This window comes from Ruegeria jejuensis, assembly GCF_041537905.1.
In the GTDB taxonomy this organism is placed as follows: domain Bacteria; phylum Pseudomonadota; class Alphaproteobacteria; order Rhodobacterales; family Rhodobacteraceae; genus Ruegeria_C.
This window is the reverse complement of the sequence record NZ_JBGRUO010000014.1, coordinates 56,601-111,118: the sequence shown is the minus strand read 5'-3', so window position 1 is coordinate 111,118 and position 54,518 is coordinate 56,601. Positions and strand designations below refer to the sequence as shown.

Below are 54,518 nucleotides of genomic sequence, written 5' to 3'. Positions count from 1 at the left end.
CTCGTCTGCTGCGGGTGCCTTGACCATGTGTGATTACATGCTGGGCCGTCTGGGCAATGATGTGACCATGGCGATGAACCGGGGCATTCCGGGCATCACCGACAACCAGCGATCCGGTGATTTCAAGGCCTGCGTGGAAGAGAAAGGCAATTGGACAACCGCCTATGAGCATTACGGCGAATACCAGCGCGAGGGTGGTTTTGAAGGCACCAGCCTGATCCTGCAGGCCTACCCGGAGGCGACGATCATCCACAACGCCAATACCGCCATGGCCATGGGCTCGGTCGAGGCGCAGGTGTCGCAGGGCAAAGAGAAAGAGATCTTCTCGACCGGCTGGGGCGGCACCGGGCTGGAGCTTGAGGCCATTCGTCGTGGCGAGTTGGACGCCACGCCGATGCGCATGGGCGATGATGTGGGCGCGGCCACCGCCGAAGCGATCAGGGCCGATCTGGAGGGCCGCGCGGAGGAGCTGCCGCTTGTGTTCCTGGGCCGGATCACCGTTGCCCATGACCAGATGAGCGCCGAAGAGATCGACGCGCTGGAACAGGAAGCCTTCCGCTTCTCCGGTGTCGGCGCGTTGGAACGCTAAAACCATCTGGGGTGCCGCGTGCTTTGCGGCGCCCCTTGATCCGCGGCAGGTGCTGCCGCATTCTGTGACCGATAACAAATCGAGCGGTTTGCCGGTGTCACAGTCAGAGAAAACGCCCTCTCCGGTTACCATGCGCGATGTGGCGCGTGCTGCTGGTGTGTCGCGCATGACGGTGTCACGCGCGCTCAAGGAAAACAGCCCAATCTCGAAAGAAACCCGCGAACGTATCCTGCAGGTGGTGCGCGACATGAACTATGTGCCCGACCAGATGGCGGGCAGCCTGACCACCAAACGCTCGGGTTTTGTGGCGGTACTGGTGCCCTCGCTGAACAACCTTCATTTCGCCGAAACCGTTCAGGCCCTGACCGAAGAGCTTGAGGGTATCGGGCAGCAGGTTCTTTTAGGCTACACCAACTACTCCGCCGAGCGCGAAGAGACGCTGGTCGAGACCATGTTGCGACGCCGGCCCGAGGCCGTCGTGTTGTCCTATGACGGCCATTCGGATCGCACGATCCAATTGCTGAGCGACGCCAATGTCCCGGTGATCGAGCTTTGGGAACGCCCCGAGGACCCGATCGGCCACACGATCGGCTTTTCAAACCGCGCCGCTGCTGCCGAGATGACCCAGGCATTGATCCAGCGCGGCTATCGCAACATCGCCTTTCTGGGCGAGGCTGATGACGCCTGGACCCGGGGTGCCGCGCGCCGCAAAGGGTTTGTTGACGCGATGACAAAGGCAGGCCTGTCTGCGCACCGCATCCTCAAATTCGGCAAACCGCCGCTCTCCATCGAAGATGGGGCGGCGGCCATGCCTGAATTGCTGGGGCGGTTCCCGGATGTTGATTGCATCTTCTGTGTCTCGGACGCTCCGGCTTTCGGGGCGCTTTCAGCCTTACCTGCAATGGGCAGGTCTGTGCCGGGCGATATCGGGATTGCGGGGTTCGGGAATTTCGAAGTCTCGCGGTTCGCCTCGCCCGCAATCACCACGGTGATGGTCGATCCCAAGGGTATCGGGCGGGCCAGTGGCCGGTTGATCGCAGAACTGTTTGACGCGCAGGGCGAAGGTGCGGTGATTCCCCAGCATATCAAGATCGAGGCGCGCCCGATCCTTCGCGGCTCCACACGGGAATTGTGATCCCTCAGTTTTCAAAGGTTTACAGGGAATTGCAATTTTCCTTTGTGTTACCGGTCACAATTGCTAATGTGACCGGTAACAAATCGGAGAAACAGCCCTGCCATGCCAACAATCCACCTTGAGAACCTGATCAAGCGCTATGGCGATGTTGAGGTCCTGCACGGGATCGAGCTGGAGATGGCCGATAATGAATTCACGGTTCTGGTCGGTCCGTCGGGCTGCGGGAAATCCACCACATTGCGGATGATCGCCGGGCTTGAAGATGTGTCCGAAGGCGAGATTTATATCGGGGGCAAACCGGTCAGCCGGCTGGAACCCAAGGATCGCGATCTTGCCATGGTGTTTCAGGATTACGCGCTTTATCCGCACATGAACGTGGCGCGAAACATGTCCTTTGCCCTGCGTTTGCAAAAACGCCCAAAGGCCGAGATCGACCAGAAGGTCAAAGCGGTTGCCGCGACGCTGGGTCTGACCGACTATCTGGCGCGCAAGCCGGGCGAATTATCGGGTGGGCAGCGCCAACGGGTTGCCATGGGGCGGGCGCTGACCCGTGACGCCGGTACGTTCCTGTTTGATGAACCGTTGTCCAATCTCGATGCCAAGCTGCGTGGACAGATGCGGGCCGAACTGGCGCTGATGAGCCAGCGGGTCCAGAAGAACATGATCTACGTCACCCATGACCAGATCGAGGCTATGACACTGGCAGATCGGATCGTCGTGATGCATGGCGGCTATATCCAGCAGCAGGGCACTCCGGAAGAGTTGTTCAAGCGTCCGGTAAACAAGTTCGTCGCCGGTTTCCTCGGCATGCCACCGATGAATTTTCTGGAAGGTGAGATTGTCGAGCGTGACACGGGCGTCTTTGTCAGTGGCGATGGCTTTGACCTGCAGTTGGGAGCTGAAAAGGCCGCCGCAGCAAAAGCCCACCAGAACAAAGAGGTCATTCTGGGCGTGCGCCCGTCTGATCTGACTTTTGATGCAGATGCGTCGGAACAGGAGGCTTTGACGCTGGATGTCATGGTCTCGGAATATGTCGGTGCCCAATCGGTCCTGCTGTGCAGATGCGGACCGGCCAATGTGATGGTCGAGGTGAACTCGGAAACACCCGTCGCGCTGGGGCAAACCCTGACATTTGCGGTCAATCCGAACGGGGTTCATCTGTTCGACCGCCATAGCGAGGTTGCGATCTAGCGACCCGATTTCATGCAAAGGGAGGAACGCATGTCACATTCACTCAAATCCACGGTCGCCAGCCTGACGGTTGCGGCCTGCATGGCGGGGACGGCCTTCGCCAACCCTTACGCCGATTATGAGGGCACGACGCTGATCGTGAACTTCCCTGCGCATCCGCATTATGATGCGGTGATGAAGATCCTGCCGGAATTCACCGCGGAAACCGGGATTGAGCTCGAAGTGGATCAACTGCCCTACCTCAAGATGCGCGAACGCCAGACGCTGGAACTGGGGCAGGACGAGGGCGAATACGACCTGATCGCTTATGTGGTGTTTTCCAAGGCCGACTATGTCTTCGCCGATCAACTGGAAAACCTAGCCAAGTATTTTATGAACCCCAAGCTGTCCGATCCGGGCTATGACGCAGGCGATCTGATCGATGGTTATGTCTACAACATTGGCTTTGCGGGGGGCGACAAAGGCTATCTGGAAGGCGCAACAGGATCGCTGTTTGGCATTCCTTACGGGTCGGAAACGTCGGTTCTGGGCTATCGCAAGGACATTTTCGACAAGCATGGCCTAAAGGTGCCCGAGACCTATGACGAGCTTCTGGAAATTGCCTGCAAGATCCCGGAGCTTGAGCCGGGCATGGGCGGGCTGTCGTCGCGCGCGGCCTCTGGCCACCACGCGGCGCATGCCTTCCTGCTGCATCTCAACCCGATGGGTGGGGCGATCTTTGACGACCAGTGGAACCCGGTGGTGAACAATGAGGCGGGCGTGAAAGCCGCCGAAGCCCTCAAGACCATAGTCGATTGCGGTCCCGAAGGTGCCACCAACTTTGGCTTTGGCGAGGCGCTGGGGTCCTTCCTGAACGGCGACACGGCGATGTTCCTCGATACCACTGTTGTGGCCGGGCAGATCGATGATCCGTCGAAAAGCCAGGTGGTCGGCAAGGTTGGCTGGGCGCTGCATCCGATGGGGGTTGAACGGGCCAGCCAGACTGGTGGGTTCGGCATCGGTATTCCGGCCAATGCCGAAAACAAAGAGGCCGCGTTCCTGCTGATGCAGTGGCTGACATCCAAGAAAGGCGACAAGCTGGTGGCGATGGCGGGTGGCAACCCCTCGCGCTTCTCAACCCACGCCGACGAAGAGGTGAACGCCAAATATCCGCATATGGCCACCTTTGGCGAGGCGTTGAAACATGCTGATCCCGACTGGCGTCCGATCATCCCGGTCTGGGGCAAGATCAACGCCGATCTGGGCACCACCCTGTCCAAGGTGCTGACCGAAGACCTGGATATCCAGGAGGCGCTGGACGGTGTTGCCGAGCGCACCAAGGGTGTGATGACCGAGGCCGGATATTACACCTGGAACTAGCCGAGCAGGTCAGGATCGGGGCGTGGGCGCCCCGGTCCGATAGCAAGATTTCCAAAGGACATCCCTGATGCAACGCGCCACGGCCAATCGTCTGACGCCTTACATGTTCATGGCCCCAGCGGTCGTGATCATGGTCATCGCTCTGCTTTATCCGCTGGGCTACATGGTCTGGGGCAGTTTTCGCGATTGGGACCCCAGCCAGACCATTGGCGAGGCAGAGTTTGTAGGACTCAAGAACTACATCACCCTCTGGCACGATCCCAATTTCCGCGAAAGTCTCGGCGTGACGCTCAGCTTTGCGTTCTTCGTGGTCACATTCGAGATGGTGATCGGCGTCGGGCTGGCCCTGCTGCTGGACCGCAACATTCGCGGCATGTCGGTGCTGCGGACCCTGTTCATTCTGCCTATGATGATCGCGCCGGTCGTGGTGGGCCTGATGTGGCGGTACATGTATCACCCGACGGTTGGCACGTTTAACCGGTTCTTCGAGGCGATCGGTTTGCCTACGGTCGACTGGCTGGGGGCAAACGCGCTGATGTCGGTGATCATTGCAGATATCTGGCAATGGACCCCGTTCATCTTCATCCTGTCGCTGGCGGCACTGCAATCGCTGCCCCGCTCGGCACTGGAAGCGGCGCGCATCGACGGTGCAACCGGGTGGCAGCAGATTATCCATATCAAACTGCCGCTGATGATGCCGGTGCTGATCGTGACCGGCCTGCTGCGTTTGATCGACGCGTTCAAAGTGCTTGAGGTGATTCTGGTCATGACTGAAGGCGGGCCGGGGCTGAGTACCGAAATCCTCGCCCTGCGTATTTCGCGTACCGCAACCGAGTTCCGTGAATTGGGCGTCGCGGCAGCAATGTCGAATTATCTGCTCATTCTGCTGCTGTTCATCACCGTGATGATGTTTGCCTTCACGCGCTGGCAGGAAATGCGTGCCAACCGCCTGCGCGCCGCTGTGGAGGAGGATGAGTAATGGCCACCAGCTATGAAAGACAGCCGCCAGCATTCTATGCGCTGATCGCTGCACTGGTCGTGATGTCGGTAGGCCCGGTCCTGCTGATGTTCGTCAATTCATTCAAACTGGATGTCGATATCATCTCGGGCACATCCGGGCTGATCTTCCTGCCGACGATCCAGAATTACGAAACCGCGCTCTGCGACGTGCTCTGGTACAAGCCCGATCATGTGGATCACTGCTCGCTGAAATTCGGCAACGCATTCGGCAATTCCCTGATCATCGCGCTGGTCTCGACCGCGCTGACGCTGGTGATCGGGTGCATGGCCTCCTATGCGTTGGTGCGGTTCAGGTTTATGGGGCGGGATTCGGTCTCGTTGACCACGCTGATGGTACGCATGGTGCCGCCCGCCGTGCTGCTGGTTCCGGTCTTCGGCCTCTGGAATAACGAGTTTTGTATCGGTAAGACGACCTATGTCGGGTCATTGATCCGCGAGACCTTCGGGGGCAGAGGGGATGTCTGCCTTGCAGGCACTCATTCGGGCATCATTCTCGTCTATGTCGCCATGAACCTGCCTTTCGTGATCTGGATCCTGCAGAGCTTTATCGTACAGGTGCCGCGCTCGCTGGAAGAGGCAGCTCGCGTCGATGGGGCGGGGCCGTTTCAGGTGTTCTTCAAGGTGGTGCTACCGTTGATCAAGCCCGGTCTGGCCGCAGCAGCGATCTTTACTTTCCGCATAGCCTGGAACGAATACCTGCTCGCCTCGGCACTCTCGGACCGCAACACCAAGACTGTGCCGATCCTGATTGTGAACAACATGTCCGAGTTCAACGTGGAATGGGGTGTGATCATGGCAACGGGCATGTTGCTGGCGATCCCGCCGATCATCTTCACGCTTTTTGCTTCGCGGCAGATCATCACCGGCATGACCGCAGGGGCCGTGAAGGGCTGATGTGGGATTGGCTGACCTCTCCTGTCGATCCGGGCCGCGCGCATGAGGTGGGCTTTGCCATCTCGTGGCATGCGCGCAGCATGGTTCTGGGTTGGGGCGTGCTGGCTCCGCTGGCGGTCATCGCCGCGCGGTTCTTCAAGGTCCTGCCGGGTCAGGACTGGCCAAGAGAGTTGGACAATCAAAGCTGGTGGCGCACGCATTGGATGGGGCAGGCGCTGGTGGTAGGCCTGTCGATTTTTGGCCTTGCGCTCGTCCTGCCCAGCCGCTGGGACGCGATGAGTTTGCACAATTGGCTGGGCTATCTGGTTCTGGTCTTGATGGGGGTGCAGGTCCTGTTGGGCGTTTTTCGCGGCAGCAAGGGCGGGCCGACGGCCCCGGCGCCAGATGGCAGTCCGCGCGGCGATCACTATGACATGACCGCATGGCGGCTGATGTTTGAGCTGCTGCATAAGCTGATCGGGTATGCCCTGCTGCTGCTGGCGCTTGTGACGATCGTTCTGGGACTGTGGAAGGCCAACGCCCCGATCTGGATGTGGCTGGTGCTTTTGATCTGGTGGGTCGGGCTGGTCGCGATGTTCATCCTCTTGCAAAGACGCGGGATGGCCGTTGACACCTATCAGGCGATCTGGGGGAATGACCCGGACCATCCGGGCAACAGGCGGCCTCCGCCGGGATGGGGGATGCGCAGATGTGGCAACACAACAGGCAAGGGAGAAACAGATGTTCGGAGTGATCGAGGGAACCGGGTTCGAGGTCATTGATCCCCGGTTTGAAGAGTGTTTCATCGGGCATGTAAAGGTTGAACGCCTCTGGACCGGCGGGCGCTGGACTGAAGGACCGGTCTGGTTTGCCGCTGGGCGCTACCTGCTGTGGTCAGACATCCCCAATAACCGGATGATGCGTTTTGACGATACTGATGGCTCGGTCTCGGTCTTTCGTGACCCAAGCAACAATAGCAATGGCCACACGGTCGACCGGCAGGGACGACTGGTGAGTTGCGAGCATCTGACCCGCCGTGTCACCCGGACCGAACTGGATGGCAGCGTCACCGTCATAGCCGACCGCTATCAGGGAAAGCGCCTGAACTCGCCCAATGATGTTGTGGTCAAATCCGATGGCTCGATCTGGTTCACCGATCCCAGCTACGGCATCCTGATGGATTACGAGGGCGAGCGGGCCGAAAGCGAGATTGGTGCCTGCCATGTCTATCGCGTCGATCCCGGGACCGGTGAGGTGCGGATCGTGGCGGATGACTATGTCAAACCCAACGGGTTGGCTTTTTCACCTGATGAAAGCCTCCTCTACATCGCGGATACCGGGATCACCCACACACCCGGCGGTCCCGCACATATCCGCAGGCACCAGGTCGCGGCGGATGGCACGTTGAGCGGTGGCGAGGTCATCGCCGATTGCTCCAGCGGCGTTTTTGACGGTTTCCGCCCCGACCGCGGCGGGCGTCTCTGGAGCTCTGCCGCAGATGGTGTGCACTGCATGACAGCGGAGGGCGAATTGATCGGCAAAGTGCTGATCCCCGAGATGGTTTCGAATGTCTGTTTCGGCGGTCCGAAGCTGAACCGCCTCTTCATGACCGGCACTACCTCGCTCTATTCCGTGTTCCTGAACGTGAACGGGGTCTCGCCGGTTTGATCAACACGCCGAACACCGGCACCGCCGTTTCGGTGTCCGCAGAAAAAGGGGTCTAAGCCATGTTTGTGGAACCAAGCCTGCGTCTGAATGATGCGGCCATCCTTGAGATGCTGACCGCAGCGGTGGCCAAAGCGACCGAGATCGGCCAGCCGCAATGTATCGTGATCGTTGACGCAAGCGGGGTGACGCTTGGGCAGATCCGCATGAATGGCGCGAAGTATCTGAGCCTGAAAAGCGCGGGTGCCAAGGCCCGTACTGCCGCCTCGATCGGGGCTGAGACCACCGCCATACCTGAGCAGGTCGGATTGCCCATCGCCGCCGCCACCGAGGGCGATGTAACGCGGCTGGGGGGTGGGCTGCCCATCCTGATGGACGGCCACCTCGTCGGGGGCATCGGCGTGGGGTCCGGCAGCGCGGAACAGGATGTCACCGTCGCGCGTGCGGCACTGGATGCCATCGATGCTCAATGACCTCTGCAACCGGGGCAATGTCGGTTTTTGCAACCGGATTTCGTAAAATCATGAGAACGCCGATCTGATTTGGTCGACTCTTCCTGCAACACAGGAGGCCAATGATGATCGCGCAAACCGCAATTCGTTCCCGCTCCGGCGGCCGTTCGGCACGTCGCGCCCTGCGTGCGGCCCCCGACTTTCGCATGCTGCCGGGGCTGACCAACGCGCTGCCGCTTTGCGAAGTGATGGACGGCAGCCAGATTGAGCGTATCGACGCCGCCTCGATGGATATTCTGGAGAATGTCGGCGTGCAGTTTCGCGACCCGATCGCCCTGCAGGATTGGAAACGGGCGGGCGCGAAAGTGGACGGAGAGATGGTCTATCTCGATCGTGGTCTGGTGCGCGAGTTGATTGCAACCATCCCGTCGGACTTCACCTATCACGCGCGCGATCCGCAAAAGAACGTCCGGTTGGGCGGGCGCAACGCGGTGTTTGTTCCGATGACCGGCGCGCCCTTCCTGCGTGATCTGGATGATGTACGCCGCAACCCGACGCTGGATGATCTGGCGATGTTCCACAAGCTCAGCCACATGATGCCAAGCTTGCATTCTTCGGCGCATCACATCGTGGAGCCGTATGATCACCCGATCAGCCAGCGGCATTTGCGGATCACGTATTCCTCGATGAAATACTCGGACAAGATGTTCATGGGCATGACCACCTCGCCCAAAAACGCCGAGGACGTCCTGGACATGTGCGCGATCCTCTTTGGTGAGGATTTTCTTGAGCAGCATCCCGTCACCACCGGCAATTGCAACGGTAATTCTCCGCTGGTTTGGGACGAGACCATGCTGGGCGCGATGCGTGCCTTTTGCCGCCGCAATCAGCCAGTGCTCTGCTCGCCCTTCGTGCTGGGCGGGGCCAATACGCCGGCTAGCGTGCCGGCAACCGTCGCGCAGCTGAACGCCGAAGCACTAAGCGCGCTGGCCTATACGCAGGTGATCCGCAAGGGTGCACCGGCGATCTATGGGCATTACCTTAGCACTGTCAGCATGAAGTCCGGCGCACCGATGGCAGGCACGCCCGAGATCAGCCTGATGAATTTCATGATTGGCCAGATGGCCCGACATTACGGCGTGCCATGGCGCACGTCGAACACGCTGGGCGGGGCCAAGACCTTTGACGCACAGGCGGGCTATGAAAGCGCCACGACCCTGTCATCGGTGATGCATGCGGGGGCGAACTATATCTGGCATTCGGCGGGTTGGAACGAGGCGGGGATGCATTGCTCTGTCGCCAAGTTCATCGTCGATGCCGAGCAATGCGCAATGGCCTACCGGATGGCCGAAGGCCCGAAATGGGATGATTTCGATCAGGCCGTCGCTGCTGTGCCCGATATTGGGCCGGGGGGGCACTATCTGGGCCACCCGCACACGCAGGAAAATTTCCAGAGCGCGTTTTTTATGCCCGAGCTGTTCGACAACAACTCGATCGAACAGTGGTCTGCCGAGGGCGAGATCGAGATCACCGAACGTGCTCTGAAACGCGCCCGCAAGCTGTTGGGTGAGTACCAGGAACCGAAGCTGGACGAAGCCAAGGACGAGGCCCTGCGCGACTATATAGCACGGCGTGAGCGGGAAATCCCTGCGGCGGACGAGCTGAACCAGAGTTATTGACACGGCGTGCGCCTATTCGTTGCGTGCGCGCCATTCCTTCCACCTGAGAAGCGCGTTGGCTCCGATCTGTCGGAAGGGTTGCGGTGGCAGGCGCGTTGGCTGCTCTTCTGAGGTGAAGTGCTGGGTGATGTCGCTGACCTCTCCGCAGGCAAGTTCAGCCGCACAGATCCCGGTGAGGGTGCCGCGCGCCGTGCCCAGCCCGTTCTGTACGCAGCCGGAATAGACCCCATCCTCGATCTCCCGTGCGACGGACACCCCATTGAGGCTGAGGCACAGATGCCCGGCCCAGGCATATTCCATGGCCATCCCGGCAAGCTGCGGGAAGCGCTGATCGAATTTGCGCTGCATGACGGATGCGGCCCGGTTCATGTCGGCCTGTTTCGACACCATGCCGGGACGCAGGCTGGCGCAGGTGCGGGTGATGATGCGGTTGCCGCCCTGGCCAGTATCGATCCGGCGCATTGTCGTGCCCATCGGGTCGGACGGCGTGATGCCCCAGCGCGGCTGCCCCCCAAGCGCCTGGAGCGCGCTGGAGGGCAACTCGGGCGTCATCACAGCAAACAGGAACAACTGCATCAAGCGGCCACGTGCGATGCCAAAGCTCTCCAGATGCCCGTTCACCGTCACGATCACCCGGCCGGTGGTCATCGTGCCTTTATCCGTCCGCACCAGCCAGCCGCCGCTTTGCTTTTCAAATCCGATGACAGCGCTGTTTTCGAAGATGCCGACGCCGTTGTCCGCCAGCCCGGCCCCCAGACCCCGGATATATCCGGCCGGTTGCAACATCACCGTCCCCGGCGTGTAGAGACCCGCCTTGTAATATGCGCTGCCGGTCAGTTCTTGCATGTGTTGCGCGTCCAGCATTTCGACCTGCTCGCCAAGGGACATGAGATGGCTGGCATAGCTTTGGGTATGGGCGCAGGCCGCGTCCCCGACCGCGCCATTCACCTTGCCGACCTCGTCAAAATAGTTCCGGTCGATTCGATAGTCAGTCACCGCCCCACGGGCAAAACTGATCGCCCGACGGTTCAACGCGATGATCTTCCGGTCATCTCCGGTCCCGGCATAATCGTCCGAGGTCAACTCATGTGGCAGATCAATCATGAAGCCGGAATTGCGCCCCGCCGCCCCTCCGGCCAGACGCCCGGCCTCCAGCACTGCGATCCACGCGCCGGGTTGCAATTGGGTCAATCTGCGCGCAGCAGAAAGACCGGCAAAGCCGCCACCGATGATCACGAAATCCGCGCTCTGGTTGCCGGTCAGTTGTTGCGGTTCAGGCTGCGGTCCAAGGATCGCATTCCAGGCCGCCTTTCCCCGATGAATAGGCAGCCGCGCAGCGCGGTACCCGGTCAATCGACCGCCTCGTCCGCGTCGTCAGCAAGATCGATCCAGATGGTCTTGAGCTGTGTGTACTGATCATGCGCATGGATGGCGTTATCGCGTCCGCCAAAGCCCGATTGCTTATAGCCGCCGAACGGGGTCGAGATATCGCCCTCGCCAAAGCAGTTCACCGTCACCGTCCCGGCCTGCAAGGCGCGTGCGCCACGGATTGCGCGCTTGGCGTCGGCGGTGAAGATCGAGGCGCAGAGCCCGTAATCGGTGTCATTGGCGATGGCGATGGCCTCGTCAAAGCCCGAGACTTCGATCACCGAAAGAACCGGGCCGAAAATCTCTTCGCGCGCCAGGGCCACGTCGTTGCCCGCAACCTCGATCACCGTCGCCTCGACAAACCCGTCTTCGGCCTTGCCGCCCAGTAGTATAGTCTCAGCTTGATCCAGATAGCCGCAAACCTTGTCGAAATGCGCGCGCGAGACCAGTGCACCCATACGTGTGTCGGGGGCCAGCGGGTCGCCCAGATTCCACTGTTTGGCGTGATGCGCGATGCGCTGCAGCAGCGCGTCTTTTACGTCCCGATGCACGATCAGACGCGACGCGGCGGAGCAGTTTTCGCCCATGTTCCAGAACGCGCCATTGACCACGTGCTGCGCCACCCGGTCGAGGTTTTCGGCGTCCTCCATCACGATGGCCGGGTTCTTGCCGCCCATCTCCAACACCACCTCCTTGGCATTTGACTCTGCCGAATAGCTCAGGAATCGTTTGCCGGTCACTGTTGAGCCGGTGAACGACACCATGTCGATATCCATATGGCGCCCGATGGGTTCGCCCACTTCGGCCCCGCCGCCCGGCACCACGTTCAGCACGCCGCGCGGCAGCCCCGCCTCGGCAGCCAGTTCCGCCACACGTAAAGCGGTCAGTGAGGTTTCTTCGGCCGGTTTCACCACAACCGAGCAGCCCGCCGCCAGCGCCGGGGCGATTTTCCAGGCCAGCATCAGCAGCGGGAAATTCCACGGCAGCACCAGACCTACAATGCCAATCGGTTCGCGCACCACCATGGCGATATGATCATCCGAGGCCGGGGCGACCTGATCATAAATCTTGTCGATCGCCTCGGCGTGCCATTTCAGGCAGTGGATGGTTTCGGGCAGATCGACTGTCTCGCAATCATAGATCGTCTTGCCGCTATCGAGGCTTTCCATCACCGCCAACTCGCGGGCATTCCGGGTCATCAGTTTGGCCAGACGGATCAACACATCCTTGCGCTCAGACGGGTGCAGCCGCGACCAGCGCCCGTCATCAAACGCCTCGCGCGCTTTCAGCACCGCGAAATCCACATCGCCAGCCCCGCAGGCTGCGATATCAGCCAGCTTTTCGCCGGTGGCCGGATTGATGCTTTCGAAGGTCCGCCCTGAGGTCGCTGGGCGATAACCACCATCAATGAACGCGCCATCGGGCAGGTCCAGACCGGCGGCGAGCGCTTTGTATTCTTCCTGCGTCAGCAATTCCATGGCTCAGCCCTCTGCTCGAATGGTGGCGATCGTTGTCTTCAGCACCCGCGTCACCTGTTCCAGCGCGCGTTTGTCGTCCTTGTTCAGACCTTTCAGCGGGGGCCGCATCGCGCCCGCCGGGATACCGTTCATGGTGACGCCATGTTTGATGGTCTGAATGAACTTGCCGCCCTGTTCCAGCACCCGCATCAGCGGCATCAGGGCCGACATGATCCGGCGGCCCTTGTTGAAATTTCCTTCGATCACACAGGCCTCATACAGCGCCACATGCTCCTCAGGCAGGAAGTTCGAGCCGCCACAGACCCAGAAGGGCGCGCCCCAGGCGAAGAACTCCAGCGCCTGATCGTCCATGCCGCAGCCTAACTGAATATGCGGATAATCGCGCGCCAGCAGATGCACCCGGTTGATGTCGCCAGAGCTTTCCTTGATGCCGCAGAAATTGCGCGACCGGCCGACGCGGTCCAAAAATTCCTCGCCCATCATGGTGCCGGTACGGTGCGGGTAGTTGTAGAGCATGACGGGTAAGTCCGCCGCCTTGTCTATCGCCAGCGCGTTCAGCGCGTTTTCGCGATCGGTCGGCACCGCATAGGGCGGCGAGGCCAGCAGGATGGCATCCGCCCCCATGTCGTTCGCGGCAGAGGCGAGAGAGGTCGAGTCCGCCGTCAGCATGGCCCCGGTGCCGACAACCAACGGCACCCGGCCGGCGATCCGGTCCTTGGTGAAGCGCGCAAGTTCCAGCCGCTCGGGGACGGTCTGGGCATAGTTTTCGCCCGTCGACCCGCCCGTGATCATGCCGTGCACGCCCTTTTCGATCAGGAACTCGATGACGTCGGCAAGCGCCTCCCAATTAACGCTGCCGTCCTGGTGGTAGGGCGTAACAACCGGCGTGTAGATGCCTTGGAATTGAAAGAGTGGGGTCATCTGATCCTCATGCAGGGGTCTTGCGGGACAGTTCGCCCATGGGCATGTCCAGCGCGGCGGGCATCACGAATAGCTCGATCTGGTTGCGCGACAGGTTCCAGTGGTCTTCGGCCAGTTGCGCCGCGGCACCCTCGTCACGCGCCTCGATCGCCGCGATGATGGCGTCATGCTGCTGGCACGCCTCGGTCAGGTTCTGCGCCATCTGTTGTGTCTGCGGTTGATAGAAGGTCATCGCGATCCGGGCATGGTCGATCAGAAGCCGGTTGAACGAAGGCAGCAGATAGATATTGCCTGCCATCTCGCCGGTGATCTGGTGAAAGCGGTTGTTGGCCAGCGCCCGATGCGCGCCCGAACCCGTCCGCAAGGCGTCGCGAAAATCAAACTGCGCCAGCTTCAGCGCTTCGATCTGTTGTGCAGTGGCATTCAGCGCCGCCAACCGCATCACCGCCCCGTAGATCATGGGCGCGGCAAGGAAAAAGTCCCTGAGCGTGGTGTGCGACAGATCGGATACCCGCGCGCCGCGATTGAGGCGCAAGCTCAGATATCCTTCGCCTGCCAGTTCCCGAAACACCTCGCGCAGCGGCGTGCGGGAGACATCGAACGCCTCGCAAAGCTGCGCCTCGTCCAGATCGGCGCCCGGTTCCAGTGCAAGCGTCAGCACCGAACGTTTCAAATGCGCAGCGAGCCCTGCCTTGCGATCCCCAACACTGTCTTTCACCGGTGGATTCTCCCATTGTCAGAGGTATCGTATCCTGCAAGAATACATATTGTATACAAAATAACGACCCCAATGATCACAGGACCGACACCAATGGCGACGCCGCTTCATTTCAGCTTCATCCTGGTTGAGGAGTTCTCGCATCTCGCGTTCTCCTGTGCGGTTGAACCCTTGCGTATCGCCAATCTGGTCAGCGGCAAGGATCTGTACCGCTGGTCGCTGATTTCCGAGGATGGCACGGTGGCGACCTGTTCGAACGGGACGGTCACGCAGGTCCATCATGGGCTGGCGGATATCCCAAAATGTGACCGGCTGTTCGTGCTGTCGGGTATCAATATGCGCGACCACGTCAGCAAGCCGCTGCTTGCGACCTTGCGGCGAGAGCGGTCGGTTGGCACGCAGATCGGTGCGCTGTGTTCCGGCGCGTGGATTTTGGCCGAGGCCGGGTTCCTTGAGGGGCGGCGGGCGGCGATCCACTGGGAATACCATGACAGCTTCATGGAGCATTTCCCCAAGGCGAACCTGGTGCGCAGCGTCTTTGTCGCCGACGGCAAGCACATCACCGCGTCTGGCGGAACGGCAACGGCCGACCTGATGCTGCACCTGATCGAGCAGGACCATGGCCGCGACCTGTCGGTCGAGGTGGCCGATCAGATGGTCTATAACGCCGTGCGGGATGCCAGCGCCGCGCAACGCGTATCACTGCAATCGCGCAACGGTATGCGTAACGCACATCTGTCAAAGGCGATCAAGATCATGCGCGACCGCACCGACAGGGCGATTTCCCCTGCCAGCATTGCCGACGAGGTCGGGATATCGACCCGGCAGTTGGAACGCCTGTTTGGTCGGTACCTGAACACGTCGCCCAAGAAGTACCATATGGAGCTGCGGCTGGACCGGGCGCGCAACCTGCTGATCCAGTCCGAGGCATCGATCATCGACATCGCCATATCCTGCGGCTTTGAATCCGCCGGTCATTTCGCCCGCGTCTACCGCGCAGCCTATGGGCTGCCGCCGACCCAGCAGCGCGATCGCATTACGTGACGCCTCAGTTTCGGTCAGAATAGCCCCAAGTCAGGTTAACAGCCCGCAAAGTCCGCCTTATGTAGGAGGCGAATTGGAGTTCACCTGGAGGTTGCCATGTCCAAGACTGCGCTTATCACCGGAGCCTCATCCGGCATTGGCCGGGAATTGGCCCGCTATCACGCCTCCCTTGGCGGCGATCTCATTGTCACCGCACGCCGTGGCGAAGCGCTTGATGCGCTCAAAGCCGAGCTTGAGGCGGCCCATAAGATCACCGTCACGGCTATCCCGCTTGATCTGGGTGCTGCGGGCGGGCCAGCAAAGCTCTATGAGGCGGTCAAGGCCGAGGGGATCAAGGTCGACTACCTGATCAACAATGCAGGCTTTGGCGGGCATGGCGCGTTTCTGGAGCGCGACCTGACCGACGATCTGAACATGATCCACCTGAATGTCGAGGCGCTGGTCGCGCTCTGTCACCTGTTCGGCAAGGATATGGTGGCGTCCGGTGGCGGCAAGATCCTCAATGTCAGCTCAACCGCCGCCCATATGCCCGGCCCGCTACAGGCGACGTACTTTGCGACCAAGGCCTATGTGTCCAGCTTCAGCCAGGCGCTGGCGGAGGAGCTCAAGGGCAAGAGCGTGACGGTCACCGCGCTTGAACCCGGCTATGTGGCCACGGAATTTGCGGCGGTTGCCGATCTGGAGGGCACAAAACTGGTTGCCCAGAAGGGCGCAACTGCCGAGGCGGTCGCGAAAGTGGGCTATGACGCGATGATCGCCGGCAATCTGACGGTCATCAACGACAAGCCACTGGCCTTTGTGCTGGGCTGGATCATGCCCTTCCTGCCGTACCGGATGCGTCTGAACATGGTGCGGAAGATGCAGGAAAAGGGGGGCTAGGTGTGACTAGTGCGCACTCGGGCTGCAACGCCGCAACGCGAATCGCGCGTTGTTCCCGTCGCATCTAGAAAACGATAAACTTCGCTTTCAACTCCCGCTTTGATTGAGTATTTCCGCCAGCTCCGTGGGCGGTCCTGTAGTGGGATGCCTGGGAAGGCCGGCGTTGCGAATGGCCTGCGTGGTTAGAAATCGTTTTTTTTACGGACGAGTGGCGTAGATTTTAAGGGCTGAACTCTTCTGCCTGTACATTCGGAAATCCTCAAGGTAGTCAACCCCCGATAGAGTGACGCGCTGTGTTCTGGCGCGCGCATCTTTACGACTTCTGCCAACAAAATGAGGGTTCGGTGAGAAAATTACTTACAACCGCTTCGATGGTGTGCGTCTTCCTGATTGCGGCATGTACGCCCACCCGTAGTCCCGAAGAAGTATCGCGCGACCGCGCGAATTTTTCAGTTGGGCTGGACAAGTATTTTCCAGTCGCGTTCGAGCAGTGCAAAAAAAACCTTGATAGTGGAACAGGTAGCCTTGCCGCATTGGAGCAGGCGGGGTTTGTGAAACACTTTTCATCACACCGTTCGCGCAGTGTAGTGCTTGGTCAGGTCAAAGGTGAATCTCCGCTGACGCAATCTGGTACAGACCTCAATATGAGTGTCAGCTTTTGGGGGAGCAAAAACACGTCCGTTTTCTCTAGTGGAAAATACAACGAATGTGTTTTCCAGTTTTCGCCAAAAGGTGATGTAGTGCCAGTGTTCCTGCCGCGATTGGAAGAGGCATTTCGGCAGGCTGGTTATAAGAGTACGTTCGTTCGGCCCGGGGTTTTCCGGCTTACCAAGGGCGACAAAGTGATCGACTTGCTGAGCATATCCTATGCTGACCTGTCGATTGCGAAGGTGGAATTGGCGACCAAGAAGTGAGCTCAGTTTGGTGATATTCCAAGCGAGTGCGGCGTCGGGACGTAGATAGTTTCGCGGGGCCAAAACTTTCCCTTGCCACCCACACCCGAACCCCCTATAGAGCGGCATCTTGCGGCTCCCCCGGCTTTGTCGGGGGATTCGTTTTTATCATTCATCCACCAGGCCCAAGGTCACCCGGGCAATTCGGGGCCTTCTGGTGTTTTGAGAAAAGGAAGAGGGCGATGAACGCCAACGAACTGCGTGACAAGACGCCGGACCAGCTCCGCGAGGACCTGGCCAATCTGAAAAAAGAAAGCTTCAACCTGCGCTTTCAGCAGGCCACCGGCCAGATGGAAAACACCGCTGGCATCAAGGCGGCCCGCCGCAACGCTGCGCGCGTGAAGACCATTCTGAATGAAAAGGCCGCTGCCGCGGCATCCGAGGAGTAATCAGATGCCCAAGCGTATCCTTACAGGCACCGTAACCAGCGACGCCAACGCACAGACCGTAACCGTCTCGGTGGAGCGCCGCTTCACGCATCCGGTTCTGAAAAAGACCATTCGTAAGTCCAAGAAATACCGGGCGCACGATGAGAAGAACACCTTCAAGGTAGGTGACTCGGTCCGCATCATCGAATGCGCGCCGAAATCGAAAACCAAACGTTGGGAAGTTCTGGAGGCGTGAGCCCCCAGGACTTTTCCTTTTAGTCGAAACCCTGGGGGATCTAACAAGACCAGCCCCCACAGGTCGGGAGAAACCACATGATCCAGATGCAGACCAATCTGGATGTCGCTGACAACTCCGGCGCCCGCCGAGTTCAGTGCATCAAGGTCCTGGGTGGTTCCAAGCGTAAATACGCCTCCGTCGGCGACGTCATCGTCGTCTCGGTGAAGGAAGCCATCCCGCGCGGCCGCGTGAAGAAAGGGGACGTCCGCAAGGCCGTCGTCGTACGCACCGCCAAGGAAGTCCGTCGCGAAGACGGCACCGCGATCCGTTTCGATCGCAACGCTGCCGTCATCCTCAACAACAACAACGAGCCGGTCGGTACCCGTATCTTTGGCCCCGTTGTTCGCGAGCTGCGCGGCAAGAATTTCATGAAGATCATCTCGCTGGCTCCGGAGGTGCTCTGATGGCTGCGAAACTCAAAAAAGGCGACAAGGTCGTCGTGCTCTCCGGCAAGGACAAGGGCAAGGAAGGCACCATCGCCTCCGTTGACCCGAAAGCCGGCAAAGCCGTTGTCGATGGCCTGAACATCGCCATCCGCCACACCCGTCAGTCCCAGAGCGAACAAGGCGGCCGCCTGCCCAAGGCCCTGCCGATCGAGCTGAGCAACCTGGCCTATCTTGATGCAAACGGCAAACCGACCCGCGTTGGCTTCCGCATGGAAGGTGACAAGAAGGTGCGTTTCGCCAAGACCACGGGGGACGTGATCGATGCTTGATAACGCAACCTATACCCCGCGCCTCAAGTCCGCTTACAAGGACACCATCCGTGCCGCTCTGAAAGAAGAGTTTGGCTACAAGAACGAGATGATGATCCCCAAGCTGGACAAGATCGTTCTGAACATCGGCTGCGGTGCCGAAGCGGTCAAAGACAGCAAGAAAGCCAAGTCGGCGCAAGCAGACCTGACCGCAATTGCGGGTCAGCAGGCCGTGATCACCAAAGCGAAAAAGTCGATCGCCGGCTTCCGCGTTCGTGAGGACATGCCGCTGGGTGCGAAAGTGACCCTGCGCGGTGACCGCATGTACGATTTCCTGGATCGCCTGATCACCATCGCGATGCCCCGCATCCGTGACTTCCGCGGCGTTTCGGGCACCTCTTTCGACGGTCGTGGCAACTATGCCATGGGCATCAAAGAGCACATCGTGTTCCCCGAGATCGATTTCGACAAGGTCGATGAGGCCTGGGGTCTGGACATCGTAATTGGCACCACAGCGAAAACCGACGCTGAAGCAAAGGCATTGTTGAAAGCATTCAACATGCCCTTCAACAGCTGAAGCGCGGGAAGGAAAAGACATGGCTAAGAAAAGCATGATCGAACGCGAGAAGAAGCGCGAGCGCCTGGTGGCCAAATATGCTGCCAAACGCGCCGAGCTCAAAGAGATCGCGAATGACGAAAGCAAGCCGATGGAAGAGCGTTTCAAAGCGCGTCTGAAACTGGCGAAACTGCCGCGCAACAGCTCGGCAACCCGTCTGCACAACCGCTGCCAGCTCACCGGCCGTCCCCACGCTTACTATCGTAAGCTCAAGGTCAGCCGTATTGCGCTGCGCGAGCTGGGCTCTGCTGGTCAGATCCCCGGCATGGTGAAATCGAGCTGGTAAGGGAGAGACAGATATGAACGATCCTATCGGCGATATGCTCACCCGTATCCGCAACGCGCAAATGCGCGGCAAGTCCACCGTTTCCACCCCGGCCTCCAAGCTGCGCGGTTGGGTTTTGGACGTGCTGGCGGATGAGGGCTACATCCGTGGCTATGAAAAGACGACCGGCACCAACGGTCATCCGGCCATCGAAATCAGCCTGAAATACTACGAAGGCACCCCTGTCATTCGCGAACTGAAGCGGGTCTCGAAGCCCGGTCGTCGCGTGTACATGGGCGTCAATGACATCCCGCAGGTCCGTCAGGGTCTGGGCGTGTCGATTGTCAGCACTCCGAAAGGTGTGATGTCGGACCAGAACGCACGCTCCAACAACGTTGGCGGCGAAGTGCTCTGCACCGTCTTCTAAGGAGGTCTGCAATGTCTCGTATTGGTAAGAAACCGGTCGAGCTGCCCAGTGGCGTGTCCGCCGCTGTGTCGGGTCAGACCATCGAAGTGAAGGGCCCCAAGGGCACCCGCAGCTTCACCGCGACCGACGATGTGACCCTCAACGTCGAGGATAATGTCGTCACCATCGTGCCGCGTGGCAAATCCAAGCGCGCACGTCAGCAGTGGGGCATGTCCCGCACCGTGGTTGCCAACCTGGTGACCGGTGTGACCCAGGGTTTCAAGAAAGAGCTTGAGATCCAGGGTGTGGGTTACCGGGCGCAGATGCAGGGCAACACCCTGAAGCTGAACCTGGGCCTGAGCCACGACGTTGACTACGTCGCTCCGGAGGGCGTGACCATCACTGCTCCGAAGCAGACCGAAATCACCGTCGAAGGGATCGACGAACAGCAGGTCGGTCAGGTCGCCGCGGAAATCCGTGCTTGGCGCAAGCCTGAGCCCTACAAGGGTAAAGGCATTCGCTACAAGGGCGAGTTCATCTTCCGCAAGGAAGGCAAGAAGAAGTAAGGACGCAAACAATGGCAAACAGCAAAAGAACCCTGTTTCTGAAGCGCCGCCTGCGCGTTCGGAACAAACTTCGCAAGGTCAACGCGGGTCGCCCGCGTCTGTCCGTGCACCGGTCGAACAAGAACATCTCTGTTCAGTTGATCGACGACGTACGTGGCGTGACCCTGGCCTCGGCCTCGACCCTGGAAAAAGACCTGGGTCTGGTCGGCAAGAACAACGTCGAAGCGGCCACCAAAGTGGGCGCGGCCATCGCCGAGCGTGCCAAGAAGGCAGGCGTCGAAGAGGCCTATTTCGATCGTGGCGGCTTCCTGTTCCACGGCAAGGTGAAGGCTCTGGCCGATGCTGCGCGTGAAGGTGGTCTGAAGATCTAAGACTTGCGGGCGGTTTTCGAATCGCCCCGATGATCCGGGGGCCTCGGCGACAGTCGGGGCTCACTTGGATTGAACAAACGGTGCCGCTAGCACCACTTATGAAAGGGATGCCAAAATGGCAGAACGTGATAATCGCCGGGGCCGTGGTCGTGACCGCGACGAAACTCCGGAATTTGCAGATCGCCTGGTTGCGATCAACCGTGTGTCGAAAACCGTAAAAGGTGGTAAGCGCTTTGGCTTCGCCGCTCTGGTGGTTGTCGGCGATCAGAAAGGCCGTGTCGGCTTTGGCAAGGGTAAAGCAAAAGAAGTGCCCGAGGCCATCCGCAAGGCAACCGAGCAGGCCAAGCGCCAGATGATCCGCGTGCAACTGCGCGAGGGTCGCACCCTGCACCACGATATCGAAGGCCGTCACGGCGCCGGTAAAGTGGTCATGCGGACCGCGCCTGAAGGTACTGGTATCATCGCCGGTGGTCCGATGCGTGCCGTGTTCGAGATGCTGGGCGTCAAGGACGTTGTGTCCAAGTCGGTTGGCTCGCAGAACCCCTATAACATGATCCGCGCCACCATGGACGGCCTGCAGAAAGAGCAGAGCCCCCGTTCGGTTGCGCAGCGTCGTGGCAAGAAGGTTGCCGACATCCTGCCCAAGCGGGACGAAGCACCGGCTGCTGCCTCTGAAGCCGCTGAAGCGTAAGGAGACGGAAACATGGCAAAAACCATCGTCGTCAAGCAGATCGGTTCCCCGATCCGCCGCCCCGCAGACCAGCGCGCAACACTGGTTGGCCTGGGCCTGAACAAGATGCACAAGACCCGCGAACTGGAGGATACTCCTTCGGTCCGTGGTATGGTCAACAAGATCCCGCATCTGGTTGAGATCATCGAAGAACGCGATTGATAGGTGGGGTTAACCCCCGTCTAGCAATACAGGAACGCCCTTGGGGCATAAAACGAACCCCTGCCGAGTTTCTCTCGGCAGGGGTTTGATTTTTTAGGACGATTTTCTGACATATCACTCCCAAATCCGATCCAGCAGGGCCGGGACCGAGCACACGTCAGCTGTCTTTCCACACGAGCAATTCGAGATGTCGAAATGTTTAGCGCGTATTGACACATCTCGTGGCCTCGGGCACTCAGTCCCCAGATGGTTCCCTATGGTGCACCCAAGGGATTAAAAGGGAATACGGTGAGGTCCACCAAGTAGTGCCAAGTCCGTGACTGCCCCCGCAACTGTAAGTGGTGAGCAAAGCCAATCAGCCACTGGTCATATGGCCGGGAAGGATGGCCGAGCAATGACCCGCAAGTCAGGAGACCTGCCATCACATGTTCAACCAACCCGGGGCGGGGCGTCCTGGAAGGAGGCTTTGATGGCACGTTTGCAACGTGTGTACATGACCGGCACCTTCCGTCTGCGCTTGGGCACAAGCGGAGCGGGCAATGCCGGACACAGCTGACCACTTCCTTCTGATCTGCGAGACCTGCAAGGGTGGCCCGTCGGTCGGCTCCATGCGGGACATGTTGGCGAACAGGCTGCCAAAGGGTTTTGCGATCCGCGCTATCGACTGTATGGCTGGCTGCGATCGCCCGGCGACGGTCGGGTTCCAGGCCAACAACAAGGCGCAGTACCTGTTTGGCGACATCCAGACCGCGCAAGACATCGACGCGCTGGCGCAATTTGCCGAGCAATACCGTCAAAGCCCGGATGGCTGGACCAACGCCACCGATCGCCCGCGCCCGCTCTTGACCAAAACCCTGTCGCGGATGCCCCGGATTGCACAGGAGGCGCCGTCATGACAACCGCCTTTCTGATCGCCAAGGATCTGGAATACCACGCGTTGAATGGTGAGGCTCTGCTGCAGGGCGTATCTTTCGAATTGCACGAAGGCGCCATTCTTGCGATTGCGGGTCCAAACGGAGCCGGCAAGACCACCTTGCTGAACATGCTCTGTGGCGCCGAAGGGCTGGCCTTTGGGGATGTGTGGATCAAAGGGCGCAGACTGAAAGAGCTTTCAGCCAAAGACCGTGCCCGGATGATCGCAGTGGTCAGCCAGCAAGAACTACCGGACGGTCGCCTGACGCTGCGGGATTACGTCGCGCTGGGGCAGATTCCGATCCGGGCGGATCGCTCGACCGAAGAACATGCCAGCGAACTAACCCGTATTCTGGACATGACGGGACTCGGCGCGCTGGCCGGGAAGCGTATGGTTCAGCTCTCAGGCGGGGAGCGTCAGCGCGCACACATCGCCCGTGCCCTGGCACAAAACCCGTCGCTGCTGTTTCTGGATGAGCCGACCAACCATCTAGATCCCGACGCCAAGGGGCGGATGCTGTCGCTGGTTGCCGAGTTGGGCATCACCGTGGTGATGATCGTCCATGATCTGGTGATGATCCCGGAATTCGCCACCCATGTCGCGCTGATGAAATCCACCCGACTGACCGGTTTTGGCGCGGTGAGCGATGTACTGACCCCTCAGCATGTGCGCGAAACCTTTGGCGTCGATTACCTGTGTTTTCATCATGAAGGCCGCGTGATCCCGGCGCTGGATATCCGGAAAACAGCTGTTTCAACCCAATCCTAGGAGTATTTCCCGATGAAACATATCTGGTCCGTGGTGCTGGCCGCAGCCATGGCAAGCGGCGCGTCTGCCCACGAGGTCACCGTCGACAATTGCGGTGAACCTCTGGTGTTTGAAACCCAGCCCGAGCGGTTGGTCGTACATGACATGAACATGACCGACATGGCCTTTGCGCTGGGGTTGCAGGACAAGATCGTCGGGCTGACCGGGATCACCGGGTGGTACAAGACCAGCCCGGAATTTAACACGCTGCGCGGCGATATCCCGGAGCTTGCGCCGAAATACCCGACGGTTGAGAATCTGGTTGCCGTTGAACCCGACCTGTTCTTCGCGGGCTGGTATTATGGCATGAAGCCGGGCGGCGATGTGACGCCGGATACGCTGAAGCCATTCGGCATCAAGACCATGATCCTGACGGAAAGCTGTGTCCATCTGGACAAGGACCGCCCAGAGGCCAGCATGGACCTTCTGTTTGATGATGTCCTGAGACTGGGCAAGGTCATGCATGTCGAGGACAAGGCCGAGGCTCTGGTCTCCGGCTGGAAAGAGGACCTGACAGCAATCCAGACACAAACGGCTGATCTGCCAAAGCCCCGTGTATTTCTGCTGGATGGCCCGGCGGACGCACCCTTTACGGCGGGCAAGTTTGCCATCCCGAATGCGATGATCGCCGCAGCAGGGGGAGAGAATGTCACCCACGACATGGACACAAGCTGGGGTCGGAGTTCCTGGGAAGCGGTCGCAGCGGCAAATCCGGAGTTTCTGGTGCTGCTGGATTATCAGACCGGCAATGGTGCGGCAGATACGTTCAAGTTCCTGCAGGAACACCCTGTAATGTCGCAAACCGATGCGGTGAAGAATGAACGTTGGATCGGGTTGCGCTATGAAGAGTTGACACCGGGACCCGCGAATATCGACGCGATCTCGAAAATGGCGCAGGCCATGCATCCGGTCCTCAACTGACATGGGCCGGATGGGCCTGACACTTCTGCTGGGGGCGGTCGTTCTGGCCGCCCTTTTGCTGGTTTCAACCATCTATGGCACCACAACTATCCCTCTGTCCGACACCGTTGGGGCGGTTCTGCTGGGAACCGGGCTGGCCGAGGGCGAGATGTCCGCGATGCATCGGATCGTCTTCGACCTGCGACTGCCCCGCGCCCTGTTTGCTGCGGTCATTGGGGCCGGTCTGGGGATCGTCGGCGTGGTCCTGCAAACCACGACGCGCAATGATTTGGCTGACCCGTTCCTGTTTGGCCTGTCTTCGGGGGCCGCCGCCGGGGCGGTGTTTGTCATCACCGTGACCGGAGATGTTCTGGGGTTTTGGACCTTGCCATTGGCTGCCTTTTGCGGTGGGCTTGTTGCATCGGGCATCGTTCTGGCACTGGTTCACGGGTTGCGGACCAGCGCGCCGGAAAAGCTAATCCTTGCCGGGCTTGCCGTGTCCTTCCTGTTCTCGGCCATCACCAATTACCTGATTTTCGCGGGCGACAGTCGGGCGGCGCATTCAGTCATTTTCTGGATGCTGGGCGGATTGGGTCTGGCCCGGTGGGAAACCTTCCCGCTCGTCTGCGCCGGGCTATTGCTGATCCTCAGCTATTCACTGTACCGAAGCCGCTGGCTGGATGCGTTGCTGACCGGAGACCTGACCGCTTCGACCCTGGGCGTGCCGGTGCAGGGGCTGAGATTCAGCATGTTTTTCGCTGCCGCCCTTGCCACGGCTGTATTTGTCTCGGTCGCTGGTGTCATCGGTTTTGTGGGCCTGATGGTCCCCCATATTGCGCGCGGGATCGCCGGACCGCTGCACAGCCAGCTATTGCCAACGGCTGCGCTGGTGGGCGCGGCATTGCTGACCGGTTCGGATATCCTCAGCAGGCTGCTGTTGGCACCACAGGAATTGCCTGTCGGGATCGTCACCACCTCAATCGGTTCGGTTTTCGTTTTCCTGTTGCTGTTCAGAACGGCGAGAACCCGGAGATAACGGATGCGAGCACTCTGAGAAAGGCCAGGATCGCCGCCTAACTCTCTCGCAACCAATTGTCGTGAAAGACCACGCGGTCCAGATCAGTGAAGCGACACACGCGGTCCAGCTCGGCTTCAAGCCTGCGCATCCGGCCTTTGGTCCAGCGGATGCCGCTTTCCGGCCAGAGGGCGCGCACCTCAAGTGTGCCGCGCTCGCGGGCGGCCTTCATATCGAGCCGCCCGACCAGCCGGTTGCCTTCCAGCAGCGGAAAGACATAGTAGCCGTATTTGCGTTTGGCGGCGGGCACGAAGACTTCGATCCGGTAGTGAAACCCGAACAGCCGCTCGCACCGTTTGCGGTCGCGCAGGGCCGGGTCGAACGGGGACAGGACGCGCATCCGTCCCGACAGTGCATCGGGCGCGCTCACCCCCGTCCCGGGCCGCGCAAAGACACGCCGTAGCGCGCCATCCGCGCATTCGATTTCGACCGTCTCGATGTCTCCGGCCTGCTCTGCCCGGGCGCACCAGGCTTTTGCTTCCGCCGGTGTCGCGATGTCCCAGAACGCGGCCAACTCACCCGAGGTGGCAAAGCCCAGCCGGTCCAGCGCCGCATTGCATAGCCAGTCAACGGTGGCGGATTCGTCGCACTCCATCGCGCCGGGGTAGAGATGTGTCTCGATCACCCGCTCGGTCAGGTCATAGCGTTTTCGGAACCCGTCGCGCCCGATCACCGTCAACACGCCTGATCGCCAGAGATACTCCAGCGCCGTCTTAGATGGGTGCCAGTCCCACCAGCCGCCCGAGCCCTTGCGCTCATCCTTGCCCACATCAGAGGAGCAGGCCGGTCCATGATCGCGGATATGGGACAGAACCTCCTGGAACTGCTGCTCATAGCCGTCGCGCCGCGCGGCCTGCCAGCGGGATTTCAACGCTTCGGCGTCGCGGCGAAACTTCAGATGCCACTGCGGATAGAACTCCATCGGAATGATCGCCGCATCATGGGTCCAGTGTTCGAACAATTGCCGGTCGCGCTCATAAAGCCGCTTGAGATGCGCCGGGCGGTAGGCCGGGCGGCGGGCATAAAGAATCATGTCATGGGCACGGGCGACCGTGTTGATGCTGTCCACCTGCACAAAGCCCAGCCGCTGGATCAGAGCGTTCAGATCCGCGCCCTTGCCGGGGCCAGCGGGTGTTTCGGCCAAGCCGTGACGGTCCAGAAACACATGCCGCGCGGTGCGGTTGTCCAAGCGGCGCACTGCTATCGCCTCAGCGCCGTTTGAGCGTGTCGCCATAGCTGATCTTGGGGGTCAGGGTGATCCGCGACTCGATCTCTTGCTCGGGATCTTCCAGCCGTGCCGAGATGATCTGCGCCGCCGCGCGCCCAATCTCCAGCCGGCAGGCATCCATTGTCGCCAACTGTCGTGGCAGTCCCTGCAGCAGCTCCACATCGTTGAACCCGGCCAGGCCGATCTGACCCGGAATATCGACGCCCTGTTCGAGCAGATAAAGCAAACCGCCAGCCCCGATCATATCGTTGGAATAATAGAGAAAATCCAGATCGGGTGAGCGTTCCAGCATGGCCTGCGTCATCTCGCGCCCTTTGGCCAGCGCCGAACCGCCGGAATAGAAATCGCGATCCTCGATCTCGACCCCGTTCTTGGCCAGGACCTCTGTGAACCCCTCAAAGCGCTTTCGCGCTCGGTGATCCAGCGGCATCTTCGTGCCCATGAAGCCGATATGTTCATAGCCCGCCTTCAGGATCGCCTTGGCCATCTCGCGCCCGGCACGGCGGTGAGAAATGCCGACCATCGCATCCACCGGCTTGCCATCGGTATCCATGATCTCAACCACCGGAATGCCTGCCGCATCCAGCATCGCACGCGCGGCTTCAGTATGTTCCAGCCCGGCAATGATCACCCCCGAAGGCCGCCATGAGAGCATCTCATAAAGGACCTTTTCCTCTTTCTCCGGCAGGTAGTCAGTGACGCCAACGACCGGCTGCAACTCGGTATCTTCCAACACCTGATTGACGCCGGTCAGAACCTCGGGAAACACCATGTTCGAGAGCGACGGGATGATGACCGCCACCAAGTTGACCCGGCTTGATGCAAGAGAACCCGCGATCTTGTTGGGGACATAGCCCAGCTCTTTGGCTGCCGCCAGAACCCGGGCGCGGGTGGCGTCTGATACGTCGCCGCGATTGCGCAGCACGCGGCTGACGGTCATTTCAGATACGCCGGATGCCTCGGACACATCGCGGAGAGTGAGGGGACGGGCGGTATCTGCGGCCACGGTGTGATCCTGTGCTTGCTTGTTCGCGCTGATGCTAGCGCGAACGGAACGGCCTGTTCAACCACCGCGCCAACCTAATGCGAAGCCGTGGCATAAAAATCCGTCATCAGATTGTCGCTATCCCTGATGGCTGAGCTTTGAACACTGTATCCCGTTCTGCTGCGGATCCTGACACCAGCGGCCTTGGCCGCTGGAGGCGGTTCACCCGGTCCCGGACTGCACAAAGACGCGCGAGGGATGCAACTCACCCGACCGGTAGAGGCCAACAGCCACGGCCTGACCGTCGAGCGAGGCCCAGGCTTCGTCGCCGTATTCCACGTCCGAGGCCAGCACCATGCCGGGATTGCCGTTGCGCAGGCGGGCCGCGCCTTCGGGCGTGCATTTGAGTTCGGGCAGGTCGGTCAGCCCCTCTTCGAGCGGGCGCAGATAGGCGTCCAGATCAGGGCCGTGCGCCATCTCATCGATCTGGTCGATGCTTAGCCCGTCCTCGGCCTCAAACGGCCCCGACCAGATGCGGCGCAGCGATTTGACGTGGCCGTGGCAACCCAAGGCCGCGCCCAGATCGCGGGCGATGGAGCGCACATAGCCACCCTTGCCGCAGGTCATTTCCAGCACAACGTGGTCGGCATCGGGGCGATCCAGCAGCACCAGTTCCTCGACCCAGAGCGGGCGGGCGGCGAGGTCGATATCCTCGCCGTCGCGGGCCAGCTTGTAGGCCCGCTGGCCGTCGATCTTGACCGCCGAGAACTTTGGCGGGACCTGCATGATGTCGCCGAGGAAGGGCTGCAGCGCCTCTTTGATCTCTTCATCGCCGGGGCGCGCGTCGCTTTGCGCGATTACCTCGCCTTCAGCATCGTCGGTATTGGTGGCCTGACCCAGCCCCACTGTAAACACGTAAGCCTTTAGCGCATCGGTGATGTAGGGCACCGTCTTGGTCGCCTCGCCCAGCGCCACGGCCAGCACACCCGTCGCTTCCGGGTCCAGCGTGCCGGCATGACCCGCCTTGCGCGCCTGCAGCGCCCAACGGACCTTGTTGACCACCGCGGTCGAGGTCATGCCAGCGGGTTTGTCCACCACCAGCCAGCCGGAAATATCGCGCCCTTTGCGTTTGCGTGCCATGTCGTCTCTCGGGAATTGTCTAAGGCGCGCGGCCTAGCCGATCGCCCGCGCGCTGTCAATTTGTCAAGCTCTCATGTGTGCAGGTCAAGTTTCTACGCAGGCAGTGACTCGCGTAGTCAACCTATCGCAATGTGCGCAACAGAGCGGGATATCCCTCATGTGCAATGTTCTCCAACTGATCGAACTCGTTCAATGGATACCAGCGCAGCGCCGAGTGTTCTTCGTTGCAGATCGTGGGGTTTCCTGTCCAATGCGTGACAACAAACATGTTAAAAACAAGGTTGCGACCATTCTGCCCAGAATAGCTTAGATCGCACTGATGCACATAAGAAACCGGAACTACGCCGATTTCTTCGCCTAACTCACGTACAAGGGCCTGTGGCGGTGTTTCACCTGGCTCGATGTGGCCTCCGGGAAAGCTCCACAATCCAGCAAATGTCTTGCGCTTGCTACTTCGACGACCCATCAGCACCGTTCCATTCCGCAGCAACAAACCGTTTACGATGCGGTGTGGGCAGCTACTCGGCATCCACCACCACGCCGACAATGGGGCCGAGCGAGAAGCCAGCATCCGACCGCCCGATCTGCGGCGCGTGCATGCGGGAGATGTTGCCGTCGAAATAGAGTGCGTTGGGGGTGTTCAACACGTCGCGAAACAGGCTGCCGAACTGATGGAAGGTGACCGCATTGCGCGAGATGGCGAAGACCACGAGCTGTCCGTCTTCGCTGGTGCCGACCCCATTGCGGATATAGCGCGAGGTGGAATCGGGCAGGAAACGGGGATGCAGTTCGCCATCGATCACCAGCATCGGGCCCGATTGCGTTGCATCGCGGCATTGCGGCTGCTGGTCCTGATAGCTGAGTGTCTCAAACACGTCGGCGCGGCCCGGCCGGATGCAGAAGACACCGTTGGGCAGCAGGCCGAAATTGCCCGGTCCTGCGTTCGGGATCACCCGCATCTCTTCGGTACCGTTTTCGACGTAATGCCCAACCGGCGAGCGGTCATCGTGATACATCCCGGCATTCATCGCGAACGCCAACTGCTTGCCCTGATCGGCCAGCGCGGCATCAACAGACTGGAAATGGCCCAGGATTTCACCCGCCTCGTCGCGCAGGAACAATCGTAGATCCTCGGAACCGGCATCGGCCTCGCAGACCGTGAAACGATTGCCCTCATGCTCGATATCCGAACAGGTCAGCGCTGTGGCAGGCGCAGCCAGCAGCATCAGCAGAGCGGTAGCAAGTCGTTTCACTCGTCCAGATCCCGGCGCACTTCATCCTGATTGAACAGACGGCGGCTTTCGTCCATCTGGTCAAAGGTCTCGTCCAGACGAAACCGCAGATCGGGGGCGAATTTCAACCCCACCTTCTTGCCGATCACCCGGCGCAGCTCGCCCTTGTTGCGGGCCAGCAGCTTCAGCACATCCTCTTGCCCTTTGCCGCCCAGAGGCAGCACAAAGGCGGTGGCGATCTTGAGGTCGGGCGAGGTGCGGACCTCGCCCACGGTGATCGACATGCGGTTCAGATCGGGGTCATGCACGTCGCCGCGGGCCAGCACCTCTGACAGGGTGCGGCGGATCAACTCGCCGACGCGAAGCTGACGCTGGGAAGGTCCGGGGCCATCGTGGAATTTATTCTTTGCCATACCCCCCGATCTAAGGCGAACGAGAGGCTTTGCCAAGCGCCCCCCGAACGGGTAGGAGGCATAAAGCCGATCTGACGCGAGGATAACCAACATGACCCATATTCCCGGCATCGCCATCACCGGAGCATCGGGCCGCATGGGCCAGATGCTGATCCGTACCGTGACCGACAGCGACAAGGCGCGGCTGGTGGGGGTCGTGGAACGCAAGGGCCATGATTGGGTTGGGCGTGACGTGGGTGAGGCCATTGGCGGCGCGGCTTTGGGCGTAACCGTCACCGACGACCCGCTGGAGGCGTTTGCCCCGGCCCAGGCGATCATCGATTTCACTGCGCCTGTAGCAACGCTGGAATTTGCCGCTTTGGCTGCGCAGGCCCGCGCGGTGCATGTGATCGGCACCACCGGCATGAGCGACGAGCAGATCGCCGCGCTTGAGCCTGCCGCGCGCCATGCGGTGATCGTGCGGGCGGGCAATATGAGCCTGGGCGTCAACTTGCTGACGCAATTGACCAAAAAGGTCGCCGCCGCTTTGGATGAGGATTTCGATATCGAGGTGATCGAGGCACATCACCACCACAAGGTCGACGCGCCCTCGGGCACCGCGCTGATGCTGGGTGAGGCCGCGGCCGAGGGGCGCGGCGTGGCGCTGGGTGATGTCTCGGACCGAGGGCGGGACGGCATCACCGGTGCGCGCAAGCGCGGTGATATCGGCTTCACCGCGATCCGGGGCGGTGACATCGTGGGCGAGCATGATGTGCTGTTTGCTGCCGCGGGTGAGCGCATCACCCTGCGCCATGTGGCCACCGACCGGGCGATCTTTGCTCGTGGCGCGCTCAAGGCCGCGCTTTGGGGGCAGGGCAAGCAGCCAGGGCAGTATGACATGGTGGATGTGCTGGGGCTGTAGATGGCCGAGCGGATGCAGATACCGCTGTCCTATGGGGACGCGCGTTCGGTCAATGCCGACCTGAGCAGGCAAGAGGGGCGCGAGCTGGCGCTGATCTATCCGGGGCTCAGATATACGTGCGAGCGTCCGCTGCTGCGGAGCATTGCAGAGGTGTTCGAGCGGCAGGGCTGCGATGTGTTGCGGCTGCAGTTCCGCTATGCCGATGATCACCGGTTTCTGGATGCCGAGGACGACGCGCAATTTACCGAGATCTTCTCGGACGGGCAGGATATTCTGGCCCATGCCCTGACGCTGGGGGCGTATCAGCGCTTCTGGATGATCGGCAAATCGCTTGGGACCCTTTCCATGGCCGGTGCCCTTGCGGCGCACAGGCAGGTCTTGCCGGATGTCCGCGGTATCTGGCTGACGCCGGGTCTGCTCAAGACTCCGCTGGCAGAAACTCTTGCGACGTTGAGCCTGTCCTCGATCATGGTGCTGGGCACGGAAGATCCGTGCAATCTGCCCGAGTTGCTTGCCCCTTATGAGGTCCGGTCCGATATCGATCTGCATCTGGTGGAGGGCATGGATCATGGGTTTCAACATTTGGATGGTTTGCAGGCGGAAGCGGCGGCCATTGCAGAATTGGCCGATCTGGTGACAAACTGGGTTGCTTCGCAGGGCTGAGCCTTTGGCGTGATCAGGCAGCCGGTAGCTGCTGCGTAGCGCAATGGATGCCGCCACCGATCTCGCCCAGTGCATCGACATTCAGGGAGAGCACCTCACGATCGGGATAGTGCCGCTGCAAGGCATCCTGCGCGATCTGGTCGGCCTCGGTGTCGCCGAACTGCGCAGCGATCACTGCGCCGTTGCAGACATAGTAGTTGGCACAAGAGGCCACGAAATCGGAGCTTTCGACCCGGCGGATCCCGGGCTCGGGGATAACTTCGACCTCCAACCCCTCCGCGACAAGTTGGTCATGGGTGTCCAGCGCGGCCATGTGGAACGGATCACCGGGATCGGGATCGTCTGGCAGGTTGATCAACACGCGACCCGGCCCGGTGAAGCGGGCCAGGCTGTCGATATGGTAGTCCGTGATATCCTCGCCCCACACCCCATCGGACCAGATCATCCGCTCGGCACCATAGGCGCGCAGCAAGCGGTCCTCGATCTGGTCGCGACTCATACCCGGATTGCGGTTGTCATTCACCCAGGAGCTTTCATGCGCCATCAACAGGCCGTGCCCGTCCTGTTCGACCCCGCCTGCTTCTCCGACAATGCCGCTCGGGATCAGATCGAAGCCCAGACGCCGCGTGACTTCGGCGGCGATGCGGCCATCACGCTTATGGACCTGTCTGTTGCCCCAGCCGTTGAACCGGATATGGCTGACCACACGCTTGCCCGCGGATGTGGTCGCAAAAAGCGGGCCGGAATCGCGGCACCACAGATCCTCGGTCGGGATATCCCAGAGCGTGACGTCCCGCGTCAGCCGCGCCCGCGCGCCTGCATGCTCAGAGGCATCGGCCAGCATGATGACCGGTTCGAATTGGGCAATCGCGTTGGCGATGTCGGCAATGGTGGTTTGCAGCACCTCCAGAAACGCGCGATCGTGATGGACCCGCCTGCTTGCGGGCCATTGCATGAAGGTCGCCTCATGCGGGGCCTCTTCGGCAGGCACCGCGAAACTGAAATCCGATGCCGCCATGGCAGGCCCTCCGAACAGGCAGAACGCGCCCAGCTGAGCTTGCGTTGTCAGGAAATCGCGCCGCTGCATCTGCTGCGCCTATCGGAACGCGGCGAGGCCCGCCGGTTCGCTGTCGCTTGACGCGTCCTGCTCGACCTGTGCGAAGAGCTGACCAAGGCGCTCATCCCATGTCGGGAATTGACCCGAGACGGCCAGCGCAAGCCGTTCGGCCCCGATGGAAATGCCCAGCGGGGCGGTCTCGCCCGCGATCACGATCTCGCCGATCTCGGTCCAATTGGCCGAGGCAGGGTAGCTGGCCGGGGCGGGTTCATCGATATCGCCGACGCGGTAATAGACCCCCATCGTGACAAAGAAATCCTCGCCGCTCGGATTGGGGAAGAAATAGCCCGACCCATCGCGCGCGGCGAAGGCTTCATCGGCATCGCGCAAGATCACCTTTTCCGAGAATGGCAGCCCGATCTCATCCAGCACCGGGCGCATCTCTTCCGCGGTGGGGACACTTACAAAGGCCAGCCGCGCCGGATCGAGCCCGAATTCTTCGGTCAGCAGGCGGATCATCATACGGGTCTGGTCCGCCTTGCCGAGGCTGTCGGGCGGATGGCAACCAACCTCGTGAAAGATCGGCAGCACATCGGCACGGGTGCGTTCTGCGACGTCTTCGACACGGGCCAGCGGCTGGATCACGAAGCCACCCTGCGGCAGGGCGGATTGGTCGAAATCATGGCGCAGCCCGCCATTATAGGCCGGATTGCCCGACACGATCGAAAGCGGCGCGACCTCCCGCAAGCCCTGCGCGCTGAGCCCTTTCCGCAGGCGCCCCAGAACGTCGCCATAGGAGGCTTCGAAGGCCGCGTTCTGCGGCGTGGCCAGTGCCACCGAAGGCAGGAGCGCGCCAACACTTGCGGCTGTACCCAGCTTTATCACCTCGCGTCGGTCCATGGTCATGATCTGATCTCCCTCCGAATGCGCAATGGCCTGGTCACAGCCTATATAAGACCGAAATTCTCTCCTATCTCAATCTGATGTGAAGACTGTATTGCGGTTTCTTCATGCCGCGCGGGGTCAGAGCGTCTTGATCCTGTCTTGGCGCAGCGGGCAGGCGAGGTAGACGCCGAATTCCCGTCCGATATTGGCGCTGACGCGGGCATGCACGGCCCCCTGTCGGTCGAGGAAACGCTGGCTGTCTTCGACCGGAAAAATCCCCTCGTGCCAGATGCCGGGATGGATATAGAGCCCGCGCGTGCCGTCGCACCAGAAGGCCACGACTTTGTCGGGGGCCAGGTTGTCGCCGGGCAGGGCGGCGGGGATGACAAAGGGCTTGCGGTCGAGTGGATAGAACAACTGCCCGCCATCGGGGTGGTAGTTCATGTGCCAGAGCAGCACCTGATCGCGCGGCGCCGTCTGGGCCTCGGCGCTGGCCTGCTGCGGGTCGGTGGACCAGCCCAGAACGTAGTGGCCGTTCACCGCCTCGTTCTCGCCATAGAGAACGTCGCCCTTCCAGTCGCCCTTGAACGTACCCTCGACCCAACCGCCCTCGTCGCCGGTACCCTCGTCAATTGGGCGCCAGCCTTGTTGCGGCCAGCGGGTGATCTCGATCTCGAACCCGTCGGGGTCATCGACGAGACAGCCATAACCCTTGACGCTGCTCTCGGTGGCGCGGATCAGCGGCACCACATGCCAAGGTAGGGACGGCTTGCTGCTGGCCTCGAAAATGTATTCCGGCGCGCTCATTTGGCACCCATATGCTGATCGACGATGCGCTGCACCATCGGGGCGAAATGGTGGAAGTCAGGCGTTTCCATATCGTCGCGCTTGCCTGCCTCGTCCAGATACCGCACCTGGATGATCTTTTCGAGGTTGGGGTTCTTTTCGAATGCGGCCACTTCCTCGGCGCTCATCGGACCACCTTGCAGGTTCAGCGAATGGATCGAGGCGTCGGACAGCCGTTCGAAATACTCCGGTTTGGTCGCGCAGAGATAGCGCTTGGCGGCCACATGGTAGAGCACGCAATCGGTGACCACGCTGGGAAAGAACGGGGCCAGCACCTCGGCGCCGGCATCCTCATGAAAGCGGTCTTCGGTGTCGTCCATGCTGAACGTGCCAAATTCAGAGGTGAAGTGACCGATATCGTGCAGCAGGGTGGCGACGATGATGTCCTCGGGCAACCCGTTTCGCTCGGCGATGGTGGCGCCCTGTAGCATGTGTTCGGCCATGGTGACGGGTTCGCCCAGATACTCCTCGCCTCCACGCCGGTCGAAAATGTCGGCCAGAAAGGCGACGATATTGTCGCGGGTCAGATCGGGTTGGCCGGTCATTCCGCGGCCTCCGGCTGAGCCATGTCGAGCGCGGCCAGGGTCGACAACAGCCCATCCCGATCAGCGTAACAGCCCTGCAGCCAGCGTGACCCAGCACCGGAATAGCCGGTGCGGGCGTGCAACACGCGGGTGTTGTCGACGATGAAGCTCTCGCCCGGCCCCAGCTTGAAGGCGATGCCCATGGCAGGGTCGTCGATGATGGCGGCGAATTGCCGGTAGGCTTGGTAATAAGCCTCCATCCGGTCAAAAGGGATGTCCACGAAGGGGGCAGACGAGCGGTTGTTGAAACGCACGGCCACCAGTTCGCCATCCGGTGAAAGTTCGATCATCGGGCGGCGCGACCGCAGGCAGACACCGTCCGAGCCGCTATATTCGAACCGCGCCGGATATCCTGCCAGCAGCGCGAACCCCTCGGGGTTCTCCGCGCGCAACCGCTGGGCGGCGTGAAACCCGTCCACCACGATGGAATCGCCGCCCTCTGCCGAGTTTTCCAGGCAATAGAGGATCTGCAATCCCGGCACCGGATCGCGATAGGGGTTGTCGGTATGGGCCTGAAGCCCCAGCCCGGTATAGGCAAGATTGCTCGGGTTGACCTCGGTCCGGACCTCGAAATAGCGGCCATAATTGGTCTCTCGCACATAGCCGAACAGATCGGCGACACGCAGCAGCGCCTCAGGCTCGACCGGACCGCGGGTCAGCCGGGCAAAGCCGTATTCAGCCACCGCCGCCAGCCAGTCGCGTTTTGCGCGCGGATCGGCATGGACCGCGTTCCAGTCGGCATCGGGAGGCGCCAGCGCGCCGTCCCAGGTGGTAATGCCCGGCGCGCTACGACCCGGATCGCTGGGCCGGGTGTGGTCATAAGCGTGATCAGCCAGCCAACGAGCGGGAAAGAGCACGGTTTTGCCTTCGGGTTGGAACGTGACCTCAAGGTCGCCCTGCACAATGCGCGCGGCGCTGATCGTGGTGTCAGCGGGAATATCGCTGATGGTGATCAGCCGCTGTCCGTTGCCCGGCGCGCGGGTCTCGGGATCAAGCGCGTTGTCGCGCAGCCAGATGGCGTGAAAGCGGGTGGCGGCCCCATCATCATCGGTAACGGTGACAATGGGGCCGGAGTGAGTGGCGGTGCGCAGCATATCGGGTCTCTCCTGATCGCATCGCGGGTACGCTTGAGAGAATATCGGGCACGTGGCATTAAGACAATTAATCCTTATTCTATCTGAGGCCTGGAAGATCTAATGAGTAAGCACAAAGTTGGATTGCCACCGCTGGACTGGTTGCGGGTCTTCGAGGCCGCAGGACGGTTGGGCGGGTTTTCCGCCGCCGCGCGTGAATTCGGGCTGACTCAAGCGGCGGTCAGCCAGCGGATCGCCAATCTGGAGGCCTGGCTTGGCCGGCCACTCTTCATCCGCGAGGCGCGCGGGGTGTCGCTGACGGTGGAGGGCGAAAGCTATCTGCCGCTGGTGCAGGACAGCCTGCGCGCACTGGAACGCAATACCGAGAACCTGTTCGGCAAAAGCCCGACCGAGCTGCGCGTTGCCGGGCTCAACTCACATCTGGGCGCGCTGGTGGTGTCGCGCCTGTCCGCGTTCCATGCAGCCCATCCGAAATTGCGACTGGTGATCGACTCGCTGGATCGCTGGTCGGGCTTCGACGAAGAAAAGACCTGGCTGCAACTGCGCTTCGGCAATGGAGTCTGGCCCGGGCGTGCGGCGCATCTGGTCGCGCGCGAGGTGCTGGCCCCGATGGCCGCGCCGGACCTGTCCCGGGACGCGCCGCTGATCGAGCTGCGCGGCCCACGTCCGGGCTGGTCGGACTGGTCGGCAGAGACCGGGGAGGCCCTGACCGGGGGCTGGCTCAGCGTCGATTCGATGGAACACGCGCTGGCGGCGGCGCGGCAGGGCATGGGCATCGTGCTGGGCTCGCTCCCGCTGGCGCGCGACCTGCTGCAGAACGGCGCGCTGCACCGGCTTGAGCTGCCGGAATTGATCACCAGCGAGGGATATTGGCTGACCTGGCCAGAGGATCGGCCCATCAGCCGCAAGCAGCGTCACCTGATCGATGCGTTTCATCAGGCCATATGTATGGAGGAAAAGTGATCCGGCTAGGCAGCCCGTGCGTAAACAAGATATCGTTGTCACATCCCCCGGTGTTGTCATGCTCTTACGACTTGTCTGTTTCACGCTCACCTGCGCGCTTGCGCTGCCGGCCCTTGCAGATTTCACCAAGGTCCAGAACGAGGCTCAATTCAAACAGATTGTGGCCGGAAAGACCCTGACCCGCCCTCTGGTAAAGCTACAGGTTTCGCCCGAAGGAACCATCAGTGGCAAGGGATTGCGCTGGCCGGTCGAAGGCAGTTGGAACTGGCAGAACGGCTATTTCTGCCGCGATCTTTATTGGGGCGGCAGTGAGTTGGGTTATAATTGCCAGGAAGTGCGTGTACGCGGTGGCAAGATCCGTTTCACCTCGGATCGGGGCAAGGGTGACTTTGCCGATTTCCGCTTGCGGTCAGACTAGGTTTTTCGCGCCATTCGGGTGTTGATCATCTGAACCACCCCGCCCAGCAGCAGACCCCAGACGGCTGCGCTGAGACCTATGATGGTAACACCTGATGCGGTGACCAGAAAGGTGATCGCGGCGGCCTGCCGGTAAGAGGCGTCTTCGAATGCCGCAAGTGCCGAGCCGGCAAAGACCGGCAGCAGCGCGACACCCGCAAGCGCGCCCAGCAGCAGCGGCGGGGCAAGTCCTGCAAAGGCCGTGATGATCCCGGCGAACAGGCCGAAGAGGCAATAAAACAGCCCTCCGAACACCGCCGAGAGATAGCGTTTGTCGGGGTCGGGGTGCGACTCGTCATTGGCGCACATGGCTGCGGTGATGGCCGCCAGACAGGTCGCGGGGGCGCCAAACGGGGCCGAAAGCAGACTGGCACCACCGACTGAAGAGATCAGCGGCGCGGGAGCGGGCTGGTAGCCGAAGCTGCGGATGATTGCGAGGCCGGGAATATTCTGTGTCGCCATCGTGACGATGAAAAGCGGCAGGCCGATCCCGATCAGGGATGGGATCGAGAAAACGGGCAGGGTGAAGACCGGCTGGGGGATCACCGTGCCTGATAGCGTGAAGTCGAAGCCGGGCTGGAGCACCACAATCAGCGCTGCCATCACCACGGCGCAGGGCACTGCGATCAGGCGGTTGATCTGGCCTGCGATGAACCATGTGACGATGACCGGCAGGACGACCCATGGCGCTTTCCCCATGGCGCTGAAGGGTTGCAAACAGATTGACAGCAGCACCGCTGACAGCATCGCCTGTGCCAGAGGCGCGGGTATGGCCGAGATCAACCGGCTCAATGGCCGCCAGAACCCGGCGATCACGGTCAGCAGCCCGGCCAACAAGAAAGCCCCCACTGCTTCGGCAAAACCAGCTTCGGGCATTGTCGAGACTGCCAGCAATGCCACGCCGGGTGTGGACCATGCGACGCTGATCGGTATCTTTGTGCGCAAGCTCAGCACGATCCCTGCCAGCCCCATCGCGATGGCCGCCGCCATCAACCCCGAGGCCGCCTCGGCCTTGGAGGCGCCTATGGCATTCAGACCCTGCAGCACAATCGGAAACGAACTGAAAAACCCGACAATAGCAACCACAAGGCCGGTCGAGACAGTCTGCAGGGGAATGGCACGTTGGCGCATGCTAAACTCTTGTGAATGGACGCAGGAATGCAAAGGATGAAAGCAAACGATTCCCGGAGGATAAGTTCATTTAGACAGTGCCGACAAGATCAGGAAGGTGTTCTTGCACCTCACTCATATGATGGCCGCGATTGGGCGATCTTTTGTATGGTGGCATAACCCTTACTTGTTCAATTTGTTGCTCTTCCATACCGTCCCACTTGGTCACAAGTTAGCTGAGGAGTGTGGGTCGCGTGGACATTACCGAATTGAAGCCGATACCTATTCATCGCGAACAGCGGGACGCACGCGGCTATCACGATATTGGTTTCGACGGTTCAGACCCCCGTGCCATGGAAGCATTGGTTGATATTGGGTCACACGGCGTAGAGGTTGTACCTTACTATTACCTCTCAGATGGTTCGAACCCGCCCTATGGAAGAAGGATTGATGGTAGCCTGCCGAACATGTTGTGCAGGGAAAGCCTCGTGCCGATGCTGCAAGAGGCAAATGAAGCTCTTGCAAAATCTGGCTGTGAACTTGTGGTTTATGACGCGTACCGCCCTGTCTCCACGCAACGGGGTTTGTGGAACTGGGCGTTGGAAAAGGTTGCAACAGACCATCCGAGGCTTTCCACATCCGAGTTGGAAGCGTTGACCAGCCAATACAGCTCGGACCCGCGCCGTTTCGATCCAGTCGACCCGACGACTTGGCCGACCCATTCCACGGGCGCCTCTATCGATGTCGTACTGCGGTCGCGCGATACCGGCGACTTGCTGGATATGGGGGCGGCTTTTGACGATCTGAGTGTTGTGGCCCATACCGATCATCTTGAACGAGACTTGTTGGCGGGCCGGGCAGCCCCCGACAATCCTGCTTTGGCGAACCGCCGCTTGCTTTACTGGGCGATGACCGATGCCGGTTTTGTGAATTACCCGGCAGAATACTGGCATTTTGATTTCGGGAACCAGATGTACATACATAATACGCGACCCAAAAACACGCCTACGGGTCCGGCGTGGTACGGCTATTGCCAGCCTTTGGGATGAGCTAACGAGCGACTTTGTTCGCCGGGCGGCGTCACCTCAGAAATCGATCGCCAGCCCTTTCTTTTCCCAATCGCCATAGCGCACGGGTTCCGGCCCGTCGCGGCCGCCCAGTTCCTTGGGCTTGGGTTTGTCCTCGGCGGCGGCAAGGCGGCGGCGCTCTTCTGCCTCGGCCAGGGCGCGTTGGGCTGCGGGGGGGAGGTCTTTGTTGGTCTCGCTCATGCCTTGGGTTCCTTTCCGGTCTGGGCCTTGATATACGCCCGCCTCTGCCCGTGGCAATGCGGGCATGGCGTCACAGATCGGGATCAGGGGCATGAACGACACCGCGACACGGGCGCGCCAGAGCGCGATCTATCTGCTGGATCAGATATTGGGCGAGCATCGGCTGATGTCGGAGTGCCTGGCTGCGGGCGCGCTGGACCGGCTGGCCGTCGAAGACCGCGCACGGGCACAGCGTCTGGCGCTGGATACCCTGCGCGGGTTGGAGCGGGCCGATCGGATGCTGAACAAGCACTTGCAGAAGAAACCGCCGCTGCCGGTGCTGAACGCGCTGCGGCTGGGGGTTGTGGAACTGGCTGGGGGCGAGGCCGCCCATGGGGTGGTCAATTCCATGGTCGAGATCACCGCGCGATCCCGCCGTCACGGGCGACTCAAAGGGTTAGTCAATGCGGTGCTGCGCAAGGTGGCGGTGGATACGTCGAAACACTGGGAACTGTTGCGCGTGCCGCGCCTGCCGAAATGGTTGCGCGCTCCGCTGGTCGAGGCCTGGGGCGCAGAAGCGGTGGCGGGAATGGAGCGGGCACATTTCACCGGTGCGGCGCTGGACCTGACACTGAAACCTGGTGCCACAGCGCCGGACGGGGCCGCGCTGCCGACCGGATCGGTTCGGATTGACGGCCCGGTCCAGGTGACCGCGCTGCCCGGTTATGGGGCAGGGGACTGGTGGGTGCAGGATGCAGCCGCCGCTCTGCCAGCAATGGTGTTGGCCGCACAACCCGGCGAGGCTGTGCTGGATCTCTGCGCCGCTCCGGGAGGCAAGACGCTGCAACTGGCGGCGCAGGGCGCAGATGTCACCGCGTTGGATATCTCCGAGGCACGGATGCGGCGGGTGCGCGAGAATCTCGACCGTACCGGGTTAAGCGCAGACCTGATAGTCGGCGACGCGCTGGAACATCAGGGCCGCTATGACGCGATCCTGCTGGATGCGCCCTGTTCGGCGACCGGCACGATCCGGCGGCATCCCGATCTGCCGTTCGCCAAGGACGGGTCGGAATTTGGCGAATTGATTGAATTGCAAGGGCAGATGCTGGCCCATGCTTACAAGCTGCTGAAACCCGGCGGGCGGCTGGTCTATTGCACCTGCTCGCTGCTGCCGGACGAGGGCGAGGTGCAGGTCGAGGAGATGTTGGCGCAGTTCCCTGATCTGAGTGTGGACCGCGCGGCGCTTGATCTGCCCGGCGTTGATCCCGGCTGGATAACACAGGAGGGCGGGCTGCGCCTGCGTCCCGATTACTGGCCCGAACGCGGTGGGATGGACGGGTTCTATATCGCCTGCCTGCGCAAAGCGAGCCGAGGCTGAGATCACCGGTGACTTGCATTGCCCGAACCGCTAAGCTCTGCGACAAACGCCAAAGAGCGTGAGAGGCAGTGAACATGTCCAGTTCCGATACGATGGCGAGCCGTTGGACACGGTTCCAGAACCGTTTCTACGCGCGGCTGAGTCAGCGGCGCGCGGCGGTAACTGGATTCGTATCGCAACCCGAGCCGCGCACCGTTGGGGTGTTCGCCCGGGGACGGCAATTGCTGGCGGGCAATTTGCTTTTTGCCGGATATCTGGTTGAATCGCGCGACAGTGGGCTGTGGGAGGTCGCCTCGCCCAACCCCTCCTTCGAAGAGGAACGGCACGGGTTTGCCTGGCTCGACGATCTGGCCGCCGTGGGCGACGTTCGCGCGCGGACCAAGGCGCAGGCTTGGCTCTGGGGCTGGATCGAGCATCACGGGCGCGGCCGCGGACCGGGGTGGACGCCTGAGCTGACCGGGCGCCGTGTGATTCGCTGGATAAACCATGCGTTGTTCCTGCTGCGCGGGGTCGAGCCGGACCAAAGCGACGCATTCTTTCGCTCGCTCTCGCATCAGACCTGGTTTCTGTCCCGATGCTGGAAATCCGCGCCGCCGGGCCTGCCCCGGTTCGAGGCACTGACCGGCCTGATCTATGCCTCGCTGGCATTGGAAGGGCTGGAAGAGCTTGCCGATCCGGCAATTCGGGCGCTGGCGCAGGATTGCCGCAGCCAGATCGACGCGCAGGGCGGATTGCCAACTCGCAACCCCGAGGAATTGCTGGAGGTGTTCACGCTGCTGACCTGGGCGGCGGCGGCGCTACAAGAGGCCGGGCGCGGCGTTGGGGCCGATCACGCGGCGGCCATTCTGCGGATCGCGCCCAGCCTGCGAACCCTGCGCCATAGTGATGGCAGCCTGGCCCGGTTCCACGGTGGTGGCAGCGGCGTCGATGGGAGGCTGGATCACGCGTTGGCGGCCAGCCAGACCAAGCCAACACCTTTCGACCGGCTGGCGATGGGCTTTGCCCGGCTCGCCGGCGGGCGCACCAGCGTGATTGTTGATGCCAGCGCACCCCCCTCGGGGCGGGCCTCTTATAAGGCGCATGCCTCGACCCTGGCGTTCGAGTTGACCTCGGGACGCCGTCCGCTGATCGTGAATTGCGGCGCGGGCGACAGCTATGGCCCTGAATGGCGACGCGCCGGGCGGGCGACGCCATCGCATTCAACCCTTTGTCTGGACGGCTATTCCAGTGCGCGTCTGGCCGAGCCCGAGCGTGGCTCCGGCAACGAGGCGCTGATCTCCGGCCCTCGCGACGTTGTCGTGGAATTGTCCGATCTGCCCGACGGGCTGTGCTTTGAGGGTGGGCATGACGGGTATGAGGCGGTGTTTGGTCTGACCCATGCCCGCACGCTGGAGCTGTCCTTTGATGGGCGCGGGCTGGCGGGTGAGGATATGCTGCTGGCGATGAGCGACCCGGCCAAGCGGCGTTTCGATAAGGCGATGGATGCGGCGCAACTGGCGGGAATCGGGTTTGATGTGCGCCTGCACCTGCATCCGGATGTGGATGCGGCGGTCGATCTGGGCGGCGCGGCGGTGTCCATGGCGCTGAAAAGCGGCGAGATCTGGGTGTTTCGCCATGATGGCCAGCATAAATTGACTTTGGCCCCAAGCGTTTATCTGGAAAAAGGTCGTTTGCAGCCGCGCGCGACAAAACAGATTGTTCTATCCGGGCGCGCAATGGGGTATGCGACGCGCATCCGGTGGACGCTGAGCAAGGCGCAGGACACGGCGATTGCCATTCGCGACCTGAACCGGGATGAGCCGCAATTCGACTGATCCGCAAGAGGACCAAGACCATATGACCGACCTTCACCCCGTGCGCCGCGCGCTGCTGTCCGTATCCGACAAGACCGGACTGATCGACCTGGGAAAGGCGCTGTCTGCGCGGGGCGTGGAGTTGCTCAGCACCGGTGGCTCGGCCAGGGCGCTGCGCGAGGCGGGACTGGAGGTTCGCGATGTGGCCGAGGTGACGGGCTTTCCAGAGATGATGGATGGTCGCGTCAAGACCTTGCATCCGATGGTGCATGGTGGCCTGCTGGCGTTGCGCGACAACGACACGCACGTGGCCGCGATGGAACAGCACGGAATCGGTGCGATCGACCTGCTGGTGGTGAATCTCTACCCTTTCGAGGAAACCGTGGCCAAGGGTGCCGATTATGACACCTGCATCGAGAATATCGACATTGGCGGCCCGGCGATGATCCGCGCGGCGGCCAAGAACCATGCCTTTGTGAACGTGGTTGTTGATGTCGAGGATTACGATGCGCTGCTGGCCGAACTTGAGGCCAATGACGGTCAGACCTCTTATGCCTTCCGGCAGGGGCTGGCGCAGAACGCTTATGCCCGCACCGCTGCCTATGACGCTGCCGTGTCGAACTGGATGGCGGGCGCGCTGAACCTTCAGGCCCCGCGCCGTCGCGCGGTGGCGGGTCGGCTGGCCCAGACGCTTCGCTACGGCGAGAACCCGCATCAGGAGGCGGCGTTCTACCTTGACGGCTCTGCCCGCGCGGGCGTCGCCACCGCCCGACAGGTTCAGGGCAAGGAGCTGAGCTACAACAATATCAACGACACCGATGCGGCTTTCGAACTGGTCTCGGAATTCGACCCGGCACAGGGTCCCGCCGTGGCGATCATCAAGCATGCCAACCCTTGTGGCGTGGCGCGCGGCGCGTCGCTGAAAGAGGCCTATCAGAAAGCGTTCGATTGCGACCGCACTTCGGCCTTTGGCGGCATCATCGCCCTGAACATGCCACTGGACGCCGACACCGCGCGCGAAATCGTGCAGATTTTCACCGAGGTGGTAATCGCGCCGGGAGCTTCAGACGAGGCGGTTGAGGTCTTTGCCGCCAAGAAAAACCTGCGCCTGCTTCTGACCGATGGTCTGCCCGATCCGCAGGACAGCGCCTTCACCACCCGTCAGGTCTCGGGCGGGATGCTGGTGCAGGACAAGGATGTCGGCCACCGCGATATGGGTGATCTGAAGGTGGTGACCAAGAAAGCGCCAACCGATGAACAGATGGCTGATCTGCTCTTTGCCTGGAAGGTCGCGAAACATGTCAAATCCAACGCCATCGTCTATGTGAAGGCTGGTCAGACCGTGGGCGTCGGCGCCGGTCAGATGAGCCGTCTGGACAGCGCCACCATCGCGGGCGTCAAGGCGCAGCGCATGGCCGAGGCGCTGGAGCTTCCGGAAAGCCTCGCCAAAGGCTCTGCCGTGGCCTCGGACGCATTCTTCCCGTTTGCCGACGGGTTGCTTGAGGCCGCCGCCAATGGTGCCACCTGCGTGATCCAGCCCGGCGGGTCGATGCGCGATGACGAGGTGATCAAGGCCGCCGACGAGGCCGGTCTGGCCATGGTCTTTACCGGCATGCGGCATTTCCGTCACTGATGCCGGGCGCGCGTATCATATGGGCCGCGCTTGCGGCCTTCCTACTGGACCAGTTCAGCAAATACTGGGTGGTGCACGTGATGGAGGTGGACCGGCTGGGCGGCATCGACGTGCTGCCGCCGTTCCTGAACTTCCGCTATGGCGAGAACCGCGGCATCAATTTCGGTCTGTTCCAGGGCGACAGTGATGCATCGCGCTGGGTGCTGATCGGGTTGTCCTTTGTCATCTGCGCAGGTGTGCTGTTCTGGTTGCGCCGCGCGCCGGGCAACTGGATCACACAGGTCAGCGCCGGGCTGCTGATCGGAGGGGCTCTGGGCAATGTCGTGGACCGGGTTCTTTATGGCTATGTGCTGGATTTCCTCAACATGTCCTGCTGCGGGATCAACAATCCCTTTGTCTTCAATATCGCGGATGTATTCATCTTTGCCGGGGCCTTTGGGCTGATCCTGTTCGATGGCAGTAAGAAATCACCAAAAAAGGCCTCGTGACGCGGTGCGGCAAATGGGCTACAACACCGGCCAAACAGGCAGGAGGTGACCATGCGGGGTCCGCTGGGCGCGATCATGATTGCGAGCGTTTTTGCTCTGGCGGCGTGCTCTGACAAGGGTTTGCGTGTCATTCGCGCACCCGGACCGGGGCCGGATGAATTTGCCGTTCTGCCAGTCAAGCCACTGACCGCGCCGCAGGATTACGCGGTTCTGCCCGCCCCCACGCCGGGCGGTGTGAATCTGACCGATCCAACCCCGGTCGCCGATGCGGTCGAGGCGCTGGGCGGTCGCGCATCGGCGCTGCAGCCGGGCGCGGTTCCATCTTCGGATGCCGCTCTGGTGCGGACTGCCAGCCGCTACGGTGTGCCCGCCAACACCCGCGAGGTTCTGGCGCAGGAGGATGCCGATTTCCGCCGCCGCAAGGGACGTCTGGCCAATATCCGGCTTTTCAAGGTCGATCGCTACGGAGAAGTCTATGACAATCAGGCGATTAACCCCTATGCCACCGAAGAGGCGTTTCGCCGTGCCGGGCGTGAAACCCCCTCGTCGCCCCCTGAAGTTCGTTAAGAAACCTCAATTTTCTGCCATCTCGGCTTGAACAGCCGTCATTGCACCGTAGGTTGTGCGCAAGCTGGAACACATGGCGTGGTCCGGGCGGATGCCGCCCGTGGGTCTGTGCCGGATGGAGGACACCCAATGATACGTTCCCTTGTTGGCGGGGCTGCGATGGTGCTGATGCTGCCGGTCTGGGCAAGCGCCGAAGACGAAGCCGTGACCACCTTTACCCTGGATAACGGGATGGACGTGGTTGTGGTCGAAGATCACCGCGCGCCCGTCGTGCAGCACATGGTCTGGTATCGCGCGGGCTCTGCGGATGAGCCTGTGGGCTCGTCCGGCGTGGCGCATTTCTTGGAACATCTGCTGTTCAAGGCAACCGATACGCTCGCCTCGGGTGAGCTGTCGGCAACCGTGGCGGCCAATGGCGGGCGGGACAATGCCTTCACGTCGTTTGATTACACCGCCTACTATCAGCGTGTGGCGGCGGATCGGCTGGACCTGATGATGCAGATGGAGGCGGACCGGATGCGCAACATCCGTCTGACCGAACGCGACATTGACACCGAGCGCGATGTTATCCTCGAAGAGCGCAACCAGCGTACCGAGAACAACCCCCGCGCGCTCTTTGGCGAGCAGATGCGGGCGGCGCAATTCCTTAACCATCGCTATGGCGTGCCAATCATCGGCTGGCGGCATGAGATGGAAGAGCTGGATATGGACGACGCGCTGTCCTTCTATCAGACCTATTACGCGCCCAATAACGCGATCCTGGTGGTGACCGGCGATGTCGATCCCGAAGAGGTGCGCACGCTGGCGGAAAAACACTATGGCGCGATCCCGGCTAATCCCGACCTGCCGGAACGTCTGCGCTCGCAAGAGCCGCCGCAGACCGCGGCGCGGCGATTGACCTACAAGGACCCGCGTGTGGCGCAGCCTTATGTGCAGCGCAGCTACCTCGCGCCGGAGCGCAACCCCAGCGATCAGAAAACCGCCGCCGCGCTCTATCTGCTCTCGGAACTGCTGGGCGGTGGCACCACGTCTTACCTGAACGAAACGCTGCAATTTGATCAGAAAAAGGCGGTCTATGCGGGCGCGTCTTATGGCGGGGTTTCGATGGATGACACCACCTTCAGCCTGTTTGTGGTCCCGAGCGAAGGTGTCTCCTTGCAAGAGGCAGAAGATGCGATGGATCAGGCTGTGGCCGATTTCATTGCCGCTGGCGTGAACGAGGATGATCTGGAGCGGATCAAGATGCAGCTGCGCGCCGCCCAAGTCTATGCGCGCGACAATGTGGATGGGATCGGCAATCGCTATGGCCGGGCACTGGCCAGTGGCCTGACCGTTGAGGATGTGCAGGAATGGCCGGATCTGCTGCAGGCCGTGACCGGCGAGGAAATCATCGCCGCCGCCCGCGAGGTCTTGCAACCCGAGGCCTCGGTCACCGGCTGGCTGATGCGCGATGAGGAGGTCACCCAATGAGAGCGTTTCTGACAACCTGTCTGATTCTGTTGCTGGCGCTGCCCGCCTGGGCCGAGGTCGAGATCAAGGAAGTGACCTCGCCCAAGGGTATCAAGGCCTGGCTGGTCGAAGATCACTCGATCCCGTTCACTGCGCTGGAATTCCGGTTCCGGGGCGGTACTTCGCTGGATGCGCCTGACAAGCGCGGCGCGGTCTATCTGATGACCGGGCTGATCGAAGAGGGGGCCGGCGATCTGGATGCGCGGGCCTATGCGCGCGAGTTGGAGGCGCTGGCAGCCTCGTTTGACTATGATGCCAGCGACGATACCGTATCGATCTCGGCGCAGTTCCTGTCCGAAAACCGCGAAGAGGTGGCCGATCTGCTGCGCAAGACGCTGCATCAGCCGCGCTTTGACATCGATGCGGTGGAACGGGTGCGCGCGCAGGTGCTGTCGGGGCTGCGCTCGGACGCCAAGAACCCCAATGACATCGCCGGCCTGGCCTTTTCGCAGATGGCCTATGGCGATCACCCGTATGGCGCCAATGGCAAGGGCACGATCGAAAGCGTGAGCGCCCTGACCCGCGACGACATCGTCGCTGCGTATGAGGGCGTCTTTGCCCGCGACCGGCTTTTTGTTGGCGCGGTGGGCGATATCACGGCCGAGGAACTGGGCATCCTGCTGGATCAACTGCTGGCTGACTTCCCCGAAACCGGCGCGCCGATTCCGGGCAAGGCGGATGTGACCATCGATGGCGGCGTCAGCGTGGTCGAATTCGACACGCCGCAATCGGTGGCTTTGTTCGGACAGAAAGGCATCGACCGGCATGACCCGGATTTCTTCGCCGCCTATATCCTGAACCAGATCATGGGTGGCGGATCGCTTGAAAGCCGTTTGATGCGCGAGGTGCGTGAGGAACGCGGGCTGACCTATGGGGTCTATTCCTATCTGGTGCCCAAGGATTTGGCCTCGGTCTATATGGGCTCGGTCGCCTCGGGCAATGATCGGATCGCCGAGGCGATCACGGTGGTGCGCGACCAGTGGGCCGATATCGCCGACAATGGCGTCACCCAGAAAGAACTGGATGATGCCAAGACCTATCTGACCGGGGCCTATCCGCTACGCTTTGACGGCAATTCGCGGATCGCCTCGATTCTGGCCGGGATGCAGATGGACGATCTGCCAATCGACTATATCGCCACCCGTAACGACAAGGTCAACGCGGTAACGCTCGCGGATGTGAACCGTGTGGCCGGTGAATTGCTTGACCCAGAGGGGCTGCATTTCACGGTTGTCGGAAAACCGGTTGGGCTGGACGGATAGAATCGTTCTGCCGCTGTGAAACGCACGGCGCGTGTCAGAAAATAGACGCGCGTCATGCCAAACAGCGAGTTGGTGACAAACGAGGCCTGAATAATCAGCGAGGCCAGATTGAAATGCGTGGTCAGGCTGATGAGCACGCTTACGGCGGCGAGCAGGTTCATCAAGGGATAGATAAACCCCTGTCCCTTGATGAGGCCGAACAGCAACAGGAAATAGGCGCAGATATAAAGCCCGGCCCCGAACACACCGGTGGCCTGCGCGATCTCTTGGGTTGAAAGAATCGGCAGTTAGTCCATTGCGCAGGCCTCGGGATTTCGCGTGGTTAACGGGCGTATTATTAACAATTGAACCGGTTTCGGCAAATCCGGGTGCGGCTGACCGTGCCCGGCCATGTGGCCCCGGATTCTGCCCGTGCGCCTTTTGGTCATGGATATGTGTCCCGCCTGAGTGCGCAATCGCGCGCCCTTTCGGCAAGAATCCCGCATTATTCCGGCCATAAACCGCCGCTAGACCCAAATGAGGGTTTCCCGGTCCAACATGTCGCCCTACATTCAAAGACAGGGCAGGAGCGCAGCTGCGCTTCTTTCCACCACTCACGATGAGCCCGGTTGCCGTGTTCGCTCCGGTGTCGCCTGATCACCCCCCGATCCGGCTGACCCAGAACACGGAACCGGGCGTTCTTCGTCTTGGCCAAGCCTATGGCAGAATCGTGTGGGCCTATGCTAGGTTTAGCGGTATGGCGCATCCGAACCCCAATATCAGCGAAGAGCAACCCGTTATCCGGCAGTTGGATGAAGGCGCAATCAATCGCATTGCCGCCGGTGAGGTGGTCGAACGCCCCGCCTCGGCGGTCAAGGAACTGGTCGAGAATGCCATCGATGCCGGGGCGCATCGGATCGCGGTCGACATTGCCGATGGCGGCAAGACCCTGATCCGGGTGACGGACGATGGGTGCGGCATCACGCCCGAGGATCTGCCGCTGGCGATGTCGCGGCATGCGACCTCCAAGATCGACGGCAGCGATCTGCTGAACATCCATACATTCGGCTTCCGGGGCGAGGCGTTGCCCTCGCTCGGTGCCGTGGGCCGCCTGTCACTGACCAGTCGCGCTGCCGGGCATGAGGCGGCGGTGATCGCCGTATCCGGCGGTCGGACCGAGCCGGTCAAACCCGCCGCGTTGCGCAGTGGCACCGTGGCCGAATTGCGCGATCTCTTCTTTGCCACTCCCGCGCGGTTGAAGTTCATGCGTTCCGACCGGGCCGAGATGCAGGCGATCAGTGACACCGTCAAACGGCTGGCCATGGCCGAGCCCGGCGTGGGCTTCACCCTGCGCGATGTCTCGGGCGGGGGCGAGGGGCGGATCACTTTCCGCGCCGATCGCGAGAATGGCGATCTGTTTGATGCGCTGCATGCGCGGCTGGCCCGCATTCTGGGCCGCGAATTTGCCGAGAACGCGCTCAAGATCGACGCGACGCGGGACGGTATCCGGTTGTTCGGCTATGCCGCCCTGCCGACCTATTCGCGCGGCGCGGCGGTGGCGCAATACCTGTTCGTGAATGGCCGCCCGGTGCGTGACAAGATGCTGACCGGCGCGCTGCGGGCGGCCTATTTCGATTTCCTGAGCCGCGACCGGCATCCGGCGGCGGCGCTGTTCATAGATTGCGATCCCACGCTGGTGGACGTGAATGTGCATCCCGCCAAATCCGAGGTGCGGTTCCGCGATCCCGGCATTGCACGCGGGCTGATCGTTTCGGCGTTACGGGCCGCGCTGGCGGAGGCCGGGCATCGGGCCTCGACCACTGTGGCAGGGGCGACCTTGGGGGCGATGCGGCCCGAGCAACCTGCGCAGGCACGGGTTTATCAAATGGACCGCCCCTCGCCCTCAGCCCGCCGCGCGGCGTATGAGGCGCAGGCACCGGGCTTCGCCGACCTATCGTCAGCCTTTAGCGGACGGATTGCCGAGCCTGCCGCCGTCACGCCAGCGCCGGTACAGGGTGAACCGGTGGAAGAGCATCTGCCTCTGGGCGCGGCGCGCGGGCAGGTGCATGAAAATTACATCATCGCCCAGACCGAGGATGGTATCGTCATCGTCGACCAGCATGCTGCGCATGAGCGGCTGGTCTATGAGAAGCTGAAGCACCAGATGGCGGAGAACGGCGTTGCGGCGCAAGCCCTGCTGATCCCCGAAATCGTGGAACTCAGCGCCGGTGACTGTGCCCGCTTGCTGGAAGCGCGCGAACAGCTTGCAAAGCTGGGCCTGACGATCGAGGCCTTTGGCGGCTCGGCGGTGGCGGTGCGCGAAACCCCGGCCATACTGGGCGAGGTCAATGCCGAGGCGATGCTGCGCGACATTCTCGATGAGCTGGCCGATCAGGGCGAGAGCCAGATGGTGCAGGCCAGGATCGAGGCGATCCTGAGCCGGGTGGCCTGCCATGGCTCGATCCGGTCGGGCCGCCGGATGCGGGGCGAAGAGATGAACGCGCTCTTGCGCGAGATGGAGGCGACGCCTCATTCCGGCCAGTGCAACCATGGCCGCCCAACCTATGTCGAACTCAAACTGGCCGATATCGAACGGCTGTTCGGACGCACATGATCGAGATCAACGGTACTCAATATTCTCTGGATGACCCGGCTGTGCTGGCTGCGGGAGGAGGGGCAGCGCTGGCTCTGCTCATGATCGTGCTGCTGTTTTTGGCGCTGCGCGCCGCCAACCGCTCGGCCCGCATGGCAGCCCCCCTGTCGCAGCAAATGGCGGTGCTGGGTCAGCACGTGCAGCAACTGGGTCAGGGGCAAGAGCAGTTGCGCGGCGGGCTTAGCCATGTCTCGGACGCGCAGGCCAATGCGCAGGTGCAGGTGATCCAGACGGTCGAGGCGCGGCTGTCCGATGTACAGCAGCATATGAACGACCGGCTGGCCGACAACGCCATGCGCGCGCAGCGGGCCCTGACCGAGATGCAGGAGCGGATGAAGGAAACGCTGCATGGTTCGTCGAAACAGACGGCCACCTCGCTCACGCAGCTACAGGAACGGTTGGCGACCATAGACAAGGCGCAAGACAATATCACCAAACTGTCCGGTGATGTGCTGTCACTGCAGGATATCCTGTCGAACAAGCAGACCCGCGGGGCGTTCGGGGAAATTCAGCTGAACGACATTGTGTCCAAGGCGCTTCCTGCCGACAGCTATGCGCTGCAGCACACGCTGTCGAACGGCAAGCGCGCCGATTGCCTGATCCGCCTGCCGAACCCGCCGGGACCTATCGTGATCGACAGCAAATTCCCGCTGGAGGCCTATGAGGCGCTGCGCGCGGCCGAGACCCAGACGCAATTGCAGGAAGCGGCACGGATGATGAAGACGGCGCTGCGCGCCCATATCAAGGCTATCTCAGAGAAATATATCATCGACGGGGAAACCGCCGATGGCGCGCTGATGTTCCTGCCGTCAGAGGCGGTGTATGCCGAGTTGCACGCCAATTTCCCAGATGTGGTGCGCGAAGGGTTCGACAAGCGGGTCTGGATCGTCTCACCCACCACCTGCATGGCGACGCTGAACACGATGCGCGCCATTCTGAAAGATGCCCGTATGCGCGAACAGGCGGGGGCGATCCGCAAGGAACTGGGGCTCTTGCACAAGGATGTGGAGCGGCTGGGCGACCGGGTTGGCAATCTGGACCGGCATTTCGGGCAGGCGGCCAAGGATATCTCGGAAATCAAGATCAGCGCCGAGAAGGCGGGCCGCCGGGCGCAGCGACTGGACAACTTCGATTTTGAAGAAATCGCTGCTGAGGATACGTCCAACGTTGTCCCTTTGAGCCAGTCAGACGTTTAGAGGGCCGGTGCCGGAATGATCGATCACGTGAATATTCCGGTGCGGCACCTAGCGCGTGCCCGCGCATTCTACGAACCGGTGTTGGATGCATTTGGGTATCGTTTCTTGTTGCAAGACGGTCCGGTCATTGGATTTGGTGATACGAGCTGGGTCTTTGGCCTCGCCGAAACCGAGGCAGACATCGCGCCGTTGCACTTGGCGTTTTCTGCGCGCTCCAAGGGGCAGGTCGACAAATTCCACTGCATCGCCCTTGCAAGTGGCGGAACCTGCAATGGTCCGCCAGGGCCGCGCGATCACTATGGGCCGGGATATTACGCGAGCTACGTGATTGATCCGGACGGTCACAATATCGAGGCGGTAATGCGCAGCCAGAGGGCTCTGGATGCCCCCAAAGGCACCGGTCAGTAATTGAACCGGTTATGTCGGCTTTCTGAAGCAACCCGGTTCTGCCGAGCCGGTCAGATCCGCAGGAATGGCTGCACCAGCTTCGGGATCAGGCTGTTGAACTTCAACGGCGCGTCCGTCACCGCGAGGCAGATGCAGTCGGCCGAGATATCAGCCACCGGCATATGTTCAAGATCTTCATCCGCGATCTCGACATCGCCTCGGGCGAACCGGTCGATCTCGTCCGAGAACGCCCCCTGCAGCACCATGGTCAGTTCCATGCCCTTATGCCCGTGATCCGGCATGGCGGCTCCGGCGGGGATGAACAGCAAACGCGCAGAGGCTGCGGAGGAGGTCGGCAGGATGGCCTGTTTCACCCCCATCCCCACGGGCTTCCATCTGATGTCCGAGACGCCGCCGCCGACATAATCGCGCAGTGGGGCAGGAAGCACGTCACAGGAGGGGTGAGTGGGCGCGTCAGGCGCTGGGCCACCGGCAATAAGGGCCAAAGTCGCGTCAAGCGCGCCATCGGCCATATCAACGCTGTCCGGCGCGTCCTGCAACATACAGCCCCCCAGCGCGTCATAGCTTTCGGCCTGCGCGCGGCAGGTGTCGCAGAGCGACAGGTGAGTGGCGACCATGAGGTTGAAGGCCTCGGGCAATGTGCCCGCAGAATAGGCCATCAGCAATTCGTCGGTCAGATGATGTTTGATCTCATTGCTCATCTTCGTTCACTTCATCGCATGGCGCAGTCGGTCCAGCGCCAATCTAATCCGAGACTTGATCGTGCCAAGCGGCAACCCGGTCTGGGCGGCTATTTCGCGATGGCTGAGATCGCCGAAATAGGCCTTTTCGATCAACTCCCGCTGCGCCTGCGGCAAGGCTTTCAACGCCTCGCGCAGATGCGCGGTTTCCTGTTGCAGGGAGACGATATCGGCCTGGTCCGGCTCGGCCTCGGGGCCCCAGGTCAGATCCTCGGGCTCGGGCCTGCGTTCCTTGCGCAACAGATCAATCCGGCGGTTCCGCGCGATCGTATAGACCCAAGTGGCCACGGACGCGCGGGACGGATCGAACAGATGCGCCTTGTGCCACAGGGTGGCCATCACCTCCTGGGTGCATTCCTCGGCCTGGCTCGGGGTCGAGCCGGACTTGATGAGAAACGCTTTTACCCGCGGGGCAAAGTGCCGAAACAGCTCGGCAAAGGCGGTCTTGTCCTGCGCGCTTCGTATGCGCAGCACATGGGCCACCCACTCCCCTTGTGGTTTGCAACCATCGTCTTCCCTGTTCACCGCTGCTTTTCCCTTGCGGACACTCGTTTTCCTTTTCCGCATAACCTGCTGGACGGCCTCAGCCGCGCCACATGTTTCAACGGTTTCC

62 protein-coding genes, 1 pseudogene and 1 riboswitch (1 of these 64 only partly in view) are annotated in these 54,518 nt (G+C 61.4%); of the genes and pseudogenes, 43 read left to right on the top strand and 20 right to left on the bottom strand.

Features of this window, described 5'->3' with window-relative positions:
• From AB1E34_RS16490 to AB1E34_RS16445, 10 genes are all read left to right on the top strand, one after another.
• Positions 1 to 589 carry the 3' portion of a substrate-binding domain-containing protein gene (locus tag AB1E34_RS16490; RefSeq protein WP_372573421.1) on the top strand. 551 nt of this gene lie to the left of the window's left edge, so only the last 589 of its 1,140 coding nucleotides appear in the window; the start codon falls outside the window, past its left edge; its stop codon occupies positions 587 to 589.
• A 94-nt stretch (positions 590 to 683) separates the two neighbouring features.
• Complete coding sequence (locus tag AB1E34_RS16485) at positions 684 to 1,724, top strand: LacI family DNA-binding transcriptional regulator (protein ID WP_372573420.1); 1,041 nt, start codon at positions 684 to 686, stop codon at positions 1,722 to 1,724.
• 102 nt (positions 1,725 to 1,826) lie between these two features.
• A complete protein-coding gene (locus AB1E34_RS16480) occupies positions 1,827 to 2,915 on the top strand; it encodes an ABC transporter ATP-binding protein (protein ID WP_372573419.1) in 1,089 nt (362 codons plus the stop codon).
• Between the two features lie 30 nt (positions 2,916 to 2,945).
• Positions 2,946 to 4,274, top strand: coding sequence for an extracellular solute-binding protein (locus AB1E34_RS16475; protein ID WP_372573418.1), 1,329 nt, complete (start codon positions 2,946 to 2,948; stop codon positions 4,272 to 4,274).
• Between the two features lie 67 nt (positions 4,275 to 4,341).
• A complete protein-coding gene (locus AB1E34_RS16470) occupies positions 4,342 to 5,253 on the top strand; it encodes a carbohydrate ABC transporter permease (RefSeq protein ID WP_372573417.1) in 912 nt (303 codons plus the stop codon).
• Positions 5,253 to 6,188 (top strand): carbohydrate ABC transporter permease, encoded by a 936-nt coding sequence (locus AB1E34_RS16465; protein ID WP_372573416.1) that lies wholly within the window; start codon positions 5,253 to 5,255, stop codon positions 6,186 to 6,188. The genes AB1E34_RS16470 and AB1E34_RS16465 overlap by 1 nt, the downstream gene beginning before the upstream one ends.
• Positions 6,188 to 6,949, top strand: a complete 762-nt coding sequence (locus AB1E34_RS16460) for a cytochrome b561 domain-containing protein (RefSeq protein WP_372573415.1) — start codon at positions 6,188 to 6,190, stop codon at positions 6,947 to 6,949. The genes AB1E34_RS16465 and AB1E34_RS16460 overlap by 1 nt, the downstream gene beginning before the upstream one ends.
• Positions 6,909 to 7,835 (top strand): SMP-30/gluconolactonase/LRE family protein, encoded by a 927-nt coding sequence (locus tag AB1E34_RS16455; protein WP_372573414.1) that lies wholly within the window; start codon positions 6,909 to 6,911, stop codon positions 7,833 to 7,835. The genes AB1E34_RS16460 and AB1E34_RS16455 overlap by 41 nt, the downstream gene beginning before the upstream one ends.
• A 59-nt stretch (positions 7,836 to 7,894) precedes the next feature.
• Positions 7,895 to 8,305 (top strand): GlcG/HbpS family heme-binding protein, encoded by a 411-nt coding sequence (locus AB1E34_RS16450; protein ID WP_372573413.1) that lies wholly within the window; start codon positions 7,895 to 7,897, stop codon positions 8,303 to 8,305.
• Between the two features lie 104 nt (positions 8,306 to 8,409).
• On the top strand, positions 8,410 to 9,963 hold the full coding sequence (locus tag AB1E34_RS16445) for a trimethylamine methyltransferase family protein (protein WP_372573412.1): 1,554 nt from the start codon (positions 8,410 to 8,412) through the stop codon (positions 9,961 to 9,963).
• 12 nt (positions 9,964 to 9,975) lie between these two features.
• On the opposite strand, the gene AB1E34_RS16440 is transcribed toward AB1E34_RS16445, so the two are convergent.
• From AB1E34_RS16440 to AB1E34_RS16425, 4 genes are read right to left on the bottom strand one after another with little or no spacing between them, the layout of a single operon-like run.
• Complete coding sequence (locus tag AB1E34_RS16440; RefSeq protein WP_372573411.1) at positions 9,976 to 11,316, bottom strand: NAD(P)/FAD-dependent oxidoreductase; 1,341 nt, start codon at positions 11,314 to 11,316, stop codon at positions 9,976 to 9,978.
• Positions 11,313 to 12,809 carry an aldehyde dehydrogenase gene (locus AB1E34_RS16435; RefSeq protein ID WP_372573410.1) on the bottom strand — a complete coding sequence of 499 codons (1,497 nt, stop codon included), beginning with the start codon at positions 12,807 to 12,809 and terminating at the stop codon, positions 11,313 to 11,315. Before AB1E34_RS16435 ends, AB1E34_RS16440 begins: the two co-directional genes overlap by 4 nt.
• A gap of 3 nt (positions 12,810 to 12,812) precedes the next feature.
• A complete protein-coding gene (locus tag AB1E34_RS16430; RefSeq protein WP_372573409.1) occupies positions 12,813 to 13,730 on the bottom strand; it encodes a dihydrodipicolinate synthase family protein in 918 nt (305 codons plus the stop codon).
• Between the two features lie 7 nt (positions 13,731 to 13,737).
• Positions 13,738 to 14,448, bottom strand: a complete 711-nt coding sequence (locus AB1E34_RS16425; RefSeq protein WP_372573408.1) for a GntR family transcriptional regulator — start codon at positions 14,446 to 14,448, stop codon at positions 13,738 to 13,740.
• 93 nt (positions 14,449 to 14,541) lie between these two features.
• On the opposite strand from AB1E34_RS16425, the gene AB1E34_RS16420 reads away from it, so the two are divergent.
• The 18 genes from AB1E34_RS16420 (at position 14,542) to AB1E34_RS16335 (ending at position 25,456) form a co-directional block, all read left to right on the top strand.
• Positions 14,542 to 15,492 (top strand): GlxA family transcriptional regulator, encoded by a 951-nt coding sequence (locus tag AB1E34_RS16420; RefSeq protein ID WP_372573407.1) that lies wholly within the window; start codon positions 14,542 to 14,544, stop codon positions 15,490 to 15,492.
• 96 nt (positions 15,493 to 15,588) lie between these two features.
• Positions 15,589 to 16,371: an SDR family NAD(P)-dependent oxidoreductase gene (locus AB1E34_RS16415; RefSeq protein ID WP_372573406.1), complete on the top strand. Its 783-nt coding sequence runs from the start codon at positions 15,589 to 15,591 to the stop codon at positions 16,369 to 16,371.
• Positions 16,372 to 16,715: 344 nt separating this feature from the next.
• Positions 16,716 to 17,285: a hypothetical protein gene (locus tag AB1E34_RS16410; protein ID WP_372573405.1), complete on the top strand. Its 570-nt coding sequence runs from the start codon at positions 16,716 to 16,718 to the stop codon at positions 17,283 to 17,285.
• 221 nt (positions 17,286 to 17,506) lie between these two features.
• Positions 17,507 to 17,713 (top strand): 50S ribosomal protein L29, encoded by a 207-nt coding sequence (rpmC, locus tag AB1E34_RS16405; RefSeq protein ID WP_306200994.1) that lies wholly within the window; start codon positions 17,507 to 17,509, stop codon positions 17,711 to 17,713.
• Between the two features lie 4 nt (positions 17,714 to 17,717).
• A complete protein-coding gene (rpsQ, locus tag AB1E34_RS16400; protein ID WP_249706690.1) occupies positions 17,718 to 17,948 on the top strand; it encodes a 30S ribosomal protein S17 in 231 nt (76 codons plus the stop codon).
• 77 nt (positions 17,949 to 18,025) lie between these two features.
• Positions 18,026 to 18,394 carry a 50S ribosomal protein L14 gene (gene rplN / locus AB1E34_RS16395; RefSeq protein ID WP_299210834.1) on the top strand — a complete coding sequence of 123 codons (369 nt, stop codon included), beginning with the start codon at positions 18,026 to 18,028 and terminating at the stop codon, positions 18,392 to 18,394.
• Positions 18,394 to 18,705 carry a 50S ribosomal protein L24 gene (gene rplX, locus AB1E34_RS16390; RefSeq protein ID WP_249706691.1) on the top strand — a complete coding sequence of 104 codons (312 nt, stop codon included), beginning with the start codon at positions 18,394 to 18,396 and terminating at the stop codon, positions 18,703 to 18,705. The genes rplN and rplX overlap by 1 nt, the downstream gene beginning before the upstream one ends.
• The gene (gene rplE, locus AB1E34_RS16385) at positions 18,698 to 19,261 is read left to right on the top strand and encodes a 50S ribosomal protein L5 (RefSeq protein WP_372573404.1); all 564 of its coding nucleotides are present in this window, start codon (positions 18,698 to 18,700) and stop codon (positions 19,259 to 19,261) included. The genes rplX and rplE overlap by 8 nt, the downstream gene beginning before the upstream one ends.
• 19 nt (positions 19,262 to 19,280) lie before the next feature.
• Complete coding sequence (gene rpsN / locus AB1E34_RS16380) at positions 19,281 to 19,586, top strand: 30S ribosomal protein S14 (RefSeq protein ID WP_306200998.1); 306 nt, start codon at positions 19,281 to 19,283, stop codon at positions 19,584 to 19,586.
• 13 nt (positions 19,587 to 19,599) lie between these two features.
• On the top strand, positions 19,600 to 19,992 hold the full coding sequence (gene rpsH / locus AB1E34_RS16375) for a 30S ribosomal protein S8 (RefSeq protein ID WP_306200999.1): 393 nt from the start codon (positions 19,600 to 19,602) through the stop codon (positions 19,990 to 19,992).
• A gap of 11 nt (positions 19,993 to 20,003) precedes the next feature.
• Complete coding sequence (gene rplF / locus AB1E34_RS16370; protein WP_372573403.1) at positions 20,004 to 20,537, top strand: 50S ribosomal protein L6; 534 nt, start codon at positions 20,004 to 20,006, stop codon at positions 20,535 to 20,537.
• 11 nt (positions 20,538 to 20,548) lie between these two features.
• Positions 20,549 to 20,908: a 50S ribosomal protein L18 gene (gene rplR / locus AB1E34_RS16365; protein ID WP_372573402.1), complete on the top strand. Its 360-nt coding sequence runs from the start codon at positions 20,549 to 20,551 to the stop codon at positions 20,906 to 20,908.
• 115 nt (positions 20,909 to 21,023) lie between these two features.
• Positions 21,024 to 21,599, top strand: coding sequence for a 30S ribosomal protein S5 (gene rpsE / locus AB1E34_RS16360; RefSeq protein ID WP_372573401.1), 576 nt, complete (start codon positions 21,024 to 21,026; stop codon positions 21,597 to 21,599).
• 12 nt (positions 21,600 to 21,611) lie between these two features.
• Positions 21,612 to 21,800 (top strand): 50S ribosomal protein L30, encoded by a 189-nt coding sequence (gene rpmD, locus AB1E34_RS16355; protein ID WP_008559881.1) that lies wholly within the window; start codon positions 21,612 to 21,614, stop codon positions 21,798 to 21,800.
• A 230-nt stretch (positions 21,801 to 22,030) separates the two neighbouring features.
• Positions 22,031 to 22,237, top strand: a riboswitch (cobalamin riboswitch).
• Between the two features lie 102 nt (positions 22,238 to 22,339).
• On the top strand, positions 22,340 to 22,696 hold the full coding sequence (locus tag AB1E34_RS16350; RefSeq protein WP_372573400.1) for a DUF1636 family protein: 357 nt from the start codon (positions 22,340 to 22,342) through the stop codon (positions 22,694 to 22,696).
• Positions 22,693 to 23,481 (top strand): ABC transporter ATP-binding protein, encoded by a 789-nt coding sequence (locus AB1E34_RS16345; RefSeq protein WP_372573399.1) that lies wholly within the window; start codon positions 22,693 to 22,695, stop codon positions 23,479 to 23,481. The genes AB1E34_RS16350 and AB1E34_RS16345 overlap by 4 nt, the downstream gene beginning before the upstream one ends.
• Before the next feature lie 12 nt (positions 23,482 to 23,493).
• Positions 23,494 to 24,441 carry an ABC transporter substrate-binding protein gene (locus tag AB1E34_RS16340; protein ID WP_372573398.1) on the top strand — a complete coding sequence of 316 codons (948 nt, stop codon included), beginning with the start codon at positions 23,494 to 23,496 and terminating at the stop codon, positions 24,439 to 24,441.
• 10 nt (positions 24,442 to 24,451) lie between these two features.
• Positions 24,452 to 25,456, top strand: a complete 1,005-nt coding sequence (locus AB1E34_RS16335) for a FecCD family ABC transporter permease (protein WP_372573397.1) — start codon at positions 24,452 to 24,454, stop codon at positions 25,454 to 25,456.
• Positions 25,457 to 25,493: 37 nt separating this feature from the next.
• Here AB1E34_RS16335 and AB1E34_RS16330 read toward each other — a convergent pair whose 3' ends face one another.
• The 6 genes from AB1E34_RS16330 to rbfA form a co-directional block, all read right to left on the bottom strand.
• Positions 25,494 to 26,699, bottom strand: a complete 1,206-nt coding sequence (locus AB1E34_RS16330) for a winged helix-turn-helix domain-containing protein (RefSeq protein WP_372573443.1) — start codon at positions 26,697 to 26,699, stop codon at positions 25,494 to 25,496.
• A gap of 4 nt (positions 26,700 to 26,703) precedes the next feature.
• Positions 26,704 to 27,729: a LacI family DNA-binding transcriptional regulator gene (locus tag AB1E34_RS16325; RefSeq protein ID WP_372573396.1), complete on the bottom strand. Its 1,026-nt coding sequence runs from the start codon at positions 27,727 to 27,729 to the stop codon at positions 26,704 to 26,706.
• A gap of 201 nt (positions 27,730 to 27,930) precedes the next feature.
• Positions 27,931 to 28,848: a tRNA pseudouridine(55) synthase TruB gene (gene truB, locus AB1E34_RS16320; RefSeq protein ID WP_372573395.1), complete on the bottom strand. Its 918-nt coding sequence runs from the start codon at positions 28,846 to 28,848 to the stop codon at positions 27,931 to 27,933.
• 121 nt (positions 28,849 to 28,969) lie between these two features.
• On the bottom strand, positions 28,970 to 29,314 hold the full coding sequence (locus tag AB1E34_RS16315) for an NUDIX domain-containing protein (protein ID WP_372573394.1): 345 nt from the start codon (positions 29,312 to 29,314) through the stop codon (positions 28,970 to 28,972).
• A 52-nt stretch (positions 29,315 to 29,366) separates the two neighbouring features.
• Positions 29,367 to 30,074 carry a phosphodiester glycosidase family protein gene (locus AB1E34_RS16310; RefSeq protein ID WP_372573442.1) on the bottom strand — a complete coding sequence of 236 codons (708 nt, stop codon included), beginning with the start codon at positions 30,072 to 30,074 and terminating at the stop codon, positions 29,367 to 29,369.
• 23 nt (positions 30,075 to 30,097) lie between these two features.
• On the bottom strand, positions 30,098 to 30,493 hold the full coding sequence (gene rbfA / locus AB1E34_RS16305; protein ID WP_372573393.1) for a 30S ribosome-binding factor RbfA: 396 nt from the start codon (positions 30,491 to 30,493) through the stop codon (positions 30,098 to 30,100).
• 91 nt (positions 30,494 to 30,584) lie between these two features.
• Between rbfA and dapB the strand changes: the two genes are divergently transcribed.
• On the top strand, positions 30,585 to 31,394 hold the full coding sequence (gene dapB, locus AB1E34_RS16300; protein WP_372573392.1) for a 4-hydroxy-tetrahydrodipicolinate reductase: 810 nt from the start codon (positions 30,585 to 30,587) through the stop codon (positions 31,392 to 31,394).
• Positions 31,395 to 32,057 carry an alpha/beta family hydrolase gene (locus tag AB1E34_RS16295; protein WP_372573391.1) on the top strand — a complete coding sequence of 221 codons (663 nt, stop codon included), beginning with the start codon at positions 31,395 to 31,397 and terminating at the stop codon, positions 32,055 to 32,057.
• A 13-nt stretch (positions 32,058 to 32,070) separates the two neighbouring features.
• On the opposite strand, the gene AB1E34_RS16290 is transcribed toward AB1E34_RS16295, so the two are convergent.
• From AB1E34_RS16290 to tmpA, 5 genes are all read right to left on the bottom strand, one after another.
• On the bottom strand, positions 32,071 to 33,144 hold the full coding sequence (locus AB1E34_RS16290; protein ID WP_372573390.1) for an agmatine deiminase family protein: 1,074 nt from the start codon (positions 33,142 to 33,144) through the stop codon (positions 32,071 to 32,073).
• Between the two features lie 9 nt (positions 33,145 to 33,153).
• The gene (locus AB1E34_RS16285; RefSeq protein WP_372573389.1) at positions 33,154 to 34,020 is read right to left on the bottom strand and encodes a hypothetical protein; all 867 of its coding nucleotides are present in this window, start codon (positions 34,018 to 34,020) and stop codon (positions 33,154 to 33,156) included.
• A 117-nt stretch (positions 34,021 to 34,137) separates the two neighbouring features.
• A complete protein-coding gene (locus tag AB1E34_RS16280; RefSeq protein ID WP_372573388.1) occupies positions 34,138 to 34,806 on the bottom strand; it encodes an ureidoglycolate lyase in 669 nt (222 codons plus the stop codon).
• Positions 34,803 to 35,390: a (R)-1-hydroxy-2-trimethylaminoethylphosphonate oxygenase gene (gene tmpB / locus AB1E34_RS16275; RefSeq protein ID WP_372573387.1), complete on the bottom strand. Its 588-nt coding sequence runs from the start codon at positions 35,388 to 35,390 to the stop codon at positions 34,803 to 34,805. Before tmpB ends, AB1E34_RS16280 begins: the two co-directional genes overlap by 4 nt.
• Entirely contained in the window at positions 35,387 to 36,523 is a 1,137-nt protein-coding gene (tmpA, locus tag AB1E34_RS16270; protein WP_372573386.1) for a 2-trimethylaminoethylphosphonate dioxygenase, read from the bottom strand. Before tmpA ends, tmpB begins: the two co-directional genes overlap by 4 nt.
• 102 nt (positions 36,524 to 36,625) lie before the next feature.
• On the opposite strand from tmpA, the gene AB1E34_RS16265 reads away from it, so the two are divergent.
• Together AB1E34_RS16265 and AB1E34_RS16260 are read left to right on the top strand one after the other, a co-directional pair.
• Positions 36,626 to 37,486, top strand: a complete 861-nt coding sequence (locus AB1E34_RS16265; RefSeq protein ID WP_372573385.1) for a LysR family transcriptional regulator — start codon at positions 36,626 to 36,628, stop codon at positions 37,484 to 37,486.
• Between the two features lie 16 nt (positions 37,487 to 37,502).
• Complete coding sequence (locus AB1E34_RS16260) at positions 37,503 to 37,904, top strand: dihydrodipicolinate reductase (RefSeq protein WP_372573384.1); 402 nt, start codon at positions 37,503 to 37,505, stop codon at positions 37,902 to 37,904.
• On the opposite strand, the gene AB1E34_RS16255 is transcribed toward AB1E34_RS16260, so the two are convergent.
• Complete coding sequence (locus AB1E34_RS16255) at positions 37,901 to 39,106, bottom strand: benzoate/H(+) symporter BenE family transporter (RefSeq protein ID WP_372573383.1); 1,206 nt, start codon at positions 39,104 to 39,106, stop codon at positions 37,901 to 37,903. The genes AB1E34_RS16260 and AB1E34_RS16255 overlap by 4 nt on opposite strands.
• A 200-nt stretch (positions 39,107 to 39,306) precedes the next feature.
• On the opposite strand from AB1E34_RS16255, the gene AB1E34_RS16250 reads away from it, so the two are divergent.
• The gene (locus AB1E34_RS16250; RefSeq protein ID WP_372573382.1) at positions 39,307 to 40,101 is read left to right on the top strand and encodes a M15 family metallopeptidase; all 795 of its coding nucleotides are present in this window, start codon (positions 39,307 to 39,309) and stop codon (positions 40,099 to 40,101) included.
• Positions 40,102 to 40,137: 36 nt separating this feature from the next.
• On the opposite strand, the gene AB1E34_RS16245 is transcribed toward AB1E34_RS16250, so the two are convergent.
• Positions 40,138 to 40,320 carry a DUF1674 domain-containing protein gene (locus AB1E34_RS16245; RefSeq protein WP_372573381.1) on the bottom strand — a complete coding sequence of 61 codons (183 nt, stop codon included), beginning with the start codon at positions 40,318 to 40,320 and terminating at the stop codon, positions 40,138 to 40,140.
• A gap of 91 nt (positions 40,321 to 40,411) precedes the next feature.
• Between AB1E34_RS16245 and AB1E34_RS16240 the strand changes: the two genes are divergently transcribed.
• The 7 genes from AB1E34_RS16240 to AB1E34_RS16210 all read left to right on the top strand — a co-directional run bounded on the left by AB1E34_RS16240 (position 40,412) and on the right by AB1E34_RS16210 (position 48,929).
• Entirely contained in the window at positions 40,412 to 41,677 is a 1,266-nt protein-coding gene (locus tag AB1E34_RS16240) for an RsmB/NOP family class I SAM-dependent RNA methyltransferase (RefSeq protein WP_372573380.1), read from the top strand.
• Between the two features lie 74 nt (positions 41,678 to 41,751).
• Complete coding sequence (locus tag AB1E34_RS16235) at positions 41,752 to 43,491, top strand: heparinase II/III family protein (RefSeq protein ID WP_372573379.1); 1,740 nt, start codon at positions 41,752 to 41,754, stop codon at positions 43,489 to 43,491.
• A 22-nt stretch (positions 43,492 to 43,513) separates the two neighbouring features.
• Complete coding sequence (gene purH, locus AB1E34_RS16230; RefSeq protein ID WP_372573378.1) at positions 43,514 to 45,103, top strand: bifunctional phosphoribosylaminoimidazolecarboxamide formyltransferase/IMP cyclohydrolase; 1,590 nt, start codon at positions 43,514 to 43,516, stop codon at positions 45,101 to 45,103.
• Positions 45,103 to 45,591, top strand: a complete 489-nt coding sequence (lspA, locus tag AB1E34_RS16225; protein ID WP_372573377.1) for a signal peptidase II — start codon at positions 45,103 to 45,105, stop codon at positions 45,589 to 45,591. Before purH ends, lspA begins: the two co-directional genes overlap by 1 nt.
• Positions 45,592 to 45,642: 51 nt before the next feature.
• Positions 45,643 to 46,158 carry a DUF3035 domain-containing protein gene (locus tag AB1E34_RS16220; RefSeq protein ID WP_372573376.1) on the top strand — a complete coding sequence of 172 codons (516 nt, stop codon included), beginning with the start codon at positions 45,643 to 45,645 and terminating at the stop codon, positions 46,156 to 46,158.
• Positions 46,159 to 46,317: 159 nt separating this feature from the next.
• Positions 46,318 to 47,628 (top strand): M16 family metallopeptidase, encoded by a 1,311-nt coding sequence (locus AB1E34_RS16215; protein ID WP_372573441.1) that lies wholly within the window; start codon positions 46,318 to 46,320, stop codon positions 47,626 to 47,628.
• Complete coding sequence (locus AB1E34_RS16210) at positions 47,625 to 48,929, top strand: M16 family metallopeptidase (RefSeq protein ID WP_372573375.1); 1,305 nt, start codon at positions 47,625 to 47,627, stop codon at positions 48,927 to 48,929. The genes AB1E34_RS16215 and AB1E34_RS16210 overlap by 4 nt, the downstream gene beginning before the upstream one ends.
• 101 nt (positions 48,930 to 49,030) lie before the next feature.
• Here the strand turns inward: AB1E34_RS16210 and AB1E34_RS26125 are convergent.
• Positions 49,031 to 49,174 (bottom strand): annotated as a pseudogene (locus tag AB1E34_RS26125) (CBU_0592 family membrane protein); the annotation flags it as partial.
• Positions 49,175 to 49,665: 491 nt separating this feature from the next.
• Here AB1E34_RS26125 and mutL point away from each other — a divergent pair.
• From mutL to AB1E34_RS16190, 3 genes are read left to right on the top strand one after another with little or no spacing between them, the layout of a single operon-like run.
• Complete coding sequence (gene mutL / locus AB1E34_RS16200; RefSeq protein WP_372573440.1) at positions 49,666 to 51,522, top strand: DNA mismatch repair endonuclease MutL; 1,857 nt, start codon at positions 49,666 to 49,668, stop codon at positions 51,520 to 51,522.
• Positions 51,519 to 52,757 (top strand): DNA recombination protein RmuC, encoded by a 1,239-nt coding sequence (locus tag AB1E34_RS16195; protein WP_372573373.1) that lies wholly within the window; start codon positions 51,519 to 51,521, stop codon positions 52,755 to 52,757. The genes mutL and AB1E34_RS16195 overlap by 4 nt, the downstream gene beginning before the upstream one ends.
• A gap of 15 nt (positions 52,758 to 52,772) precedes the next feature.
• The gene (locus AB1E34_RS16190; protein ID WP_372573372.1) at positions 52,773 to 53,165 is read left to right on the top strand and encodes a VOC family protein; all 393 of its coding nucleotides are present in this window, start codon (positions 52,773 to 52,775) and stop codon (positions 53,163 to 53,165) included.
• Between the two features lie 50 nt (positions 53,166 to 53,215).
• Here AB1E34_RS16190 and AB1E34_RS16185 read toward each other — a convergent pair whose 3' ends face one another.
• Together AB1E34_RS16185 and AB1E34_RS16180 are read right to left on the bottom strand one after the other, a co-directional pair.
• Positions 53,216 to 53,866: a ChrR family anti-sigma-E factor gene (locus AB1E34_RS16185; RefSeq protein WP_372573371.1), complete on the bottom strand. Its 651-nt coding sequence runs from the start codon at positions 53,864 to 53,866 to the stop codon at positions 53,216 to 53,218.
• A 6-nt stretch (positions 53,867 to 53,872) separates the two neighbouring features.
• Complete coding sequence (locus AB1E34_RS16180) at positions 53,873 to 54,388, bottom strand: sigma-70 family RNA polymerase sigma factor (protein ID WP_372573370.1); 516 nt, start codon at positions 54,386 to 54,388, stop codon at positions 53,873 to 53,875.
• Positions 54,389 to 54,518: the final 130 nt, after the last annotated feature.

Bases quoted from the DNA above. Each gene is read 5' to 3' on its own strand.
- rpmD (WP_008559881.1), top strand. From the start codon at position 21,612: ATGGCAAAAACCATCGTCGTCAAGCAGATCGGTTCCCCGATCCGCCGC.
- AB1E34_RS16350 (WP_372573400.1), top strand. From the start codon at position 22,340: ATGCCGGACACAGCTGACCACTTCCTTCTGATCTGCGAGACCTGCAAG.
- AB1E34_RS16195 (WP_372573373.1), top strand. From the start codon at position 51,519: ATGATCGAGATCAACGGTACTCAATATTCTCTGGATGACCCGGCTGTG.
- rpsE (WP_372573401.1), top strand. From the start codon at position 21,024: ATGGCAGAACGTGATAATCGCCGGGGCCGTGGTCGTGACCGCGACGAA.
- AB1E34_RS16435 (WP_372573410.1), bottom strand. From the start codon at position 12,809: ATGGAATTGCTGACGCAGGAAGAATACAAAGCGCTCGCCGCCGGTCTG.
- AB1E34_RS16280 (WP_372573388.1), bottom strand. From the start codon at position 34,806: ATGAGCGCGCCGGAATACATTTTCGAGGCCAGCAGCAAGCCGTCCCTA.
- rplR (WP_372573402.1), top strand. From the start codon at position 20,549: ATGGCAAACAGCAAAAGAACCCTGTTTCTGAAGCGCCGCCTGCGCGTT.
- AB1E34_RS16235 (WP_372573379.1), top strand. From the start codon at position 41,752: ATGTCCAGTTCCGATACGATGGCGAGCCGTTGGACACGGTTCCAGAAC.
- AB1E34_RS16445 (WP_372573412.1), top strand. From the start codon at position 8,410: ATGATCGCGCAAACCGCAATTCGTTCCCGCTCCGGCGGCCGTTCGGCA.
- rbfA (WP_372573393.1), bottom strand. From the start codon at position 30,493: ATGGCAAAGAATAAATTCCACGATGGCCCCGGACCTTCCCAGCGTCAG.
- rplX (WP_249706691.1), top strand. From the start codon at position 18,394: ATGGCTGCGAAACTCAAAAAAGGCGACAAGGTCGTCGTGCTCTCCGGC.
- rpmC (WP_306200994.1), top strand. From the start codon at position 17,507: ATGAACGCCAACGAACTGCGTGACAAGACGCCGGACCAGCTCCGCGAG.
- AB1E34_RS16185 (WP_372573371.1), bottom strand. From the start codon at position 53,866: ATGAGCAATGAGATCAAACATCATCTGACCGACGAATTGCTGATGGCC.
- AB1E34_RS16245 (WP_372573381.1), bottom strand. From the start codon at position 40,320: ATGAGCGAGACCAACAAAGACCTCCCCCCCGCAGCCCAACGCGCCCTG.
- AB1E34_RS16215 (WP_372573441.1), top strand. From the start codon at position 46,318: ATGGTGCTGATGCTGCCGGTCTGGGCAAGCGCCGAAGACGAAGCCGTG.
- AB1E34_RS16475 (WP_372573418.1), top strand. From the start codon at position 2,946: ATGTCACATTCACTCAAATCCACGGTCGCCAGCCTGACGGTTGCGGCC.
- tmpA (WP_372573386.1), bottom strand. From the start codon at position 36,523: ATGCTGCGCACCGCCACTCACTCCGGCCCCATTGTCACCGTTACCGAT.
- rpsN (WP_306200998.1), top strand. From the start codon at position 19,281: ATGGCTAAGAAAAGCATGATCGAACGCGAGAAGAAGCGCGAGCGCCTG.
- rpsH (WP_306200999.1), top strand. From the start codon at position 19,600: ATGAACGATCCTATCGGCGATATGCTCACCCGTATCCGCAACGCGCAA.
- AB1E34_RS16310 (WP_372573442.1), bottom strand. From the start codon at position 30,074: ATGCTGCTGGCTGCGCCTGCCACAGCGCTGACCTGTTCGGATATCGAG.
- AB1E34_RS16430 (WP_372573409.1), bottom strand. From the start codon at position 13,730: ATGACCCCACTCTTTCAATTCCAAGGCATCTACACGCCGGTTGTTACG.
- AB1E34_RS16265 (WP_372573385.1), top strand. From the start codon at position 36,626: ATGAGTAAGCACAAAGTTGGATTGCCACCGCTGGACTGGTTGCGGGTC.
- AB1E34_RS16285 (WP_372573389.1), bottom strand. From the start codon at position 34,020: ATGACCATGGACCGACGCGAGGTGATAAAGCTGGGTACAGCCGCAAGT.
- AB1E34_RS16315 (WP_372573394.1), bottom strand. From the start codon at position 29,314: ATGGGTCGTCGAAGTAGCAAGCGCAAGACATTTGCTGGATTGTGGAGC.
- rplN (WP_299210834.1), top strand. From the start codon at position 18,026: ATGATCCAGATGCAGACCAATCTGGATGTCGCTGACAACTCCGGCGCC.
- rpsQ (WP_249706690.1), top strand. From the start codon at position 17,718: ATGCCCAAGCGTATCCTTACAGGCACCGTAACCAGCGACGCCAACGCA.
- lspA (WP_372573377.1), top strand. From the start codon at position 45,103: ATGCCGGGCGCGCGTATCATATGGGCCGCGCTTGCGGCCTTCCTACTG.
- AB1E34_RS16345 (WP_372573399.1), top strand. From the start codon at position 22,693: ATGACAACCGCCTTTCTGATCGCCAAGGATCTGGAATACCACGCGTTG.
- dapB (WP_372573392.1), top strand. From the start codon at position 30,585: ATGACCCATATTCCCGGCATCGCCATCACCGGAGCATCGGGCCGCATG.
- AB1E34_RS16415 (WP_372573406.1), top strand. From the start codon at position 15,589: ATGTCCAAGACTGCGCTTATCACCGGAGCCTCATCCGGCATTGGCCGG.
- rplF (WP_372573403.1), top strand. From the start codon at position 20,004: ATGTCTCGTATTGGTAAGAAACCGGTCGAGCTGCCCAGTGGCGTGTCC.
- AB1E34_RS16420 (WP_372573407.1), top strand. From the start codon at position 14,542: ATGGCGACGCCGCTTCATTTCAGCTTCATCCTGGTTGAGGAGTTCTCG.
- AB1E34_RS16190 (WP_372573372.1), top strand. From the start codon at position 52,773: ATGATCGATCACGTGAATATTCCGGTGCGGCACCTAGCGCGTGCCCGC.
- purH (WP_372573378.1), top strand. From the start codon at position 43,514: ATGACCGACCTTCACCCCGTGCGCCGCGCGCTGCTGTCCGTATCCGAC.
- AB1E34_RS16480 (WP_372573419.1), top strand. From the start codon at position 1,827: ATGCCAACAATCCACCTTGAGAACCTGATCAAGCGCTATGGCGATGTT.
- AB1E34_RS16210 (WP_372573375.1), top strand. From the start codon at position 47,625: ATGAGAGCGTTTCTGACAACCTGTCTGATTCTGTTGCTGGCGCTGCCC.
- truB (WP_372573395.1), bottom strand. From the start codon at position 28,848: ATGGCACGCAAACGCAAAGGGCGCGATATTTCCGGCTGGCTGGTGGTG.
- AB1E34_RS16220 (WP_372573376.1), top strand. From the start codon at position 45,643: ATGCGGGGTCCGCTGGGCGCGATCATGATTGCGAGCGTTTTTGCTCTG.
- AB1E34_RS16460 (WP_372573415.1), top strand. From the start codon at position 6,188: ATGTGGGATTGGCTGACCTCTCCTGTCGATCCGGGCCGCGCGCATGAG.
- AB1E34_RS16465 (WP_372573416.1), top strand. From the start codon at position 5,253: ATGGCCACCAGCTATGAAAGACAGCCGCCAGCATTCTATGCGCTGATC.
- AB1E34_RS16450 (WP_372573413.1), top strand. From the start codon at position 7,895: ATGTTTGTGGAACCAAGCCTGCGTCTGAATGATGCGGCCATCCTTGAG.
- AB1E34_RS16340 (WP_372573398.1), top strand. From the start codon at position 23,494: ATGAAACATATCTGGTCCGTGGTGCTGGCCGCAGCCATGGCAAGCGGC.
- AB1E34_RS16295 (WP_372573391.1), top strand. From the start codon at position 31,395: ATGGCCGAGCGGATGCAGATACCGCTGTCCTATGGGGACGCGCGTTCG.
- tmpB (WP_372573387.1), bottom strand. From the start codon at position 35,390: ATGACCGGCCAACCCGATCTGACCCGCGACAATATCGTCGCCTTTCTG.
- mutL (WP_372573440.1), top strand. From the start codon at position 49,666: ATGGCGCATCCGAACCCCAATATCAGCGAAGAGCAACCCGTTATCCGG.
- AB1E34_RS16470 (WP_372573417.1), top strand. From the start codon at position 4,342: ATGCAACGCGCCACGGCCAATCGTCTGACGCCTTACATGTTCATGGCC.
- AB1E34_RS16290 (WP_372573390.1), bottom strand. From the start codon at position 33,144: ATGCAGCGGCGCGATTTCCTGACAACGCAAGCTCAGCTGGGCGCGTTC.
- rplE (WP_372573404.1), top strand. From the start codon at position 18,698: ATGCTTGATAACGCAACCTATACCCCGCGCCTCAAGTCCGCTTACAAG.
- AB1E34_RS16240 (WP_372573380.1), top strand. From the start codon at position 40,412: ATGAACGACACCGCGACACGGGCGCGCCAGAGCGCGATCTATCTGCTG.
- AB1E34_RS16455 (WP_372573414.1), top strand. From the start codon at position 6,909: ATGTTCGGAGTGATCGAGGGAACCGGGTTCGAGGTCATTGATCCCCGG.
- AB1E34_RS16335 (WP_372573397.1), top strand. From the start codon at position 24,452: ATGGGCCTGACACTTCTGCTGGGGGCGGTCGTTCTGGCCGCCCTTTTG.